General features: G+C 63.0%; 54 protein-coding genes (2 of these 54 cut by a window edge). 20 read left to right on the plus strand and 34 right to left on the minus strand.

Annotated elements, in window-relative coordinates:
- The 3 genes in view from ligA to LZ496_RS10490 are tightly spaced (at most 30 nt apart) and all read left to right on the plus strand, a layout consistent with a single transcriptional unit that may run on beyond the window.
- Positions 1 to 1,372, plus strand: the 3' portion of a protein-coding gene (gene ligA / locus LZ496_RS10480; RefSeq protein ID WP_249904626.1) for an NAD-dependent DNA ligase LigA. Its footprint begins 653 nt before the window's first position; only the last 1,372 of its 2,025 coding nucleotides appear in the window; the start codon falls outside the window, past its left edge; it ends in the stop codon at positions 1,370 to 1,372.
- A gap of 30 nt (positions 1,373 to 1,402) precedes the next feature.
- Positions 1,403 to 1,876, plus strand: coding sequence for a nuclear transport factor 2 family protein (locus LZ496_RS10485; protein WP_249904627.1), 474 nt, complete (start codon positions 1,403 to 1,405; stop codon positions 1,874 to 1,876).
- Entirely contained in the window at positions 1,822 to 2,916 is a 1,095-nt protein-coding gene (locus LZ496_RS10490) for a winged helix-turn-helix domain-containing protein (RefSeq protein WP_249904628.1), read from the plus strand. The genes LZ496_RS10485 and LZ496_RS10490 overlap by 55 nt, the downstream gene beginning before the upstream one ends.
- Here LZ496_RS10490 and LZ496_RS10495 read toward each other — a convergent pair.
- The 5 genes from LZ496_RS10495 to LZ496_RS10515 all read right to left on the minus strand — a co-directional run bounded on the left by LZ496_RS10495 (position 2,913) and on the right by LZ496_RS10515 (position 8,164).
- Positions 2,913 to 3,806, minus strand: a complete 894-nt coding sequence (locus tag LZ496_RS10495; protein ID WP_249904630.1) for a 50S ribosomal protein L11 methyltransferase — start codon at positions 3,804 to 3,806, stop codon at positions 2,913 to 2,915. The two genes, LZ496_RS10490 and LZ496_RS10495, sit on opposite strands and share 4 nt — an antisense overlap.
- Positions 3,803 to 4,729, minus strand: a complete 927-nt coding sequence (gene bla, locus LZ496_RS10500; protein WP_249904631.1) for a subclass B3 metallo-beta-lactamase — start codon at positions 4,727 to 4,729, stop codon at positions 3,803 to 3,805. Before bla ends, LZ496_RS10495 begins: the two co-directional genes overlap by 4 nt.
- Complete coding sequence (locus tag LZ496_RS10505; RefSeq protein ID WP_249904632.1) at positions 4,719 to 5,423, minus strand: SDR family NAD(P)-dependent oxidoreductase; 705 nt, start codon at positions 5,421 to 5,423, stop codon at positions 4,719 to 4,721. The genes bla and LZ496_RS10505 overlap by 11 nt, the downstream gene beginning before the upstream one ends.
- Positions 5,424 to 5,528: 105 nt before the next feature.
- Entirely contained in the window at positions 5,529 to 6,806 is a 1,278-nt protein-coding gene (locus LZ496_RS14075; RefSeq protein ID WP_436286468.1) for a methyl-accepting chemotaxis protein, read from the minus strand.
- Positions 6,807 to 6,826: 20 nt separating this feature from the next.
- Positions 6,827 to 8,164: a methyl-accepting chemotaxis protein gene (locus LZ496_RS10515; protein WP_436286475.1), complete on the minus strand. Its 1,338-nt coding sequence runs from the start codon at positions 8,162 to 8,164 to the stop codon at positions 6,827 to 6,829.
- A 159-nt stretch (positions 8,165 to 8,323) separates the two neighbouring features.
- Here LZ496_RS10515 and sdhC point away from each other — a divergent pair, with 159 nt between their 5' ends.
- The 5 genes from sdhC (at position 8,324) to LZ496_RS10540 (ending at position 12,878) form a co-directional block, all read left to right on the plus strand.
- Positions 8,324 to 8,719 (plus strand): succinate dehydrogenase, cytochrome b556 subunit, encoded by a 396-nt coding sequence (gene sdhC, locus LZ496_RS10520; RefSeq protein WP_249904635.1) that lies wholly within the window; start codon positions 8,324 to 8,326, stop codon positions 8,717 to 8,719.
- Entirely contained in the window at positions 8,716 to 9,108 is a 393-nt protein-coding gene (gene sdhD, locus LZ496_RS10525) for a succinate dehydrogenase, hydrophobic membrane anchor protein (RefSeq protein ID WP_249904636.1), read from the plus strand. Before sdhC ends, sdhD begins: the two co-directional genes overlap by 4 nt.
- A gap of 3 nt (positions 9,109 to 9,111) precedes the next feature.
- A complete protein-coding gene (sdhA, locus tag LZ496_RS10530) occupies positions 9,112 to 10,911 on the plus strand; it encodes a succinate dehydrogenase flavoprotein subunit (protein WP_249904637.1) in 1,800 nt (599 codons plus the stop codon).
- A 96-nt stretch (positions 10,912 to 11,007) separates the two neighbouring features.
- Complete coding sequence (locus tag LZ496_RS10535; RefSeq protein ID WP_249904638.1) at positions 11,008 to 11,973, plus strand: MBL fold metallo-hydrolase; 966 nt, start codon at positions 11,008 to 11,010, stop codon at positions 11,971 to 11,973.
- 44 nt (positions 11,974 to 12,017) lie between these two features.
- The gene (locus LZ496_RS10540; RefSeq protein ID WP_249904639.1) at positions 12,018 to 12,878 is read left to right on the plus strand and encodes an LOG family protein; all 861 of its coding nucleotides are present in this window, start codon (positions 12,018 to 12,020) and stop codon (positions 12,876 to 12,878) included.
- Between the two features lie 61 nt (positions 12,879 to 12,939).
- Here LZ496_RS10540 and LZ496_RS10545 read toward each other — a convergent pair whose 3' ends face one another.
- From LZ496_RS10545 to LZ496_RS10555, 3 genes are all read right to left on the minus strand, one after another.
- Positions 12,940 to 13,581, minus strand: a complete 642-nt coding sequence (locus LZ496_RS10545; protein WP_249904640.1) for a c-type cytochrome — start codon at positions 13,579 to 13,581, stop codon at positions 12,940 to 12,942.
- Positions 13,582 to 13,646: 65 nt separating this feature from the next.
- Entirely contained in the window at positions 13,647 to 14,507 is an 861-nt protein-coding gene (gene nudC / locus LZ496_RS10550; protein ID WP_249904641.1) for an NAD(+) diphosphatase, read from the minus strand.
- On the minus strand, positions 14,497 to 15,531 hold the full coding sequence (locus LZ496_RS10555; protein ID WP_249904642.1) for an A/G-specific adenine glycosylase: 1,035 nt from the start codon (positions 15,529 to 15,531) through the stop codon (positions 14,497 to 14,499). The genes nudC and LZ496_RS10555 overlap by 11 nt, the downstream gene beginning before the upstream one ends.
- 27 nt (positions 15,532 to 15,558) lie before the next feature.
- Here LZ496_RS10555 and LZ496_RS10560 point away from each other — a divergent pair, with 27 nt between their 5' ends.
- From LZ496_RS10560 to LZ496_RS10580, 5 genes are all read left to right on the plus strand, one after another.
- Positions 15,559 to 16,113: a DUF721 domain-containing protein gene (locus LZ496_RS10560; protein WP_249904643.1), complete on the plus strand. Its 555-nt coding sequence runs from the start codon at positions 15,559 to 15,561 to the stop codon at positions 16,111 to 16,113.
- A gap of 5 nt (positions 16,114 to 16,118) precedes the next feature.
- On the plus strand, positions 16,119 to 16,862 hold the full coding sequence (locus LZ496_RS10565) for a thioredoxin domain-containing protein (protein ID WP_249904644.1): 744 nt from the start codon (positions 16,119 to 16,121) through the stop codon (positions 16,860 to 16,862).
- 22 nt (positions 16,863 to 16,884) lie between these two features.
- Positions 16,885 to 20,307 (plus strand): chromosome segregation protein SMC, encoded by a 3,423-nt coding sequence (smc, locus tag LZ496_RS10570; protein ID WP_249904645.1) that lies wholly within the window; start codon positions 16,885 to 16,887, stop codon positions 20,305 to 20,307.
- On the plus strand, positions 20,304 to 21,641 hold the full coding sequence (locus tag LZ496_RS10575; protein ID WP_249904646.1) for a cytochrome P450: 1,338 nt from the start codon (positions 20,304 to 20,306) through the stop codon (positions 21,639 to 21,641). Before smc ends, LZ496_RS10575 begins: the two co-directional genes overlap by 4 nt.
- A gap of 96 nt (positions 21,642 to 21,737) precedes the next feature.
- Positions 21,738 to 23,891, plus strand: coding sequence for a TonB-dependent receptor (locus tag LZ496_RS10580; protein WP_249904647.1), 2,154 nt, complete (start codon positions 21,738 to 21,740; stop codon positions 23,889 to 23,891).
- 9 nt (positions 23,892 to 23,900) lie between these two features.
- Here LZ496_RS10580 and msrA read toward each other — a convergent pair whose 3' ends face one another.
- The gene (gene msrA / locus LZ496_RS10585) at positions 23,901 to 24,572 is read right to left on the minus strand and encodes a peptide-methionine (S)-S-oxide reductase MsrA (protein WP_249904648.1); all 672 of its coding nucleotides are present in this window, start codon (positions 24,570 to 24,572) and stop codon (positions 23,901 to 23,903) included.
- Positions 24,573 to 24,684: 112 nt separating this feature from the next.
- On the opposite strand from msrA, the gene LZ496_RS10590 reads away from it, so the two are divergent.
- Positions 24,685 to 26,442 carry a DUF885 domain-containing protein gene (locus tag LZ496_RS10590; protein ID WP_249904649.1) on the plus strand — a complete coding sequence of 586 codons (1,758 nt, stop codon included), beginning with the start codon at positions 24,685 to 24,687 and terminating at the stop codon, positions 26,440 to 26,442.
- Positions 26,443 to 26,523: 81 nt separating this feature from the next.
- Here LZ496_RS10590 and LZ496_RS10595 read toward each other — a convergent pair whose 3' ends face one another.
- Genes LZ496_RS10595 through LZ496_RS10630 form a run of 8 tightly spaced genes read right to left on the minus strand, consistent with a single transcriptional unit; the run spans position 26,524 to position 32,020 of the window.
- The gene (locus LZ496_RS10595) at positions 26,524 to 26,922 is read right to left on the minus strand and encodes a hypothetical protein (RefSeq protein WP_249904650.1); all 399 of its coding nucleotides are present in this window, start codon (positions 26,920 to 26,922) and stop codon (positions 26,524 to 26,526) included.
- A 55-nt stretch (positions 26,923 to 26,977) separates the two neighbouring features.
- Positions 26,978 to 27,469 (minus strand): demethoxyubiquinone hydroxylase family protein, encoded by a 492-nt coding sequence (locus tag LZ496_RS10600; RefSeq protein ID WP_249904651.1) that lies wholly within the window; start codon positions 27,467 to 27,469, stop codon positions 26,978 to 26,980.
- A gap of 44 nt (positions 27,470 to 27,513) precedes the next feature.
- Entirely contained in the window at positions 27,514 to 28,002 is a 489-nt protein-coding gene (locus LZ496_RS10605; RefSeq protein WP_249904652.1) for a disulfide bond formation protein B, read from the minus strand.
- On the minus strand, positions 28,002 to 29,336 hold the full coding sequence (locus tag LZ496_RS10610; protein WP_249904653.1) for a S41 family peptidase: 1,335 nt from the start codon (positions 29,334 to 29,336) through the stop codon (positions 28,002 to 28,004). The genes LZ496_RS10605 and LZ496_RS10610 overlap by 1 nt, the downstream gene beginning before the upstream one ends.
- Positions 29,337 to 29,370: 34 nt before the next feature.
- Positions 29,371 to 30,558 carry a murein hydrolase activator EnvC family protein gene (locus tag LZ496_RS10615; protein WP_249904654.1) on the minus strand — a complete coding sequence of 396 codons (1,188 nt, stop codon included), beginning with the start codon at positions 30,556 to 30,558 and terminating at the stop codon, positions 29,371 to 29,373.
- Positions 30,558 to 30,980 (minus strand): 23S rRNA (pseudouridine(1915)-N(3))-methyltransferase RlmH, encoded by a 423-nt coding sequence (locus LZ496_RS10620; protein ID WP_249904944.1) that lies wholly within the window; start codon positions 30,978 to 30,980, stop codon positions 30,558 to 30,560. Before LZ496_RS10620 ends, LZ496_RS10615 begins: the two co-directional genes overlap by 1 nt.
- Positions 30,981 to 30,984: 4 nt before the next feature.
- Complete coding sequence (gene rsfS, locus LZ496_RS10625) at positions 30,985 to 31,389, minus strand: ribosome silencing factor (RefSeq protein ID WP_436286469.1); 405 nt, start codon at positions 31,387 to 31,389, stop codon at positions 30,985 to 30,987.
- A 10-nt stretch (positions 31,390 to 31,399) separates the two neighbouring features.
- Complete coding sequence (locus LZ496_RS10630) at positions 31,400 to 32,020, minus strand: nicotinate-nucleotide adenylyltransferase (RefSeq protein ID WP_249904655.1); 621 nt, start codon at positions 32,018 to 32,020, stop codon at positions 31,400 to 31,402.
- A 66-nt stretch (positions 32,021 to 32,086) separates the two neighbouring features.
- On the opposite strand from LZ496_RS10630, the gene LZ496_RS10635 reads away from it, so the two are divergent.
- Positions 32,087 to 33,121, plus strand: coding sequence for a DUF3667 domain-containing protein (locus LZ496_RS10635; RefSeq protein ID WP_249904656.1), 1,035 nt, complete (start codon positions 32,087 to 32,089; stop codon positions 33,119 to 33,121).
- A gap of 6 nt (positions 33,122 to 33,127) precedes the next feature.
- On the opposite strand, the gene ftsH is transcribed toward LZ496_RS10635, so the two are convergent.
- From ftsH to LZ496_RS10680, 9 genes are all read right to left on the minus strand, one after another.
- Positions 33,128 to 35,083, minus strand: coding sequence for an ATP-dependent zinc metalloprotease FtsH (gene ftsH, locus LZ496_RS10640; protein ID WP_249904657.1), 1,956 nt, complete (start codon positions 35,081 to 35,083; stop codon positions 33,128 to 33,130).
- Positions 35,084 to 35,219: 136 nt separating this feature from the next.
- A complete protein-coding gene (locus LZ496_RS10645) occupies positions 35,220 to 35,561 on the minus strand; it encodes a hypothetical protein (RefSeq protein ID WP_249904658.1) in 342 nt (113 codons plus the stop codon).
- A gap of 81 nt (positions 35,562 to 35,642) precedes the next feature.
- A complete protein-coding gene (tilS, locus tag LZ496_RS10650; RefSeq protein ID WP_249904659.1) occupies positions 35,643 to 36,602 on the minus strand; it encodes a tRNA lysidine(34) synthetase TilS in 960 nt (319 codons plus the stop codon).
- An 86-nt stretch (positions 36,603 to 36,688) separates the two neighbouring features.
- A complete protein-coding gene (locus LZ496_RS10655) occupies positions 36,689 to 37,582 on the minus strand; it encodes a tetratricopeptide repeat protein (protein WP_249904660.1) in 894 nt (297 codons plus the stop codon).
- 66 nt (positions 37,583 to 37,648) lie between these two features.
- Positions 37,649 to 38,587 (minus strand): helix-turn-helix domain-containing protein, encoded by a 939-nt coding sequence (locus LZ496_RS10660; protein WP_249904661.1) that lies wholly within the window; start codon positions 38,585 to 38,587, stop codon positions 37,649 to 37,651.
- A gap of 83 nt (positions 38,588 to 38,670) precedes the next feature.
- Positions 38,671 to 40,938 (minus strand): phosphoenolpyruvate--protein phosphotransferase, encoded by a 2,268-nt coding sequence (gene ptsP, locus LZ496_RS10665; RefSeq protein ID WP_249904662.1) that lies wholly within the window; start codon positions 40,936 to 40,938, stop codon positions 38,671 to 38,673.
- Positions 40,939 to 41,007: 69 nt separating this feature from the next.
- A complete protein-coding gene (locus tag LZ496_RS10670) occupies positions 41,008 to 41,358 on the minus strand; it encodes a PilZ domain-containing protein (protein ID WP_249904663.1) in 351 nt (116 codons plus the stop codon).
- Positions 41,359 to 41,437: 79 nt separating this feature from the next.
- On the minus strand, positions 41,438 to 42,493 hold the full coding sequence (locus tag LZ496_RS10675; RefSeq protein WP_436286470.1) for an NAD(P)H-dependent flavin oxidoreductase: 1,056 nt from the start codon (positions 42,491 to 42,493) through the stop codon (positions 41,438 to 41,440).
- Positions 42,490 to 43,746, minus strand: coding sequence for an aspartate kinase (locus LZ496_RS10680; RefSeq protein ID WP_249904664.1), 1,257 nt, complete (start codon positions 43,744 to 43,746; stop codon positions 42,490 to 42,492). The genes LZ496_RS10675 and LZ496_RS10680 overlap by 4 nt, the downstream gene beginning before the upstream one ends.
- Here LZ496_RS10680 and ubiG point away from each other — a divergent pair.
- The 4 genes from ubiG to LZ496_RS10700 all read left to right on the plus strand — a co-directional run bounded on the left by ubiG (position 43,736) and on the right by LZ496_RS10700 (position 45,937).
- The gene (gene ubiG / locus LZ496_RS10685; RefSeq protein ID WP_283937999.1) at positions 43,736 to 44,587 is read left to right on the plus strand and encodes a bifunctional 2-polyprenyl-6-hydroxyphenol methylase/3-demethylubiquinol 3-O-methyltransferase UbiG; all 852 of its coding nucleotides are present in this window, start codon (positions 43,736 to 43,738) and stop codon (positions 44,585 to 44,587) included. The genes LZ496_RS10680 and ubiG overlap by 11 nt on opposite strands.
- 294 nt (positions 44,588 to 44,881) lie before the next feature.
- A complete protein-coding gene (locus LZ496_RS10690; RefSeq protein ID WP_249904665.1) occupies positions 44,882 to 45,103 on the plus strand; it encodes a hypothetical protein in 222 nt (73 codons plus the stop codon).
- A gap of 44 nt (positions 45,104 to 45,147) precedes the next feature.
- Positions 45,148 to 45,459, plus strand: a complete 312-nt coding sequence (locus LZ496_RS10695; protein ID WP_249904666.1) for a hypothetical protein — start codon at positions 45,148 to 45,150, stop codon at positions 45,457 to 45,459.
- Positions 45,460 to 45,496: 37 nt separating this feature from the next.
- Positions 45,497 to 45,937, plus strand: coding sequence for a GreA/GreB family elongation factor (locus tag LZ496_RS10700; RefSeq protein ID WP_249904667.1), 441 nt, complete (start codon positions 45,497 to 45,499; stop codon positions 45,935 to 45,937).
- A gap of 235 nt (positions 45,938 to 46,172) precedes the next feature.
- Here LZ496_RS10700 and LZ496_RS10705 read toward each other — a convergent pair whose 3' ends face one another.
- Both LZ496_RS10705 and LZ496_RS10710 read right to left on the minus strand, forming a co-directional pair.
- A complete protein-coding gene (locus LZ496_RS10705) occupies positions 46,173 to 48,038 on the minus strand; it encodes a glycosyltransferase (protein WP_249904668.1) in 1,866 nt (621 codons plus the stop codon).
- A complete protein-coding gene (locus LZ496_RS10710) occupies positions 48,023 to 50,065 on the minus strand; it encodes a hypothetical protein (protein WP_249904669.1) in 2,043 nt (680 codons plus the stop codon). The genes LZ496_RS10705 and LZ496_RS10710 overlap by 16 nt, the downstream gene beginning before the upstream one ends.
- A gap of 330 nt (positions 50,066 to 50,395) precedes the next feature.
- Between LZ496_RS10710 and LZ496_RS10715 the strand changes: the two genes are divergently transcribed.
- The gene (locus tag LZ496_RS10715) at positions 50,396 to 51,712 is read left to right on the plus strand and encodes a nucleotide sugar dehydrogenase (RefSeq protein ID WP_249904670.1); all 1,317 of its coding nucleotides are present in this window, start codon (positions 50,396 to 50,398) and stop codon (positions 51,710 to 51,712) included.
- Positions 51,713 to 51,726: 14 nt separating this feature from the next.
- On the opposite strand, the gene LZ496_RS10720 is transcribed toward LZ496_RS10715, so the two are convergent.
- The 6 genes from LZ496_RS10720 to LZ496_RS10745 all read right to left on the minus strand — a co-directional run.
- Positions 51,727 to 52,773, minus strand: a complete 1,047-nt coding sequence (locus LZ496_RS10720; protein ID WP_249904671.1) for a J domain-containing protein — start codon at positions 52,771 to 52,773, stop codon at positions 51,727 to 51,729.
- 39 nt (positions 52,774 to 52,812) lie between these two features.
- Entirely contained in the window at positions 52,813 to 53,856 is a 1,044-nt protein-coding gene (locus tag LZ496_RS10725) for a rod shape-determining protein (RefSeq protein WP_249904672.1), read from the minus strand.
- A 425-nt stretch (positions 53,857 to 54,281) separates the two neighbouring features.
- Complete coding sequence (locus tag LZ496_RS10730) at positions 54,282 to 54,953, minus strand: glutathione S-transferase family protein (RefSeq protein ID WP_249904673.1); 672 nt, start codon at positions 54,951 to 54,953, stop codon at positions 54,282 to 54,284.
- A 116-nt stretch (positions 54,954 to 55,069) separates the two neighbouring features.
- Entirely contained in the window at positions 55,070 to 55,498 is a 429-nt protein-coding gene (locus LZ496_RS10735) for a hypothetical protein (RefSeq protein WP_249904674.1), read from the minus strand.
- Positions 55,499 to 55,563: 65 nt separating this feature from the next.
- A complete protein-coding gene (locus LZ496_RS10740; protein ID WP_249904675.1) occupies positions 55,564 to 56,364 on the minus strand; it encodes an undecaprenyl-diphosphate phosphatase in 801 nt (266 codons plus the stop codon).
- A gap of 6 nt (positions 56,365 to 56,370) precedes the next feature.
- On the minus strand, positions 56,371 to 56,578 hold the final stretch of the coding sequence (locus tag LZ496_RS10745) for a complex I NDUFA9 subunit family protein (RefSeq protein ID WP_249904676.1). It continues 749 nt past the right edge of the window; only the last 208 of its 957 coding nucleotides appear in the window; its start codon lies beyond the right edge, outside the window; it ends in the stop codon at positions 56,371 to 56,373.

Raw genomic sequence — 56,578 nt, forward strand, 5'->3', positions numbered from 1 at the left:
CGCCCGGCCGCTGCGCTTCCTTGCCCATGGCTGGGGCGAGATCAGCGAGCCGCTCGGCATGTTGCAGCTGCTGGCGATGAAGAAGATCGAAAGCTTCGGACTCCCCGTCAGCGATCTTCTGGTGCGCTGCGAGACAGTCGAGGAAGCACTGGCCCATTATTCGAAGATCGAGCATGCGCGGGCCGACCTGCCCTACGACATCGACGGCGTAGTCTATAAGGTCGGGCGCCTGGACTGGCAGGAGCGCCTCGGCCAGGTCGCGCGGAGCCCGCGCTGGGGCCTTGCTCACAAATTCCCCGCGGAAAAGGCCGAAACGACGCTGGAAGCGATCGATATCCAGGTCGGGCGGACCGGCAAGCTCACTCCGGTCGGGCGGCTGAAGCCGGTCGGCGTTGGCGGCGTCATCGTCAGCAATGTGACGCTTCACAACCGCGACGAGATCGCGCGGCTGGGGCTCCGGGTAGGGGACCGAGTGCGGATCCAGCGCGCCGGCGACGTCATCCCGCAGGTGGTCGAGAATTTGACCCGCGACGAGCCGCGCCAAGCCTATGTCTTTCCCGATCACTGCCCCGAGTGCCGGTCGGAAGCGGTCGCCGAGGAAGGCGAGGTCGATGTGCGCTGCACGGGCGGTCTCATCTGCCCGGCGCAGCGGATCGAGCGGCTTCGCCACTTCGTGTCGCGAGGTGCCATGGACATCGATGGGCTCGGCGAAAAGAGCATCGTCGAGTTCGTCGAGTTGGGCTGGCTGGAAGGACCTGCCGACATCTTCCGCCTGAAGGGTCATCGCGACCAACTGATCGGCCGCGAGGGCTGGCAGGCCAAGTCGGTCGATAATCTGTTCGATGCGATTCGGAACCGTGTCGGCTTCGATCCGGCACGCTTCCTGTTCGGGCTGGGCATCCGCCACATTGGGGCGGTGACCGCAAAGGATCTGATGAAAGCCTTCGGCACCATCGAGGAATTGGAGCGGGTCGCCCGAAGCGAGAATGCGATTTCCGAACTCTCATCGGTCGAAGGTGTCGGCGGCATCGTCGCCGAAGCCGTCGTCGACTTCTTCCACGAGCCGCATAACCGCGAGGAACTTGCCGAGTTGCTGCGGTTGGCAAGGCCCGCCGCCTTCGTCTCGACCGCACGCGAAACCGAATGGACCGGCAAGACCATCGTCTTCACCGGTAGCCTCGAAACCATGAGCCGCGATGAAGCCAAGGCGCAGGCCGAAAAGCTGGGCGCCCGCGCCGCCGGCTCCGTCAGCGCCAAGACAGATCTGGTTGTTGCCGGCCCCGGCGCGGGGTCGAAGCTCAAGAAGGCCGAGGAACTGGGCATCCGCGTGATCAACGAAGCCGAATGGGCGGAGATTGTGGCGAGTGCTTGAAACTTCTCGCGGCGCCTTTACTCCAAAGCCATGAACGACATTCTCCCGGTCATCGAAACGCTTGAAAACCGCTGGATGCGGGCATGGGCCGGCGGCGACGCGCGGACTTTGAAGGCGCTGACGTCGCGAAAATTCCGGATGGTCATCGGCACCAAGCCTTGTGCCATCCTGGACACGAAGAGCTGGCTGGAGGCCGCCAACACCAGCTTCGTCTGCAACGGCTATCGCTTCGGCGATCTCTACGCGCGCAACCTGGGAGGCGTCGCCGTCTTCGCGACGCAGCTCGACCTTCAGGCAAGCATTGACGGTCATGACTGGTCCGGCCGCATGTGGCTGACCGACATCTGGAAGAAGTCCGGCGTTCGCCGCAATTGGCGGATGGTCGAGCGCGTACTTTCACGGCTCGACGAAGATCCGAAGTTGCACAAGGCGATCCACTCGCTGCAGGCATGGCGGAGGCCGGCGCAGCGCCAGGCGCTCGCAGCGGCCCTTGGCGAGCAGTGACGTCGGAAAGCCTTCGCTTCGGTTCATTCCAGCTCGATCCCGGCGAGCGCCAGCTTCGGCAGGACGGCAAGCCGGTGGAGATCAACGGCCGCTATCTCGACGCTCTGACGCTGATGGTCCGCGAGCCTGGCAAGCTGATATCGAAGGACCGTTTCCTCGATGAAGTCTGGCGCGGCGTTCCGGTCACCGACGAAGCGCTGACCCAGTGCATCAAGACGCTTCGAAAGCAGCTCGGCGACGATGCAGCGCAGCCCCGCTTCATCGAGACCATTCCAAAGCATGGCTACCGCTTCATTGCCGCGGTGGACGGCGGCACGGCAACGCCGTCGCAGGAACAGGCCAATGAACGCTCGCAAGAAGTTGCGATCCTGGGTGCGGGCGGGACGATCGGCGGCGGGTTGGCCGGTCTCATCGGCGGCCTCGTCTATGGCTTCGCCGGTGCGTCCCAGCCGCTCCAGCCCGGCGTGGGCGCCGTGTCCGTGCTGCTCGTGCTCGTTTGCGTGACGGTGTTGATGGCCTTGCTCGGCGGGGCCGGTGTCGGCTTCGGTATCGCTATCGCCGGAAAAGGGCGTGCCGGCTATTGGCAGGTCATCGGCGGCGCGCTTGGCGGTCTTGCCATCGGCGCTGTCACCAAGTTGCTGGGCCTCGACGCGTTCAACCTGCTGCTCGGCCGTTCGCCGGGGGACATTACCGGTGCCGCCGAGGGGTTGTTGCTCGGCGCTGCCGTTGGAGTCGGCGCTTGGCTGGCCGGACCGGCGACCGGTCTCAGGCGTTCGGCCGCCATTGCCGGTGCAATCGGCGGCGCGGCGGGCGTGTCGATCGTCCTGCTCGGCGGGCGATTGATGGGCGGAAGCCTTCAGCTGCTCTCGGAGCAATTTCCCAATTCCCGCCTGAGGCTCGATCAGCTGGGCGCATTGTTCGGCGAAGATGGGTTCGGGCAGATCAGCCAGGTCGTCACCGGCGGATTGGAGGGCGCGCTGTTTGCCGCCTGCGTCGTCGGCGCGATGAAACTGGCGCGTAGAGTACTCGACCGAAGCTAGGAAGCCGCTTCCAGCACCAGGACGCACCATTCGCCCGACCCGCGCTCGACCAGCGTCATGCCCTCAGCCACGTAGGATTTGATGACCGCATCTGCCTGCGTATCGAGCAGTCCGGCCAGGACCAGCATCGCACCAGGCGTGACGCTCCTCGCAAAGTCCGGCGCAAGCTCGATCAACGGCCCGGCGAGGATGTTGGCGATCAGCAGGTCATATGGTGCTCGCGCTGCAATCAGCGGGTGATCCATGCCGTCGGCGACGGCCAGCAAAAGCTCGCCCGGTCCGTGGCCGAGCTTCACGCCGTTGATTGCCGCATTCTCCTCGGTGACCTTTACCGCGATGTCGTCGATGTCGGTCGCGATCGACTTGGCCCGTGGCCAAAGCGCCATCGCCGCGAAGGCAAGCAATCCGGTGCCGGTGCCGATGTCGGCGACGTTGTGGAACAGCTTGCCCGCGACCTGCAGCCGATCGAGCGCCGCGAGGCAGCCGGCTGTCGTGTCATGCTGGCCGGTCCCAAAGGCGAGGCCGGCGTCGATTTCGAAATTGACGGTGTCTGCCGGCCGGTCGGCATAATGCATGGGCGTATGGACGAAGAAGCGGCCGGCGCGGATCGGTCCGAGGCCCTGCTGGCTCATCGTCACCCAATCGGTCGTGTCCTCAAGATGTTCGACCTCGGGCTCGCCATTCGCGGCGAGGCGACGGAGCAGCACCAGCTCCTGGGTCGTCGGCTGCTCGGCGAAATAGGCATGGATCCGCCAGTCGTCCGGCTCATGTGGGTCCGGCTCGTCGGCGACGATGACTGGCGGTTCCTCGGCATGCACGAACAGGTCGGCGGATTCGGGCAGCGCCTCGGCTTCGGCGCGGGTGCAGCGAAGCGTTACGCGCCAGCTCATCTAGCTGTTTCCTTGGCCAGTCGTGCGTCGAGGTTGGCCGTCAGCTTCGCGGCATAGTTTCGGCAACCCTCCGGATCGAACAGAGGCTGCTCGCCGGTCATCCGTTCCTTCATCGCGCTGGCCGACGGGTGGGGAGTCAGCAATATCTCGCACGGACTTTCGGCGATCTTGGCGATCGAAGCGCGGTACGCCGCGAGATAGTCCGGATGCTCTGAAAATTTATAATCGTCGCGGCTGATCGGTGACAGGCTGTCGGCATAGACCATCGTCCGGCAGACGGCGCCTTCGCAACTCTCCCAGCGCCAGCTCAAGGCGCCGGGCGTGTGCCCCGGCGTGGTCATTGCAAAGACACGGATGTTGCCGATCAGCACGTCCCCGCCGTCTCCGATCACCCGGCCGACCTGTGCGGCGGGAAACGGCTTGTGCATTTCGGACTGCGGATCGTCCGCGCTCGGCAAGCCGGTGTTGAGGACTTTTTCCGCCCCCGCGGATGTCACCAGGGTCGCGCCGGTCATCTGCTGAAGCCGGGCAATCCCGCCGACATGGTCGAGATGCTCATGGCTGGTAAGCAGATATTTGATGTCCCCCATTCGGAAGCCCAGCCGGCCGATATTCTCGGCGATTACTTCGGCGCCTGCCTCGGTGCCTCCATCGATCAGCACATGTCCGTCTTCGCCCGCGATCAGGATCGCGGAAATGCCGCAGGTGCCGACGAGGTAGGTGTTGGCATGGATGCGGACAGGGGGTGCGGGCTGGTCCCAGTCGGTCGAATCCCCGCAGACCTTGGCCCATAACGGTCCGGATTCCTCGATCGGCGCTCTCGGTCGCTCGATTTGGCGCGGCGCCTTGCCGAGCGGGATCGACAGTTGCGCTGCGCCGGCTCCCGACATCAGGATCGCCGCGAAGGCCAGTCTAGCGAACATAGCTGGCTCCGTTGAGGTCGATGACAGAGCCCGTCGATGCGGCGGGTGCCTGGGTCGCCAACCAGCGAATCGCCTCGGCAACCTCAGTCGTGCTGGTTACCCGGCCAAGCGGTATGTCCGCGAGGATCTGCGCGCCGCCGCGGCCGGTCAGATATTCTTCGGTCATTTCCGATACGGTGAATCCCGGTGCAACGGCGAATACGAGAATATTCTCACCAGCGTAGGCGCGGGCGATGGTCTTGGTCATTCCGATCATGCCTGCCTTGGACGCAGCATAATGCCAGTGATTGGGGCTGTCGCCACGGTAAGCCGCCCGGCTTGCCACGTTAACGATCCGGCCGCCCGCGCTTGCTTCACGAAAGTGATTGATCGCCAGCCGGCAGAGAGACGCCGTGGCCTGCAGGTTCACCTGCAGGGTTCGCCCCCAGGCAGCGTCCCACTCCTCGTCGCTCGCATCGACGGCGACGCCTTCGAAGATGCCCGCATTGTTGACCAATGCGTCGATCCTGCCGTCGAGTTGATCCAGCGCCTTTTCCCAGATCCGGCGTGGCACTGCAGGATCGGCAAGGTCGCCGGCGATTAAGCCATCTCCACCACGGGTCGAATGGCCTGCAATATTATGGCCGGATGCGTTGAGCAGCTCGAGGGTGGCGGCACCGATGCCGCGGCTGGCGCCGGTCAGGAGGATGTTCATGGAGTGGCGTTAGCGAAACGCCGGACCAACGTCATCCGTCATTGCGAGCGAAGCGAAGCAATCCAGGTTGGATTGCCGCGTCGCTACCGCTCCTCGCAATGACGATTAGGCAGCCAGATGCGCGACGAATTCCTTCGTCTTGCGGGTGAAGTCCCCGATCTGCTGGCTGAACTTCCCAAAACCCTGTTCGACCTGGTCGATATCCTTGGCGACCTGTTCGGTGTCGGATCGGATGGCGGCGATGGTCGAGCTCATTGAGTCGGCGGCGAGCGCGGTCTCGTCGACCGCGGCGGTGATCATGGTCACCGTCTGGGCCTGGATCTCCATCGCTGCACGGATGCGGTTGGCCGAAGCCTCCACTTCCTCGACCGTCGTGCTGATCGAGCCATTGGCCTCGACCGTCTGCTTGGTCGCCTGCTGGATGGCGGTGATCTTGTTGGTGATGTCGTCGGTCGCCCGCGCCGTCTGGGCGGCGAGGCTCTTCACTTCCTGGGCGACGACCGCGAAGCCGCGGCCGGCGTCACCGGCCCGGGCTGCCTCGATGGTTGCGTTCAATGCCAGCAGGTTGGTCTGACCGGCAATGTCGCGGATGAGGCCGAGGATCGATTCGATCGCCTCGACATGACCCGACAAGGCATGGCTGACCTTGACCGCGGCTTCGGCCTGGTCGCCGGCCTTGGTGGCGACACCGGCGGCAACTTCGACCTCGGTCCGTGCATCCTCGATGGCGCGAATGAGGCCAGCAGCGGTCTGGGCCGCTTCCCGCATCGCCACCGCCGACTGCTCGGCCGCCGCCGCAACTTCGCTGGTCTTGCCCAGCATGCCGCGCGCGGACGTAGCGGTAGCGCGGGTGCGATCCGTCAGTTCGCTCGACTGCGTGCCGCTGGCGGTAACCAGCTCGGCCACGCGACGTTCGAACTCCTCGCTTTGGCGGCCCCGGGCTTCGGCTGCCTCATTGGCTTCGAGCAAAGCGACCTGGGCAAGAATGATGTCGGTTTCAAAGCTGGTAAGGCGCTGAAGGGCGGTAACCAGCTTGCATAGCCTGAGCTGGTCGCCGGCGAACTTCTCGAACAGCCGGGCGATGATGTCGCTGATCAGCCTGTCGCGCGTTGCAATATATTGGGGGACCGATTGCTTCTCGCGGTAGAGGCGCTGCCCGAAGTCGGCGACATTCTGGACCCAGGCCGCATCGACCTTGGCCGTATAATGACGCTCGACCACCGCCATCGCGGCATCGCCGAAATGCGCCCGCGCGCATTCGCGAATGATCTCGCTCGCATCTTCCCAGAGCCCATGAAGGTCGCGCTCAAGCGCGCCGTCGGCATTATACGCAACAAGTCGGTTCTTCACTTGGGTATCCGTCAATGGCTGCAACGCGGTCATGGGCTTGGGCCCTCCCGGTGTTAAGCTGCGAAGGTTGAAACAAACTCGCTGGTAGCGGAGCGGAAGTCGGCGATTCTGGACGAGAAGCGTCCAAAACCCTGTTCGACCTGGTCGATATCCTTGGCGACCTGTTCGGTATCGGAACGGATGGCGGCGATGGTCGAGCTCATTGAGTCGGCGGCGAGCGCGGTTTCATCGACGGCGGCGGTGATCATGGTCACCGTCTGGGCCTGGATCTCCATCGCTGCACGGATGCGGTTGGCCGAAGCCTCCACTTCCTCGACCGTCGTGCTGATCGAGCCATTGGCCTCGACCGTCTGCTTGGTCGCCTGCTGGATGGCGGTGATCTTGTTGGTGATGTCATCGGTCGCCCGCGCCGTCTGGGCGGCGAGGCTCTTCACTTCCTGGGCGACGACCGCGAAGCCGCGGCCTGCATCGCCGGCACGGGCAGCTTCAATGGTCGCGTTGAGAGCCAGCAGGTTGGTCTGACCGGCGATGTCGCGGATGAGGCCGAGGATCGATTCGATCGCCTCGACATGACCCGACAAGGCATGGCTGACCTTGACCGCGGCTTCGGCCTGGTCGCCGGCCTTGGTCGCGACACCGGCAGCAACTTCGACCTCGGTTCGTGCATCCTCGATGGCGCGAATGAGGCCGGCGGCGGTCTGGGCCGCTTCCCGCATCGCCACCGCCGACTGCTCGGCCGCCGCCGCAACTTCGCTCGTCTTGCCCAGCATGCCGCGCGCGGCGGTGCTGCTCTGCGCCGCCTGGCCACGAAGCTGTTCGCTTTCGGCGGTGCAGTCGTTGACGACCCCCATGACACGGCCATTGAACGCGCCGGCCTGGCGCTGCTGGACCTGTTCGCTTTCCTTGCGGGTGACGACGATACCGTGGTGGATGAAGCAATCGATCTCGATCGCCTGGATTTCCGACAATGCGCGGGCGAGCCTCACAATCTCTCGCTCGTCCGTTAGCTTCGATCGAAGCGCCGCATAGGCCGCTTCGGTTTCAGCATTCAATCCGGCGAGGAGCGTCGAAAGCGACAGCCCGGCTTCAAGCGCCTTGGCAACGAATTCATAGGCCTGGCGAGGCCATTCCGGCTGGTCGAGGCGATCGAACTTGTCGTTGATGTAGGGAACGATCCGCTTCGACAATTGCTCGATCTTTGCGTCATCGAACTTGTCCTTGACCTCGGGAGAGCGCGCATAGCGGCGCCAGAATTCGCGGGCGAGCACGATGGCATCGTCGCCGATCAGTTTCCAAAGCTCTCTGGAGCGCTCGGGGAGATCGCCACTGGTGTCGTACAGCTTGAGGCTGCCCACCAGATCATATTCGCCGCTCGACGTTCCCTGCACCATATTCGCCATTGGACTTTTCAAACCCCAGAAATCAGTCTGCTCTCTAGGGCCGCTATGGGGCTGCAATGGTTAAGGTCGGGTTAGTTCTCGCCGAACTTGCGCGACGGCGATCTGCTCCCTAGGGGAACCAAGCCCTTTCAACAGGCGGTTCGAGGACCAATGAGCACCAAGCCCCAGCGACCGTTGTCGCCGCATCTTACGATCTGGAAATGGGGACCGCACATGACGGTCTCGATCCTTCACCGCATCACGGGAACCGGTTTGACCGTTGCCGGACTGGCGGTCCTTGCCTGGTGGCTCGCGGCCTTGGCTGCTGGCGATGCAGCCTATGCGCAGTTCAGCGCGGTGGCCCGGCATTGGACTGGAATGATCGTGCTGGTCGGCCTGACCTGGGCCTTCTGGCAGCACCTCTTCTCCGGCCTTCGCCATCTCGTTCTCGACACTGGGGCAGGCTATGAGCTTCGGGTCAATCGATTCTGGTCAGTGATGACGCTGGTCTTTTCGCTGTTCGCGACGGCGTTGACCTGGTTTTACTTGATGGGAGTCGGTCGATGAGCCGGGGCGAAAGCGCTACACCGCTGGCACGGGTCCGCGGCCTTGGATCGGCGCATCACGGCGGCCATCACTGGCTCGAGGAACGCTTCACCAGCGTCTCCCTCGTGCTTCTGTCGTTCTGGCTGCTTTTCTCGCTGGTCATGCTTCCCGCATTGGATCGCGGAACCGTAAACGAGTGGCTCGGCTCGGCATGGGGCGCCGTACCGATGGCGCTGTTCGTGATCACCGCCTTCAAGCATGGTCTCGACGGCCTGAAGGTTGTGGTCGACGATTATGTCCATGAGGATGGAACGCGTGTCGGCATCCACTTCTTCCTGACGATGGCCGCCATTGCCGGCGCCGCCGTCAGCCTGTTCGCACTCGCCAAGATCGCATTCGGAGCCAATTGATCCATGACCGCCTACAAGATCATCGACCATGTCTATGACGTCGTGGTGGTGGGCGCCGGCGGATCGGGCCTGCGCGCCACCATGGGTGCCGCGGAGAAGGGCCTCAAGACCGCCTGCGTGACCAAAGTCTTCCCGACCCGAAGCCACACGGTCGCCGCCCAGGGCGGCATCGCCGCTTCGCTCGGCAATATGGGTCCGGATCACTGGACCTGGCACATGTACGATACGGTCAAGGGCTCCGACTGGCTCGGCGACCAGGACGCGATCGAATATCTGTGCCGTGAGGCTCCGGCGGCAGTCTACGAGCTGGAACATGCCGGCATGCCATTCAGCCGGACGAACGAGGGCAAGATCTATCAGCGCCCGTTCGGCGGCATGATGCAGAATATGGGCGAGGGTCCGCCCGCGCAGCGCACCTGCGCCGCCGCCGACCGCACCGGCCACGCCATGCTTCACACGCTCTATCAGCAGAGCCTGAAGTATGACGCCGACTTCTTCATAGAATATTTCGCGCTCGACCTGATCATGGAGGACGGCGTCTGCCGCGGCCTAGTCGCCCTGTGCCTCGACGACGGCTCGATCCACCGCTTCCGCGCGCAGGCAGTAGTGCTTGCTACCGGCGGCTACGGCCGCGCCTATTTCTCGGCCACGTCGGCACACACCTGCACCGGCGATGGCAATGCCATGGTGCTTCGCGCCGGCCTGCCGCTGCAGGACATGGAGTTCGTCCAGTTCCACCCGACGGGCATCTATGGCGTCGGCGTGCTGATCACCGAAGGCGCGCGCGGCGAGGGCGGTTACCTCACCAATAGCGAGGGCGAGCGTTTTATGGAGCGCTATGCGCCAAGCGCGAAGGACCTCGCCAGCCGCGACGTCGTGTCGCGCTCAATGGCGATGGAAATCCGCGAAGGACGCGGTGTCGGTGAGCATAAGGACCATATTTTCCTTCATCTCGACCATATCGACCCCAAGATCCTGCACGAGCGGCTGCCCGGCATCACCGAGACCGGCAAGATCTTCGCCGGCGTCGACCTGACGCGCCAGCCGCTGCCGGTGGTTCCGACGGTCCACTACAATATGGGCGGTATCCCGACCAATTATCACGGCGAAGTCGTCACCTTGAAGGACGGCAATCCGGACAGCGTGGTCCCCGGTCTGTTCGCGGTCGGCGAGGCGGCCTGCGTCTCGGTCCACGGCGCAAACCGCCTCGGCTCCAACAGCCTCATCGACCTGGTCGTGTTCGGGCGCGCAGCCGGCCTCCGCCTTGCCGAGGTGATCAAGCCCGGCGCCGCCCAGCCGCTCCTCAAGAAGGAAGCGTCGGAACTGGCGCTGTCGCGGCTCGACAAGTTCCGCCACGCAGAGGGCTCGCTGCCCACCGCCAAGGTCCGCGACGAGATGCAGCGGACGATGCAGGCCGACTGCGCCGTCTTCCGCACCGAGCGGACGCTGGCCGAAGGCGTCGCGAAGATCGATGCCATCTACAAGAAGATGGCCGACGTCCATGTCTCCGACCGCAGCCTCATCTGGAACAGCGACCTTATCGAGACGCTGGAACTGGACAATCTCATCAGCCAGGCGGTCGTCACCATGCACTGCGCCGCCAACCGCAAGGAAAGCCGCGGCGCGCACATGCACGAGGACTTCCCCGAGCGCGACGACAAGAACTGGATGAAGCACACCGCGGCCTGGTTCGACGGCTGGGGCGGCCAGGGCGGCGGCGTGAAGATCGATTACCGCCCGGTGCACGCCTACACGCTCACGGACGACATCGACTACATCAAGCCCAAGGCGCGGGTTTACTAAGCCCACAGCCCTAGGCCGCAGTCGTCTGGCGGTTCATCGAACGGCCCTTGCCGCCGATCCTGAATGCATGGCTCTTCTCCGAGAGAGGGGGCAAGCATGCGCAAAGCAATCTTCGCAGCGTTCTTCATTTCGGCTGCCTGTGCCGCGCCTTCCGCCGGCACGTCGGCAAATGCTTACCACCTCATTCCCGGCTCAGTCCCGATGGACAAGGGGCCGGACGGCAACAGCATTTTCCTGGATGCGCCCGAAGGCCTGATCGTGATCGATACCGGGCGTCATCCCGCTCATGGAGAGAAGCTGCTCGTCTATGCAAGCGAGCGCGGGAAGCCGATCGCGGCGATCGTTAATACCCATTGGCACCTCGATCACACGACCGGCAATTACGATATCCGGCAGGTCTATCCGCAGGTCAGGGTTTACGCGACGGACGCGATTGAAGGCGCGCTGGCCGGCTTTCTCAATCGCAATCGCGAGCAGGCCGACAAGATGCTGGCCGATCCAAAGACTCCGGACGCGCGCAAGGCGGAAATTCTTCGCGCCCGATCGGTGATCGACAATCCCGATCGGTTGCGGCCGACCATTTCGGTCACGTCCAGCGGTCCGATGCGGATCGCGGGCCGCAGGCTCGAAGTCCATGTCGCGCCATTCGCGGCGACAGAGGCCGACCTTTGGATCTATGACCCCAAGGCGCGCTTGGCGATCGTCGGCGACCTGGTGGTCGACATCGTGCCCTTCATGGACACCGCTTGCGCCGACGGATGGAAGCAGGCGCTCAAGGATGTGGCCGCGACGCCGTTCGTGACGTTGATACCGGGGCACGGCGCCTCGATGGACCGATCGGCATTTCTCCAGTGGAAATCGGCGTTCGAGAACTTTGTCGACTGCGGCCGGTCGGAAAGGGCGAAGGAAGAGTGCGTTGCCGGATGGAAACGCGATGCCGCTCCGTTCATCGATGCAGCGCATGCCGGCTACGTCGAGGAGGCCGCTGCCTACTATATCGACACGCGGCTCCGCTCGTCGCCCGAGGGGCAGCAGAAATATTGTAGGCCGTTGCGCGCTTGAGGCTATGCGGAATGACAACGGGCAGCTAAGCCCCAATCCCGCTTATGACTGATCCAAAACCCCCCAAGCGGATTTTCCCGGAAGCCAAGGTCGATGCTCGCGCCGCGGAGCATGTGCCGTCATCGCCGCAGACCGAGAGCGAGGCCTATAAGCTCGCCTTCCAGGATAACGACTTCCTCCTCCGTCCCGATCTTCGGCCGGTTCGCTTCCAGCTTGAGCTGTTGAAGCCCGAGCTGCTGATGAACGAGGCGAAAATCGCTTCGACTTTCGTTTTCTACGGCTCCGCGCGCGTGCCGGAGCCGGAAAAGGCCCAGGCTTTGCTTGAAGCTGCGCGGTCCGATTGGGACCGCAAGGTTGCCGAGCGGTTGATCGCCAAGTCGAAATATTATGACGAGGCGCGGAAGCTGGCCCAGCGGGTCAGCCGCTTTCCCGTGGACGAGGACGGCTCGCGTCACTTCGTGGTCTGCTCGGGCGGCGGTCCGTCGTTCATGGAGGCGGCCAATCGCGGCGCCTGCGACGAGGGCAAGGAATCCATCGGTCTCAACATCGTGCTTCCGCACGAGCAACTGCCCAACGGCTATGTCACGCCGGATTTGAGCTTCCAGTTCCACTATTTCGCGCTGAGGAAGATGCACTTCCTGCTGCGCGCACGGGCGGTCGCGGTTTTCCCCGGCGGGTTCGGCACGTTCGACGAAATGTTCGAGCTTCTGACCCTAATCCAGACAGGCAAGGTAAGGCCGCTGCCGATCCTGCTGTTCGGCCGGGAGTTTTGGGAACGGGTTGTCGATTTCCCGGGACTGGCCGAAGAGGGCGTAATCAGCCCGCACGATCTCGACCTGTTTACCTGGTGCGAAACGGCCGAAGAGGCATGGGACGCCGTCTGCCGCCACTATGAGGTGTGCTAGGGGCAGATAGAGAAAGGGCGGCTCCAGGGCCGCCCTATTCAAATAAAATCTGGTTGAAAGCTTACTCGGCCGGCTTGGCCGCCGCTTCGTTGCCTGCGGCAGGAGCTTCGGCCGCGGCTTCGCCTTCCGCCGGAGCGGCGGCACTGTCGCCAGCAGCAGGCGCAACGGCCTCCGCCGGAGCGGCCGGTAGCGGCCGCGGAGCGTCGCTCTGCGCGTTGAGATAAGCGATGATGTTGGCGCGATCCTCAGGCTTGCTGAGGCCAGCGAAGGTCATCTTGGTGCCGGGCGCAAACTTCTTGGGGTTGGCTAGCCATTCGGAAAGGTTCGCCCAATCCCAATTGCCGCCCTTGCCTGCAAGCGCATCGGAGAAGGCGAAGGCATGGCCCTTGCCCACGGGTTCGCCGAGGATGCCCCAAAGGTTCGGGCCAAGCGCGTTTGACCCGCCCTTGTCGGCGTTGTGGCAAGCAGCGCACTTCTTGAACACGTCCTGGCCCTTCGCAACGTCGGCGGAGGCGAGATAGAATTCGATCGGCTTTTCGGCCTCGGCGCCGGCTTCGCCCTCGGCTTCCACGCCTTCGATCGGAAAGCCCATCTTCTCGGGGCGCTCCGCATGGAAAAGCTCTCCGGTTACGATCGAGGCGCCAAGCGCGATGATGCCGGCAAAGAGCACCCAGCCAGCAATGGTATTGTTGCGATCGATCATGAAACCCCGTGCGGCCGTGCCGAAGATGATTGGAATTTGCCGGGGTCTTTAAGGCCCAGTCTTCTTTACTTCAAGCCGTCGAGCCACGCTTCGAGCAAGGTGCGCGCGATGGCCCATGGCGGAGGTGCCTGAAAGGAGGCGCCGGGGCGCTGTTCGACAGCATCGATTACCTCCTGCCGTGTGAACCAACGGGCATCGTCCAACTCGTTGGTATCGACTGTCAGCGAATCATCGATCGCAACGGCGTGGGCACCGATCATCAGGCTGCTCGGGAAGGGCCAGGGCTGGCTTGAGAGATAGCGGACCTCCCTGACGTCGATGCCCGCTTCTTCTTTCAGCTCGCGGGCAACCGCGGCCTCCATCGATTCACCGGGTTCGACAAAGCCGGCCAGCGCCGAGTAGCGCCCCGGCGGATAATGAGGCTGGCGGCCCAGCAATAGTCGCCCGTCATGCTCCGCAAGCATGATCACCACGGGATCGACCCGGGGATAATGTTCGGCGCCGCACGACCCGCAGGCGCGCGACCAGCCGCCGCGATTGGGCTCGGTGACCTGGCCACATACGGAGCAATGACCATGGCGCCGGTGCCAGTTGGCCAGGCTAAGGGCGGCGGCGAAGGTCGGCGCTTCGGCGGCGTCGACCATGGCAAGCAATTGGAAGTGCGCGCGGGCGTCCACTGCAGCGCTTCCGTCGGGCAGGTGGGAGAAGCGAGGCGCCTCGCCGTCCAGGCCGAGGAACAGGGGAGGGTCGCCCGTAACGGCTTGCCAGACCAATTGGCCGGCTTCGCCGATCGCCGGGGCCCCATTCTCCCATGCAAGTTGCCGCGCCGCTGGAAGGCGGGCGAGTTGGCGGACGGCATCGGGGGCGCTCCGCAAATGGTCGGCACGGTCCAGGCCCGGACCGGAGAAAAAGGGTTCAGGCGGCAAGGGCTTCCTTTCGCGACAGCATTGCCTGTACGGCCTTGGCGTAAAGTGTCGGCAGGCCTGCCTCGTTCATTCGGTCGATGGGCTGCCACCAACCTTCGGCCAACGGCTCTGCCTTGCTGACGATATGGAGGTCGAGCGTAAAATGGGTGAAGCCGTGACTGATCGTCGCGGCTGCCGGCTGCGGTGGAGATTCCTCTCCCCATTCGGGCCCCGGAAGCGCAGCCATGCCGCCCAGCAGGCCCTTGGCCGGCCTCCGCACCAGCCAGACAGCCCCGTCGCGTTCGATCCACCAGGCTAGGCCGTGGCGATGGGGGCGGGCGGCCTTGACCTTGGGCGCCGGGAATCGTTCCGGCGAGCCGGTGGCCCAGGCCTGGCATTCGGACGATAGCGGACAGTTGGGGCAATCAGGCTGCTTCGGACGGCAAATCGTCGCGCCCAGATCCATCATCGCCTGGGCATAATCGCCGGCTCGATCGGGCGGTGTCATGCCCTCCGCGAGCACGCGGATGTCAGCGCGGGCCTCGACGAGGGGGCGATCGATACCGTGGTAACGGGCAATCACCCGCGCTACATTGGTGTCGATTACGGTTGCCTGCTCGCCAAAGGCGATCGCCGCGATCGCCGCGGCGGTATATTCGCCGAGCCCCGGCAGCGATCGCAATTCCGACTCAGTTTGCGGAAATCCGCCGCGCCGGACGACTTCGCGGGCGCAGGCGATCAGGTTGCGGGCCCGGGCGTAATAGCCGAGCCCGGCCCATTCCGAGAGGATCGCCTCGTCCTCGGCGGCGGCAAGCCCCTCGATCGTCGGCCAGCGCTGGATAAAGCGCCGGAAACGCGGTTTTACGGTTGCGACGGTGGTTTGCTGAAGCATGACCTCGCTAAGCCACACGACATAGGGATCGGGTGGCGGAGAGCCTGGCGGACGGCGCCAGGGCAGTGCCCTGGCATTGGCGTCATAATGAGCGAGCAGCCGCGTCGCGGGTTGCAGTTTGTCGATGAGCTGCGTTGCAGCACTGGCGGGCATGAAATGGCTATGGCATGGTCGACCCAAATGGCGAAGCCCCTGCGTCCCGAATCCAAAGAAGAAGCGCCCCGTCGCGGCCATGCGCGTGCGTGCGGCGATCTGGTTGGCGATATCGCGGGGACGAGCTTCAAGCGCTTTGGCTTCGTCCAGGGCGCGGTAGTCAGCCGCTGGCCCGAAATCGTTGGCGAACGCTACGCCAAGGTTTCAACTCCGGAATCGATCCGATTTCCTCAGGGAAAGAAGGCCGGCGGCACGCTGACCCTGGCCGTCGAAGGCGCGCATGCGCCGCTGATGCAGCATCTTGGCCCGCTGATCATCGAGAGGGTCAATCGCTTCTTCGGTTATGAAGCGGTCGCCAAGCTGGTGTTCCGCCAGGGCCGCATCCTGAAGGCGGAGCCGGGGCCAGCGCGTCCTGTCGCGGCGGAAGTCCCGAAGGAATTGGGCGAGGGCCTGCGCCAGATCGCCGATCCGGAGCTTCGGGCATGCCTTGAATCGCTTGCGTCGAAGCTGGCCGGTTCGCGCGGCGCCCCCGCGATCGACAATTTATCAACCACCTCGATTCCCATCATTCGGAGCAAATGACCCCCATGCGAATCACTTACCTGTTCCTCGCCTCCGCGGCGCTGCTCGCGACTGCCTGCAACGCCGAAAAGAGCGCATCCAATTCCAGCGGGCCCGAAGTCACGGCCGCGCCCGTCCCGGCACCGAACAATGGCGACTGGTCGACCGTCGTCACCAAGTCGGCCGAGGGCGGCTTCGTCATGGGCAATCCCAATGCCAAGGTGAAGCTGGTCGAGTTCGGATCGATGACCTGCCCGCACTGCGCGGAATTCGAAGAGCAGGGCGGCAAGGCCCTGATCGACAATTACGTCAAGAAGGGCCTGGTCAGCTGGGAATTCCGCAATTTCGTCCGCGACCCGTTCGACATGGCGGCGACGCTGCTCGCGCGCTGCGGCGGGGAAGCCAATTTCTTCGGCATGACCCGGACCATGTTCCATGACCAGAAGACCTGGATCGGAAAGCTGCAGACCGCCGACCAGGCGACCCTGCAGGGCCTTCAGACCATGCCTCCGGGTCAGCAATTCTCGACCATCGCCGATCTTGCGGGCCTGAAGACCTTCGCGGCGCAGCGCGGCGTTCCGCGCGCCAAGGCCGATCAGTGCCTGGCAAATGAAACCGAAGCCAACCAGCTGGTCCAGATGAACAGCGACGCTGTGTCGACCTATTCGATCCCCGGAACGCCGTCCTTCCTGATCAACGGGACCCTGGCCGAGCAGACGTCGAACTGGGCGATCCTGGAGCCCAAGCTGAAGGAAGCTCTGGGCAGCTAATGAAGGCGAGGGGGCCGACAATTTGCGTTTCCGCCGGCTGAAACTCAGCGGCTTTAAGAGCTTCGTCGAACCGGCCGAACTGAGGATCGAGCCGGGGCTGACGGGGGTCGTCGGTCCCAACGGCTGCGGCAAGTCCAACCTGCTGGAAGCCATTCGCTGGGTGATGGGCGAAGGTTCCCCCAAGTCGCTTCGTGGCGGCGGGATGGAGGATGTGATCTTCGCCGGCACCGCGACGCGGCCGGCGCGCGATTTCGCCGAGGTTTCGCTGCTGATCGAGCGGTCGGCGGCGGAAGCAGACAATGACAGTTTGGGCGAGAGCGAGGTCACCCGGCGCATAGAGCGCGGAGCCGGTTCGGCCTATCGGATCGACGGCCGCGACGTCCGGCAGAAGGATGTGGCGCTGCTGTTCGCTGACGCGGCGACCGGAGCACATTCGCCTGCGCTCGTTAGTCAGGGCAGGATCGGCGCTGTTATTTCAGCGAAGCCGGTCGAGCGGCGCATGATGCTTGAAGAGGCGGCGGGGATCTCCGGCCTCCATGCCCGGCGCAAGGATGCGGAGCAGAAGCTGCGCGCGACCGAGGCCAACCTCCAGCGCCTCGACGAAATGCTGACGGAGCAGGAGGCGCGGGCTTCCGCATTGCGGCGCCAGGCCCGGGCCGCGGAACGCTATCGCGCACTGACCGACAAGATCCGGTTGGCTGAAGGTAAGCTGATCTACGCTCGCTGGGCCGATGCGGATCGGGCCGCGAGTGATGCGGCGGACGAAGCAAAGGCGTGCGAAGGCGAGGTTGCCCGGCTCCAGCAGGCGATGCAGGCCGCCCAATCGCTTCAGGAACAGGCCGCCGCGGCACTGGCGGAACGGCGCGATGCGGCGATTGCAGCGCGGGATGCAGGCCGCACCCTCGCCCATGAGCTGGCAACGGCACGGGCCAAGCGCGACACGGTGGTGCGGAGGCTGGCCGAGCTGGATCGCCTGGCGCAGGCATTGTCGGCGGAAACGGCACGCGAAGTCGCGTTGAAGGCTGACGCGGCCAAGGCAATCGAGACCTTGGACGCCGAGCGGCGGGCGATCGAGGAGCGGCTCGCCGACGCGGAAACCATCGCCGCGCGGATTGCCACCGAACTGACGCAGGCTGAAACAGTTTCGCGTGAGGCAGAAGCGGCGCTGGCCGCCGTGCTGGCCCGCGAAGCGGCGATGCGGGCCGAGCGGCGCGTGGCCGAGGCGGCGCTTGAAGCGGCGCAGGCGCAAGCATCGCGCGTCACGGCAGAAAGCGAGCGATTGGGCCAGCAGCTGGCCTCGATCGGCGACGGCGCGAGTGAAAAGGTGCAGATCGAGCAGGCCAAGCAGGCCGTCGACGATGCGGCGCGGCAACTGGCCGAAGCGGAAGCTACCTTGGCCAATGCCGAGCAAAGTCGGGCCGAAGCTGCGATGGCGCGGGACGAAGCGGAAAGCGGCCTCGCCGCAGCGCGCGCGGCGCTTAGCGCTGCCAAGGCAGAGCGGGATGCGCTGGCCCGGGCGCTCGACCATGGTGGTGGCGCTGCCCTCGCAGAATTGAAGGCCGCACCCGGATATGAGCGAGCGCTGGCGGCGGCGCTTGGTGAAGACATTGAGGCTGTGCTCGGCAGCGAAGGGCCGCGCCGGTGGCAGGGCAGCGAGGCCCAAACCGCCGATCCGGCATTGGCTGCTGGACTTGAGCGGCTGCTCGATCATGTGGATGCGCCGAAGGCGCTGCATCGCAGGCTTGCGCAAGTTGGCGTGGCCGAGGCCGATACCGGCCAGCTGCTGGCGGTCGGCCAGCGGCTGGTGACCCGCGATGGCGTGATGCGGCGCTGGGACGGTTTCGTCAGTGTAGGGGGAGGGGCCGCGGCAGCGGAACGCCTGCTCCGCGCCAATCGGCTTTCGGAAATCGACCGGCAGCTGCCGGGCCTCGAGAAAGCGGTTGAAGTTGCGCATGCGGCGCGAGACCAGGCCGTGTCGGATGTCGAGCAGCACCGCAAAACCGCCGAAACCGCCCGCGCGGCGGCAGCGATGGCGGAGCGGAACGGGCGCGATGCGACCCGTGCCGGGGACGCTGCAAGTGCCGCTCTGGATCGGCTCGATGCGCAGAGGGCCGGACTGGAGGAGCGCAGGGCCGATCTGACGCCGCTGGCCGAAGCTGCGCAGGAAGCGGTGGATGTCGCGCGGCGCAATCTGGCGGCGCTGCCGGATCCCGATGCGCTGCAGGCTGAAGTAATTGCCGCGCGATCGGCGGCGTCCGCTGCTGGCGAGGCGGTCGCCGACTGCCGTGCCCGCTCCGCGACCCGGGCACGCGAAACGGCTGCCGATCGTGAGCGCCATGCCGCCGCTGGACGGGAATCCGGCGAATGGCGCACTCGCAGCCTGCAGGCCGAGCAAAGGCTGGCCGAAACCGCCGCCCGCGCCATGGCGATGGAGGAGGAGCAGGAGGAACTGGTTGATGAGCCCGCCCGCCATTCCGCCGACATCGAACGGATTGAGAAATCGTCAGGCGAAAGCGAGGCCGAGATCGCCCGTACCGCCGAGGCAGAGCGTAATGCACAGGAAGCCGTTGCTGTGGCCGGTCGAGCGCTTGCCGAAGCCGGCGAGTCCTTCGCCGCCGCTCGCGAAGCCCGGGCCGGCGCCAGCGCGCGGTCGGAGGCTCAGATCGCCCGACGCCAGGAATATGCGGGCATCTGCGGCGAAAAGTTCGAATGCCCGCCGCCGCTGCTGCCTGAAAAACTAGGCTTCAATTCCGACGCGCTGGGCGATCCTGAGGTCGAGCGCGAAAATCTTGAACGACTGACAGCCGAGCGCGAACGGATCGGGCCGGTCAATCTTGTTGCCGAACAGGAGCTCTCTGAACTCGACACCAGTCGCGAAGCCAATGTCGCCGAGAAGGATGAGCTAACCCAGGCGATTCACCGGCTGCGCGGCTCGATCGGCAGTTTGAACCGTGAAGGCCGGGTGCGGCTGCTCGACGCGTTCGAGAAGGTGAACACCCACTTCAAGAGCCTGTTCACGACCCTGTTCGACGGCGGCCAAGCCCACCTTGAACTGGTCGAAAGCGACGACCCGTTGGAGGCAGGCCTTGATATCATGGCCCAGCCGCCCGGCAAGCGGCTGCAGTCGCTCACACTGCTTTCGGGCGGCGAGCAGGCGCTGACTGCCGTCGCGCTGATCTTTGGCCTGTTCCTGACCAACCCCGCGCCGATCTGCGTGCTCGACGAGGTCGATGCGCCGCTCGACGATGCGAACGTCGACCGCTTCTGCGACCTGCTCGACCGGATGAGCGGCGAAACTGATACCCGCTACCTGATCGTCACGCACAATGCAGTGACGATGAGCCGGATGCACCGGCTTTACGGCGTGACAATGATCGAGCGCGGCGTAAGCCGGCTGGTCAGTGTCGACCTGGGCGGTGCCGAGGAGCTATTGGCGGCGGAGTGAACCGCCCTTTCACCCCGCCATACCCACCGAGGCCGGAGAAGCCGGTTGCAACCTGGCGCGGCTTTTTCGGGGAGCGGGCAAGGACTTCGGTTTACGGCTGGTCGCAGCGCGCCTTTGAGATCGGCTACCTGAAGCGCAACATCCTTGGATTTCGGGTCCACATCCTGCTCGACCCGAACCTCATCCAGCATGTGCTGCTCGACAATGCCGCAAACTACGCCAAGCCCGACATCGTCAAGACACTGCTCGATCCGATCATCGGCCGAGGGCTACTGACTGCCGACGCCCAGCTTTGGCGTGAGCAGCGGCGGATTGTTGCGGCAAGCTTCTCGCCCGCGGCAGTGGAAGCGCAACGCGGGACCTTCGTCGAAGCGGCCGCTCGCGCGATGGAAGGCTGGTCCGACGGGCAGCTTCTCGACATGGCCGCAGAATCGACGCGAACGACGATGACGATCATCGCGCTTGCCCTGTTCGGCGGCGACCCGCGGCTGATTTCGAACGAGTCCATGGCCCAGATTGCAGCGGCGATCGAAGGCTTTTCCGAAGCGCGGATGCTGGCGCTGTTCCGCCTGCCGCAGATTCCAGTGACACCAAAGGGCAGGGCAGGGAAGCGCGGCCAAATCTACTTGCGCAAAACGTTGGCCGAGGTCGTCGATGATCGTTGGCATGGCCGCATCAAGGGCGATTTCCTGACCGGGATGATCGATGCGCTGCGAAAGCAGTTTTCGGAACAAGAGGCCCGAGCGCTCAGCATCGACAATGCCGCCACTTTCTATCTCGCCGGCCATGAAACGACGGCTAATGCGCTGAGCTGGACCCTGTTCCTGCTCGCCGCCCAGCCGGATTTGCAAGAAGAACTCGCACTCGAGGCGCAAGCGGCGCTGTCGAAAGGCGCCGACGTGGCCGAGCGGGTGCCCCGATTGCGGCTCTTCCTGAGTGAGTCGCTTCGACTCTATCCGCCCGTGCCGCGCTTCGACCGGCAGGCGGTCGGCCACGACAAGCTAGGCGAGGAGGAAGTAGAGCCCGGCGACGTCCTTTCGATCTGGCCCTGGATTCTCCACCGCCACCGCAAGCTGTGGGATGATCCCGACGCCTTCGATATCGAGCGCTTCGCCGAGAAGCGTGGTCGGCATCGCTTCCAATATCTGCCGTTTGGCGCGGGTCCGCGAACCTGCGTCGGGGCACAGTTCGCTACAACCGAGGCGCTGACCATCCTCGCGCATTGGCTCGGCAAATGGCGCTTCGTCGACATCGGCCATCCCGCCGAGGCTGCGGGAATGGTGACCCTACGTCCCAAGGGCGGGTTGCCGCTGAAGCTGGAAGCTCGTCGATAGACAATTTCGTTACGCCCTAGATTCGCTATTGCGAATGACTATCAGTATCGCTAGTCGCAATCCCAAGGCCAGTTCAGGCCAAAGGGGATTTCTTACATGTACCGCGCATCTGTCGCCGCCTTGCTCGTTTCCACCGTTTTCGCGGCGCCCGCATTGGCAGCCGAGGTGGCGGCGGAGGCTTCATCCGTAGAGGCGGCCGACCTTCAAGAGCCGATCGTGGTGATCGGCCAGCGCGAGGAATATGGCGTCAAGTCGACCAGCACGGCGACCAAGACCGATACGGACATCAAGGATATCCCGCAGACGTTGACCGTCATTTCGGAAGCGCAGATCGAGGATCAGCAGCTTCGCTCGATCGCCGACGTCATGTATTTCGTGCCGGGCGCATCGACCGGAACCGGAGAGGCCAACCGCGACCAGGTGACGCTGCGCGGTAACAACACGACCGCCGACTTCTTCGTCAACGGGCTGCGCGACGACGTCCAATATTTCCGCGACTTCTACAATGTCGACCGCGTCGAGGTGCTGAAGGGACCCAATGCGATGATCTTCGGCCGCGGCGGCGGCGGCGGGATCGTCAACCGCGTCACCAAGCAGTCGACCCTCCATGTCCACCGCGAAGTCGTGGCGGCGGGCGACAGCTATGGCGGCGTCCGACTGACCGCCGACATCGACCAGCCGCTCGGCGAAGGCATCGGCCTTCGGGTCAACGGCATGTACGAAAATGGCGACAGCTTCCGACATCATGTCGACCTGGAGCGCTATGGCATCAACCCGACGATCGGCTTCATGGTCGGGCCCAACACACGCATCGATCTGAGCTACGAATATCTGCACGACCGCCGCACCACCGACCGCGGCGTTCCGTCCGACGTTCGAGGCGGCGTGGGTACGGTCGACAACCCGGTCGAACCGATCGAGGGTTTCGACAACACATTCTTCGGCGATCCGGATGACAGCTATTCGAAGGCCGACGTCCACCTCGTCAATTTCGCCATCGAGCATCAGTTCAGCGAAGGGCTGAAGCTCCGCAACCGGACGCTCTACGGACACTACGACAAATTCTATCAGAACATCTATCCGGCCGGCGCCGCATTGCCTGCGACCCTGCTACTGCCGGAGCGCGTGACGCTCGGCGCCTACAACAGCCGCAACGACCGCGAAAACTTCATTACCCAGACCGATCTCATCTGGGACAGTGAGTTCGGAGGCATCGACCAGACGCTGCTGGTCGGCTTCGAATTTGCAAAGCAGGATTCACGCAATCTCAGGAAGAGCGGAAGTTTTGCCGGCCAGAACTGGGTGCCGCTGACCGACCCCACGGTCGATGTGGACGTCACCTATGCAAACCTAGCAAGTGACGCCAACAACAAGACCGAAGCGACCGTCGCGGCCGTCTATATCCAGGACCAGATCCGGATCTCCCCGATGTTCGAGATCGTCGCCGGTCTCCGGTTCGACAGCTTCAAGCTGGACGTCGACGATTTCCATGGCGCGGGTACCGAGTTCAGCCGCAAGGACGAGCTTTGGTCGCCGCGTCTCGGCCTGGTGTTCAAGCCGGTCGAGAAACTCTCGCTCTATGCCAGCTACAGCCGTTCATACCTGCCGCAATCGGGCGACCAGTTCAGCTCGCTGACGGTGACGACGGAATCGCTGAAGCCGGAAAAGTTCGTGAACTTCGAACTGGGTGCGAAGTGGGAGCCGATCGAAGGATTGCTGGCAACCGCTGCGGTCTACCAGCTCGATCGGTCCAACACCCGCGCGCCCAATCCCGTCGCGGGCCAGCCCGACATTCTGACCGGCGAGCAGCGCAGCAAGGGCATCGAGCTCGGGCTGGAACGCAGCATCAGCGATAATTGGCAGATCTCCGCCGGCTATGCGTGGCAGAAGGCAGAGGTGCGCGAGCGGACCACCGCCTGCAATCCTGACGTAGCCACCTGTAATGTTCCGCTGGTTCCGCGCCACAGCTTCTCGTTGTGGACCCGCTACGATGTGTCGCAGCAGTTCGGCTTTGGTGTCGGTGCGGTTGCCCGGTCCAAGAGCTTCGCTTCGATCGGCAATACAGTGAAGCTGCCTGGCTATGCCCGCTTCGACGCCGCCCTCTATTATTCGATCACCGACGAGATCGAAGCGCAGCTGAATGTCGAAAATCTGTTCGGCGCCGATTATTTCGCGGCCGCGCACAACGACAATAATATCGCGCCGGGCGCGCCAACCACGGCCCGGTTTGCGGTGAGGTTCGGGTTCTAGGAGCCCACCTCAACCCTTCCACGACAGCGGGAACTGGCGCTTCAGCGCGGCCACCTTCGGCTTGTCGTGGTAGACGATATAGGGGTGCGTCGGGTTCTTGCGCATGAAATCCTGATGATAGGCTTCCGCTGCGACGAAGGCGCCCTGCTCCAGCTTCGTTGCGATCGGCTTGGGGAAGATGTGTTGCTTCGACAGCTGGGCGATATAGGCGCGGGCGACGCGCGCCTGCCCCTCCGATTGCGGGAAGATGGCTGATCGATACTGCGGACCGACATCGGGTCCCTGCCGATTGACCTCAGTCGGGTCATGAACGACCGCGAAGAAGATGCGGAGCAGGTCGCCATAGCCAATGACCTTGGGATCGTAGACGATCCGAACCGCTTCCGCGTGGCGCGTCCCGCCGCCTGAAACCTTGTCATACGTCGCGGACTTGCGGTCGCCGCCGGCAAATCCCGAGCGTACGTCCGAGACGCCCTTCACATGTTCGTAAACGGCCTCGACGCCCCAGAAGCAGCCTCCGGCAAGCACGGCCACCTCGCGATTACCCGTGGCGCGCTCGTTCAGTTGGGGCGGCGGCACGGCCGCTGCCTCCGCCTTTCCGGAGAGACTGGCCAAGGTCGGTAGTGCAATCGCCGCGGTCGCGGCGGCAAGGCCAATGGCGATCCGTTGTTTCATAGCCATGGTGCAATCTACTCCCGGCGGTGCCCGGCAACCACCCGCTTTCGTCGAAACGGTAGTTGCGAGCCGGCGAACGTCGCTTACTGTGCGGCACAAAATCAGGGGAGGAACGAACATGCGGCTTCGTTGGCAACTTTTGGCAGCCACCATGATTGCGGTGAGCGCGCCCGCTCTGTCCGGGCCGACCGAGGATTTTCAGAAACTTCAGGACGAGTTTTGGGCGGCAACGTTGAAGGATTCGCCTCTGTTCGCGACGCAGGTCGGCGTCACCAACTATGACCGGCAGCTTGGCCCGCTTAGCCTGGCCGAAATGGACCGGCAGACCGCGCAATCCGCCGCTTTCCTGAAGCGGCTGGATGCGATCCCGGCGGCTTCCCTGCCGGCGTCGGAACAAGCCAATCGGGCCATCCTGAAGCGCCAGCTGGAGGACGCGGTCGAGGCCAATCGCTACGGCCAGCGCCAGCTGCTCTATTCGACGCTTGGAAGCTACCACGACTTCCTCGCCGGCATGGCGGACAGCATGCCGTTCCGCACCGCCAGGGATTATGACAATTACCTCGCCCGGCTCGAACTCGTTCCCGATCGGATGAAGAGCTATGGCGAGATCAGCCTGAAGGCGGCGCGCGAAGGCTATGTCCAGCCGTGCGTCACCATGACCAACTTCGCCTCGACGATCACCGGCAACATCACGCCGGACATCAACCAGTCGCGCTTCTATGCACCGTTCACGGCGCAGCGGCCGGAAGGCATAGCTGCCGGCGAATGGGCCAGTCTCCAGGCGCGCGCCAAGACGGTCATCACGACCAAGGTCAATCCGTCCTACCAGGCCTTTGCCGACCTTTACGACCGCGATCTCAAGGGCAAGTGCCGCCAGTCGGTCGGCGTTTCGGCCATGCCGATGGGTCCGGAATATTATGCCTTCCAGGTCCGGCAGCAGACCACGACCAACCTGAAGCCTGACGAGATCCACCAGATCGGCCTTCGCGAAGTGGCGCGCATCAGGGCGGAGATGGAGCAGGTCGCAAGCAAGGCCGGGTTCGCCAGCCGCGAAGCGATGATCGCCGACATGCGATCCAACCCCAAATGGTTCACCAAGACGCCGGAGGAGCTGCTCGCGGCCTCTTCGATGATGGCCAAGACGATCGACGGGAAAATGCCGAGCCTGTTCGGCCGCCTGGCGCGGCTGCCCTATGGCATTCGTCCGATGGCGGCGGCGACCGCGCCGGGGGACACGACTGCCCGCTATCAGCCGGGAAGCCCACAGGCTGGCCTGGCAGGCTTCTATCTGGTCAACACGTCCAAGCTGGACCAACGGCCGCTCTGGGAGATTCCGGCGCTGACCGTGCACGAAGCGGTTCCGGGCCATCATATGCAGATCGCGCTCCAGCAGGAGCTGGAGATGCCGGAATGGCGGCGCAACACCGCCTTCTTCACCGCCTTCGTGGAGGGCTGGGGCCTCTATTCGGAGCGCTTGGGCATCGAAATGGGCCTCTACGACACGCCGCAGAAGGACATGGGCCGCCTTGGCTATGAAATGTGGCGGGCTTCGCGGCTGGTGGTCGATACCGGCATCCACTCCAAGGGCTGGACCAAGGAGCAGGCCGTCGCGTTCATGAAGGACAATACGACGCTGACCGACGCCAATATCGATGCGGAGGTCAACCGCTACATCTCAAATCCTGGGCAGGCGCTGGCCTACAAGCTTGGCGAGCTGAAGATCCGCGAGCTCAGGACGAAGTCGGAGCAGACGCTTGGGCCGAAATTCGACCTGCGCCGCTTCCACGACGCGGTGCTGGGTCAGGGCTCGGTGCCGCTCGATACGCTGGAAGCGCAGATCAACGCCTGGATCGCGTCAGAGCAGGCCCGGCCATAGCCGTCATTGCGAGGAGCCGAAGGCGACGCGGCAATCCACACTGGATCGCCACGGTGCTGCGCACCTCGCGATGACGAATTCTTATTCCTCCGGCGGAACGATAGCCGTGGTCTCTTCGCGGCGTTCCTTGAACGCCTGGTTCACCAGTTGCTGGCTGCAGCCGGTGAAGCCAGCCGGGCCGACCGGCGAGCAGCTGTTGATGCCGGTCTTGCCATAGGTTTCGAACGCGATCGCCCGGTTCGCCCAGGCCTGACGCGACTGCAGCGATCCGCCCTGGCGAAGGTTCTCCGGGATGCGGAAGCGTTCGCTCTCCGGCTTGCGGGCGCAGACCACGACTTCATCGTCCGTCGAACGCGGGCAGGGATCGGTGCCATAGACGATGATCTCGTTGACGCGCTGCGCTAGGGCAGGCGTGGGCACGGCCAGCGTCGGCAAGACAAGCGCAGCCGTGGCGAGGGTCAGGGACGGCAGTCTCGACATGGTTACATGGTTCCTTTGCATCAGGAAAAGCGGTCGAATCGCCGTTCCAGTTCCGTCATATCCGCTTCGATAATTCGATTGCTACCCGGCAAAACCCCCGGATCGTCGCATGCAGCAGAGGGTAGCCGATGGCATCCTGTGCGCCATGTTCGCGCGCGGTTTCGCGGTGCTCCAGCTCTTCCTCCTGGAACTCGGCGATATCCGCCGCCAGCTCCGGATCGTCGTCGCCCAGTTCTGCCAGCTGCTCCGAATAATGGCGGTCGATCTCCGTCTCGACGGCGTCGGTGCAGGCCATCGCCGCCCGCTCGCTGATGAGCGCCGTTGCAGCGCCAAGCGCGAAGCCGGCGACACTCCAGAAGGGCTGCAACGCGGTCGGGCGAACGCGCCGATCGGCCATCAGGCGGTCAAACCGCTCAAGGTGGCGCTTCTCCTGGGCCGCCATCCGGGCAACCTGGTGGGCGGCCGTAGAGCTTCGCGAAAGCACCGCGAGCTGTCCGGCGTAGATACGGGTCGCACCATATTCGCCGGCTTGGTTGACGCGCAGCATCGATTCCCGGTCGGGACGATTGTCGCCAGGTCTCCAGCCCCCGGTCATGCGCCCTTGCGCGCCAGCGCGACGATCGCCGCGGCGCCCGCCAGCGAGATGATCGCGTTCCATCCGGCCATCGAGACGCCGAGGAACTCCCACTGGACCTGGTCGCAGCGGACGAGCGGGACATTCATGATGTCCTGAAGGCTGGTCGCGCCGGTGGCGGTGCATTGGGTGATACCTTCCCACCAGCCGATTTCGACGCCGGCATGGAAGACTCCGATCGCTCCGGAAATAGCAACGGCCAAGGCCGCTAACATCACCAGAATCCGCGATTGCTTAAGATTGGACCGCGACAGGTATGCTCCGATCGCCAGCAATATCGCCGCCGCATGCGGCCAGCGCTGCCAGTAGCACATCTCACACGGATAAAGGCCGCCGACATATTGCGAGAATAATGCCCCGCCGAGCAGTCCCGCCGGAATGAGCAAGGCGAGCAGGCGAGCCTGTTTGAGGCGCGACGCGCCTTCCGACAGGGGCGGGGCCAGCATTAACGCGAGGCCGTCTTGGCCAGCTGCACCGGCGGCGGCGCAAGCCGCTTCAGGGCCTTCAGCGCATAATCGAGCTGGAAGTCCTTGACGCCCTTCTTCTCAAGCTCCGCATAGGTCATCGAGAAACGCGGATCGGGCTGGCTTTCATCCTCCAGCACCTCGTCCTTGACCTGGGCCTGGCTGACCAGGTGGCGGCGAAGGTCGGCTTCGCGGAGGCGAGGACGCGACTTGTAATCCTCGTCGCTAAGCTGCGGCACGGAAATGTCCGGATCGATGCCACCGGCCTGAACCGACTTGCCCGACGGCGTGTAATAGCGCGCGGTGGTCAGGCGAAGTGCCGACTGCGGTCCGGTCTGGATCACGCTTTGCACCGAGCCCTTGCCGAAGCTGCGCTCGCCCATGACGACCGCCCGGCGATGGTCCTGCAGCGCTCCGGCGACGATTTCCGCGGCCGAGGCCGAACCGGCGTCGACCAGGACGATCACCGGCTTGCCCTTCGCGAGGTCACCGGGCTTCGCATAGAAGCGTTCGATATCGTTGGCCTCACGGCCTCGCTCGGACACGATTTCGCCCTGCTCCAGGAACGCGTCGCTGACCTCGATCGCCTGGTCCAGCAGTCCGCCCGGGTTGGAACGAAGGTCGACGATGTAGCCGGTGGCCTTGCCCCCGGTCGACTTATCGATGCTGACCAGCGCTTCGCGCGTCAGCGAACCGGTGTTGGCCGAGAAGCCGTTGATGTTGATGATCCCGACATTGTCCTTCACTTCCCACTTCACGGGTCGAAGCTCGATCCGTTCGCGGGTCACGTTGACATCGAAGGGCTTGTCGCGACCTGGGCGCACAATCGTCAGCTTGACGGTCGTTCCCGGCTTGCCGCGCATCTTGTCGACCGCTTCATCCAGGGAGAAGCCGTACAGGAACTCGCCGTCGATGTGGGTGATATAGTCGCCCGCCTTGATCCCGGCGCGATCCGCGGGGGTATCCTCGGTCGGGGCGATTACCTTCACCGCGCCGTCCTCTGTCGAGACGGTGAGGCCAAGGCCGCCGTAATTGCCCTCGGTCGTCGTCCGAAGCTGGGTGAAGTCGGACGCCTCGGCATAACTGCTGTGCGGGTCGAGCGCCGACAGCATGCCGTCGATCGCTCCCTTGATCAGCGTATGGTCGTCGACCTTGTCGACATAGTTGGCACGGACCCGTTCGAACACGCTGAAGAAGGTTTCGAGTTCCTTCTGCGTATCGGTCTCCGCGGCGGCAAATGCGGTCGTCGCCACCGGGACCATGGCCAGTGCGCCGACCAGTGCCAGGGGAGGGAGAAGCTTCGAAAGGGGTGCCATGACTAAATTTCCTGTCAGTCCGTCGCGTCGCAATTTAGCGGCTGTTGCCGCCATTTGACAGCGGAACAGATGAAGCTGCGATTAAGGCCGGCGATTGGGGTACGCCGTTTAGCCGCAATTCAACGCCGAGCGGGCCCAGCGCTCGCCCGATAAACTCTCCACGACGGACCTTTGATCCGCGCGGTTTTTCGCTGGAAACTCCCAACAACAGGCTGGTTCGTCCGCCACCATGATCGATGATGACAATGCCGTCATTGCCCCGGTATGGCGCCGCGAATACGATTTCGCCTTCAGCGGGAGCAACCACCGCTGCCCCTCTCGACGTGGCGAATCTCAGTCCGCGCGACGAAATTCCGGCCTTGTTGACCGATCCAAGCCCCTCGATCAACGGTGCCTCGACCGGCAGGCTGTAAGCGAAATCGGACGGCGGAAGCGCCGAATCGCCGCGCATCGGCCTCGCGGGGGCAAATTCCAGGTCAGTCAGCCGGGCTGCCGCGGCTCGCGCGGAACGGTCCGCTTCCGCGGTGCTGCTGGCCAGCGCCACTGCTTCATCGCTCGCCAGCACCCGGTCTCCTGCGCCGAAAGCCTCGCCGGCGAGCTGGGCGGCCCGATCGGTCGCGGCAGCCTCCAGCTCGGCAAATCGCTGGCGCCGTTGGTCAAGCAGCGTCCGGCTCGCGGCCAATTCGCTTCGAACGCGATCGACCGCGTCGGCCGACCGCCTCCGACTCTCAACGTCGTTGCGGAGCATGGCGCTGCGCCGCTCGATGACCGGCATCGTCGCATCCAGCAGCGCCTTGACGCGGATCATTTCCTCGACCGAGCCTTGGTCGGCAAGGGCCAGGATCGGCGGTTGCCGGCCCATCGTTGCGAGACCGGCCAGCAGCGCTGCCAGGGGAGCACGCCTGACTGCCAGTCGCTGCTCGGCGAGCACTATCTGCGCTCTTGCAAGCCGCATCTCGGCATCCTGCTCGGCGATCTTCGCTTCAGTTTCTTCTATCGCCGCCGCCGCAGCGGCTTGTTGCGATTTCAGCCGATCCGCCTCGCTGCCCGCGCGCGCGGCCTCGGCCTGCAGCTTGGTCAGTCGGTTCGCCGCCTGGCCAGCTTCGGTTCGCGCCCGTGCCAGCGCCGCATCGGCGGTTTCCGTCACCGTGATAACCGGCGCGCTCGCGGCCGACAGCAGGACCGGGATGACAAGCAGCAGGCAGGCGGACCTCCGGCGCATCACCCCTCCCGATGATAAGGATGGTTGGCGAGGATGCTGGTCGCTCGGAAAAGCTGCTCGGCCAGCATCGCGCGCGCCAACATGTGAGGCCAGGTCGCGGGGCCGAATGACAGCAGCAGGTCCGCCTTGCCGCGCAATTCCTCCTCATGTCCGTCGGCGGCGCCAAGCAGAAAGCGGGCCTCGCGCCGGCCATTGTCGCGCCAACCCTCGATTTTCCTGGCGAATTCCATCGACGATAGCGCCTTGCCGCGCTCATCCAGGACGATTGTTACTGAGTTTGGCGGTGCATCCGGCAAAAGACCGCCCTTGTCGGGCAATTCCGTGACTTTCGTCGGCCATTGGATGCGTTTCAGATATCGATCGACCAGCTCAGCCTCGGGCGAGCGGCCGATCTTGCCGCGTGCGATGATGTGGATCAGCACCTCGTCAGGCGGAGGGCGCAGAGGCCGCCTTTGAAGCGGACTCATCGCCAAACGCCCACATCCGCTCGAGATTGTAGAAGGTCCGAACCTCCGGGCGGAACAGATGCACGATCACGTCGTCGGCATCGATCAGCACCCAGTCGGCTACCGGTAGGCCCTCGATGCGAACGATCTTGCCGAACTGTTGCTTGATCTTGTCGGCGAGTTTGTTCGCCATCGACGCCACCTGCCGTGAAGAACGGCCGGATGCGATGACCATATGGTCGGCAATCGACGACTTTCCGGCCAGCGGGATGGTGACCATCTCCACCGCCTGATCGTCATCCAGTGATTGCATGACAAGGCTATGCAGCGCCTCGACGTCGACCTCTTTGGTCGGAACGGCGGACGCATTAGCGGGATCGGCCAAAGTTACTCCTCTATTGTTGGACGGCCCGGGAGAGCTTCGAAGCGAAGCGGCGGTGCCAATGTGGATTGATTGCGCGCAGCCGGGTGGCAGAGGTTGGATCGGGTGGCAGGCGAAGGAAGATAATCGCCGGTGCACTCCATTCCGTCCAATGTCGCGCCTGGCTTGCGGGGCGGACGAACCGTCGCAACCAGCCCGTCGCGCGAGCCGCTCGGGCATCGTCATCATAGCCGGGGCGCGAAATTACCGCAATCGGCACCATGCGCACCAAGTCGCGCCAGCGCCTCCACTGGTGGAATTCGGCCACACTATCCTCGCCCATCAGCCAGATGAAGCGGTGCCGGGGCCATCGGCGGATCAGCCGGGCAACCGTATCCACCGTATAGCGAGTCCCGTTTTTCGCCTCGAAGTCGCTGACCTTGATCCGGCTTCGCCGCGCCATTGCGCGGGCGGATGCAACACGGGCTTCGAATGGCGCCATGTCCTTTGCGCCGGCCTTCAGCGGGTTGCCGGGCGAGACCAGCCACCAGACTTCGTCGAGGCCAAGCGCGTCCATCGCCGCAAGGCTGACTGCCCGATGCGCCCGGTGGGCCGGGTTGAAGCTTCCGCCAAGTAGACCGATTAGCCGTGGCATGGCCTGTGGCTAGCACGTGGTGCCATGCGGGCGTAAGATGGCGGGAAGCTCACCAGGGGGAATTGAATGGGCGAATTCGAAGCGATCGGCGATGCCGTGACCGGCGGGATGCTCGCGCGCGCAGTCGAGCCGGAGGCGGGCGAGGCCGTCGATGACGGCCATACGCATGAGAAGAACTGCCTGAATTGCGGAACGAAGCTGGTCGGCCCCTACTGCGCCGCCTGTGGCCAGAAATCGCATGTGCACCGGTCGCTTCGCGGTTTCCTGTTCGACTTCGTCCAGGGTCTCTATAATTTCGAAGGCAAGATATGGCGGACCTTGCCGATGCTCGCCTGGCATCCGGGTGAGATGACGCGGCGCTATATCGCCGGCGAGCGGGCCCGGTTCATTTCGCCAGTTGCGCTCTACCTGTTCACTGTCTTCGCCATGTTCGCGGTGCTGAACTTCACCGGTGCGCTCAATGCGGATCCCGAAGCTTTCAAAGTGGACATGCAGGAAGAGCTCGCCGCCGACCAGCAAGCGCTCGCCAAGCTGGAGGCCAAGCGAAAGGAAGTGGGCATTGCCAAAGGCGCATTGGAGGAAATCGACCGCAAGATCGCCAGGCGCAAGCGGGATATTGCCGAGGGCCAGCAGGCCGTCACCGGCCCGATCATTCAGGGAGAGCTTGACCCCGATACACCCGGATGGGTCCGGCCACTGGTCGAACAGGCAAAGGAAGACCCGGCGCTCGTATCGCTGAAGATCCAGGAAGCCGCATCGAAATACAGCTGGCTGCTGATCCCGATCTCCGTGCCGTTCCTGTGGCTGCTGTTCCCGCTGCGAAGGAAACACAACCTCTACGACCACACTGTGTTCGTCACCTACTCGCTGTCGTTCATGATGATGCTGGTCGTGGCTGCAGGCATATTGGTCGCGGCGGGCTGGACAGCGCTGGCCGCCTTCCTGTTCTTCGTCCCGCCGTTCCACATGTACCGGCACCTAAAGGGCGCTTATGAGCTCGGCCGCTTCAGTGCCATTATGCGCACCATTGCATTGGTGTCGTTCTCGTTCGCCGCGGCCGGGATATTCCTGGCCGCGACGGTTGCGATCGGAACGATGTAGGGAGCCTTAAGCCCCGGCGGGAGCTGCGCCGCCGATACCCGGCTTCGGCCGCTTCGACTTGGGGATCGACGAGCCCGCTGCCGGAATGGTCGGCTTGGAACTTGAACCGCGATCGATATGGCCGCCGTCGAGCAGCGTCTTGATCTCGTCGCCGCTCAGCGTCTCGAACTCGAGCAGCGCCTGAGCCAGCGTTTCCAGCTCGTCGCCATGTTCGGTCAGCAGCAGCTTGGCGCGATCATAGCCGGCCTCGACGATGCGGCGGATTTCCTTGTCGATCGCCTGGGCGGTCTCGTTCGACATGTTCTTCTGCCGATTGACCGAATAGCCGAGGAACACCTCCTCATCGGCTTCCGCATATTGCAGCGGGCCGAGCGCGTCCGACATGCCCCAGCGGGTCACCATGTCGCGGGCAAGGCCGGTCGCATAGCTGATGTCCGATGAAGCGCCGGAGCTGACCTTGTCGTAACCGAAGATCACTTCTTCGGCGACACGGCCACCCATGGCGACAGCGAGGTTCGCGTACATCTTGTCGCGGTGGTAGCTGTAATTGTCCCGCTCGGGCAGACGCATCACCATGCCCAGCGCACGGCCCCGCGGGATGATCGTCGCCTTGTGGATCGGGTCCGAAGCCGGCTCATGAAGCGCGACGATGGCGTGACCGGCCTCGTGATAGGCGGTCATCTTCTTCTCGTCCTCGGTCATGACCATGGACTTGCGCTCGGTGCCCATCAGCACCTTGTCCTTGGCCTCTTCGAACTCTTGTGCCGCGACCAGCCGCTTGCCCTTGCGGGCGGCAAGCAACGCGGCCTCGTTGACGAGGTTGGCGAGGTCGGCGCCCGAGAAGCCCGGCGTTCCGCGAGCGATGATGCGCGCGTCGACGTCCGGTGCCAGCGGCACCTTTTTCATGTGGACCTGCAGGATCTGTTCGCGTCCGTCGATGTCGGGACGCGGAACGACGACCTGGCGGTCGAAGCGGCCCGGACGCAGCAGCGCCGGATCGAGCACGTCCGGACGGTTGGTCGCGGCGATGATGATGATGCCTTCATTGGCCTCGAAGCCGTCCATCTCGACCAGCAGCTGGTTGAGGGTCTGCTCGCGTTCGTCATTGCCATTGCCGAGACCGGCGCCGCGGTGGCGGCCGACGGCGTCGATTTCGTCGATAAAGACGATGCAGGGCGCCGACTTCTTGGCCTGGTCGAACATGTCGCGGACGCGGCTCGCGCCGACGCCGACGAACATTTCGACGAAGTCCGAACCGGAAATGGTGAAGAATGGAACGCCCGCCTCACCCGCGATGGCGCGGGCCAGAAGCGTCTTGCCGGTACCGGGCGAGCCGACCAGCAGAGCGCCCTTGGGGATCTTGCCGCCGAGGCGAGCGAACTTGCCCGGGTCCTTGAGGTACTCGACGATTTCCTGAAGCTCCTCACGAGCTTCGTCGATGCCGGCCACGTCTGCGAAGGTTACGCGTCCCTGCTTTTCGGTCAGCATGCGTGCCCGGCTTTTGCCGAACCCCATGGCCCCGCCGCCGGCATTCTTCTGCATTTGCCGCATGACGAAGAAGCTGATGCCGAGGATCAGCAGGAACGGCAGCGACTGATAAAGCAGGATCAGCCAGACGCTCGACTGCTCTTCCGCTTTCACCGCGACGCCGACGCCCTTGGAAACGAGCCGGTCGGCGACGTTGGTGTTGGGGGGAGCGACGGTGCGGAACGACTTGCCGTCGGTCATCTTGCCGCTGACGGTGACATTGCCGACAGCCGACGTCGCGATGGTCACCGACTGGACATTGCCCTCATCGACCTGACGAACGAAATCCGAATAGGCGAGGGGGTCGCCCTGCGCGGCGCTGCCGCTGTCGAAAGCGCGGACGAACAGCACCAAACCGAACAGCACCGCCAGCCAGATCAGTAGCGACTTGGTCCAGGGGTTGCCGGGCTTCTTCTCGTTGCGCTTTTCGTCCACCTAATCGTCCCTCATTGGATTGACCGAAATACACTGGCCCAAGACCGTGCGGTTTTCGGCAGCCCTTAAAATAGGCGCATTACCCTTAATGACAATGGAACAGCGTTCAGACGAGCGCGTGAGGCCATCTTCGCGGCTAGAATCGAAGGGCGACTCCGAACGCGGCCTTGCGCGATTTCGGCACAGAATAGTCGCGGTTGATCGATTTCGTATGCTCGGGAGGGTCGGCCTTTTCGCCGAACATTCCAAAGCCCACCGACGTGTTCGCCATCACCTCGGTTCCGGCGATGATCCGGCTGCCTTTGCCTGACGAGTTGGTATCGGCGGTATCGTCGATGATATCGAAGCTGCGCTGCGGCGCTTCTTCTTGCGTAACGTGGTAGGGGGAGGGCGAGGGGGCGCGATCCTTCGCGACCTGCGCTTGAAGCGGGGCCGCGAGAAGCATCGAAGACAACGCAAGGCATACAAAGCGAGCCATGGTTCCTCCCTGTTTGCCCGCTCGGTAGGAACAGCGCTTGGTCTGGTCCCAAAGTTCCCGATTTACAATTGGGGATTTCCCTCAGCTCCGCCGGGGCTGTTCCAGGCTCAGCCGCCACCGTGATCCGCCCTCAAGCTTCAGGCCGGAAAGCGTCACCGTTTCCCCTCGCTCAAGCGCGTCCAATGCCCGCATCGCGTCGGGTCCGCGGGGCGGCGGCGCAGCGAGTTCAGCGAAGGCCGCCAGCAAGAGGCGTCGCTTGAGTTCGCGGGGCAGGTCGAATGGTTCGATTACCAAGCCTCCGCCATCCTGCCTGATCCGCGATCCAATAAGCGGGGCAAGCGCCCAGTCGAGTGCTTCGTCGGCGTCGCGAAGGGCCGAGGCGCTCGCCGCCATCCGCGCGGGATCGGCCCAGTCGGCATTGTCGAGCAAGCTGCGGATCCTGCTTCGGTCGTGCCGTGGATCGCGGTTGCTTGGATCGTCGACGGGATCGAGGCCGGCGCCTGTGACAAGTCCCACCAGTTCCGCCTTCCGCCATCCAAGCAGCGGCCTGACCAGCATGACTTGCTCCGACAATGGTCGCCTGGCCCGGGTGGCGCCAAGGCCACCGACCCCCGCGCCCCTCATCAGGCGCATCAGGAGGGTTTCCGCCTGGTCGTCGGCATGATGGGCCGTCGCAATCGCCGCCAGGCCTTGCTCGATCGCCCATTCGTTCAGCAGGCGATAGCGCATCGCCCGCGCTTCGGCCTGGAGATTGGTTGTCGGCGCCTCAGGCCAGTCGGCAACCAGCGTCCGATGCGGCACGCCGAGCTGGGCGCAGGCATCGGCCACCATTTCGGCTTCGACAGCGCTCTCGGAACGGAGGCCATGATCGACAGTCGCGACCTCGACCCTGTTCGGCCGAGCCGCGAAGGCCAGCAGGAGCAGCGCCAGGCTATCGGGACCGCCCGAAACTGCGACGCCAAGTCGCACGTCCTTGGCGATAAGCGCACCCAGGTCGGCGGCGAAGCGATCGACGAGATCGGGAGGCGGCCCTGTAGCCATTACGTCATGCCAGCGTAGGCTGGCATCCATGTCAATGTTCCGAACATGGGCCCCAGCCTACGCTGGGGCGACATGATTTCAAAAGCTCAGCTGCACTTGGCGCTGGACTTGGCGCCCGGAAGCGCGGCCTTGAGCGGTGCGCGCAAGCTGCTCGAATAGACGTCTTCCAGCTCCTCATAGGCCTTGCAGGCCTGACCCGGCTGGCCGAGCTTCATCAGCGCCTGCCCGAGGTAGAACAGGCTGTCCTGTGCTCGCTCGCCCTTGGGATCGCGGCGGTAATTGGCGAGCAACGCTTCGGCGGCAGCGCGCGGCTGCCCCTTGTCGAGCATCGCGCGGCCCGTGAGGTTATAGGCCCAGCTCGTCCGGCGATGGTCCGGATATTTCTTGGTGAAGGCCTGAAGCGACTTGATCGCCTGGTCATACTTGCCGCTGTTCCATAGCTGGAAGGCTTCATCATAGGCCGCTTCGGCTGGATCGGTTGCCGTTGCGGAGGCCGGCACTGCGGATGTCAATTCAGCGTCGCGCTTTTCAACCTTGGGTCGTGAAGGCGGCGGCGGCGCTTCGGCGCCTTCGTCTTCGTTCGCCTGCGCCGGCTCTGTGCTGGTCGGCGGTGCGGTTTCGAGCGCGCGAATCCGGCGATCCTGGTCGGCGCGAAGCCGCGCCAACTCCGACTCCATTACCGCGACCCGGTTCCCATTCTCTTCCGACTGACGAACGATGTCGGATAGCTGGCGCTCGATCGCATCCAGCCGCCCGTTGAGGCCGGTTACCGATTCCTGGGTCGCTGCCGGATCATCGCTGAAGCCGGCGGTATCGGCCGGCTGGCCTTTCGGGAACACCTGCTTCTGGACCTGGCGGACCTGCTTCTCCAGCCGCTCGATACGCTGTTCCGGCGTGGGCTGGCGCTTCTGGGCGGTGGCGGGGGACAGGGCGAGTGCTGCGGCAAGGGCGGCTAGCGAAAGGGTGGAACGGAAACGCATATCAATCCTCAATTGACTGGTCGGTACTTGGCGAGACTGCATCACATTGCCTGTCCCGCCGGTGAATCACGGTTGGGTTGCGGTCTCTCCGGCAGGCGCCGGATTGGCGACGGGGGCATCGGCGCCGGCCGGAGCAGCCGGCTCGACCGACTGGCCAGCAGCCGGGGGCGGAGCAACGCGCCGAGGCGCACGGGGCGGTGCCGCGGGCTGCACGTTCGGCTGAGCGGAATTGCCAGTCGCCGGCGCCGAAGTCGCGCCTGTTGCGGCTTGCATCAAGTCGGCGGCCTTCAGGCTGACGCCGCTGACCGTCCGGCCGGGCTGCCCGACGGCGGGAGCCTGCTGACTGCCGACGGCAATGCTCAGCGCTTCAGGCTTGCCGGTGGTCAGCACGGGGGCCGTTGCAGTCGCCGGAATCTCAAAGGATTGGCCGCGTTCCATCATGCCCTGCTTCAGGACCGTCGAGCCGTCCTTGATTTCCAGCCACACCGCGTCGGTGGCGGTCAGCACGACCGGACCGGCAGCGGCCGGCTGCGCCGGCTGGGCGGTAGCCACCGGCGTTTCGACCGGCGCTTCCAGATTGGCGGGCTCGGGGACCGGGTCCTCCTCCAGCGAGCGGTTGCTGACCCACATCAGCGCCAGAACGACCAGCACCAGCAGGCCGAGGGTACCGAAAACCAGGCCCTTGGGCATCGTCCGCGCCGGATCGGCCGCTTCATAGACCTCCGGAACTGCGAAAACCGGCCGGGAGCCGCCCATTTCGGAGCGTAGCTGGTCCCCGATTTCGTTGCGGTCCAGCCCGACTGCCGATGCAAAATTCTTGGCAAAGCCGATCGAATAGGTCGCGGCGGGAAGCTTGTCCCAATCGCCTACCTCCAGGCTGGCCAGATGGCGGGTTGGAATCCGGGTCTGGGCGGCAATTTCCTCGAGCGACATGCCCTTGGCCTCACGAGCCTCGCGAAGCCGCTGGCCGGCCGTTACGACCTCAGCCGATTCCGTTTCGTCCATCCACTTACCCCCGAATGCTACGCTTGAATTTCATCCGTTGTCGGGAGGTCACGCCGCCCTGTCAACCGCGCATGTGCACAGGATCAACCGATTGAAACGCCATGACGTTTCGCCCAGTCGCCAAGCGACTTGCGCATGTTTGCCGGCGGCTTTGCGAGCAATGCTTCGACCTTCGTCCTGACGGCCTGCGCATCGATCGAGCGGACCATCGCCTTGACCGGCCCAACCGCCGCCGGAGTGATCGAGAAATTGTCGATCCCGATGCCGATCAGCGCCATGGCCTCAAGCGGGCGTCCGGCCATCTCGCCGCATACGCGGACGGGAACATTCGCTTCCTTCGCCTGCGTGGAAACCCGGCGCAGGAACCGCAGGATCGCGGGGCTCAGCCAATCATATCGCTCCGCCAGTCGCGGATCGGCCCGGTCGGCGGCAAACAGGAATTGCGTCAGATCATTGGTGCCGATCGACAGGAAGTCGACGCGTGGAAGCAGCAGGTCGAGCGTTTCGGCCAGGCTCGGTACTTCCAGCATTGCGCCGAATTCTACCGCCTTCGGTCCTGCGCGCTTGGCACTCTTGGCCCAGGCGAGCTGCTCTTCGAAAAGTGCGCGGGCCTCTTCATATTCCCAAGGTTCGCTCACCATCGGGAACATCACGCGCAAGGTCTTACCGCCCGAAGCTTCGATCAGGGCCCGCGCCTGCGCCTTCATCAGCGCCTTGCGTTCCAGGCTTAGGCGCAGAGCGCGCCAGCCCATCGCCGGATTCTCGCTCTCGTCCTTCTCGTCTTCGCTAAGATAGGGCAGCGCCTTGTCGCCGCCGATGTCGACGGTCCGGAACACGACCGGCTTGTCGCCCGCTGCCTCCAGCACGCTCCGGTATAGCCGCAACTGGCTTTCACGGCCTGGCAAGGTCGCCGCGATCAGGAACTGGAACTCGGTACGGAACAGGCCGATGCCGTCGGCGCCGGTTGCTTCCAGCATCGCCGCGTCCTCGGCAAGGCCGGCATTGACCATCAGCCCGATCCGATCGCCGTCCTTCGTCTCGGCCGGCAGTGCCCGGATCGCAGCGAACTCGGCCCGCCGCTTGGCGCTGGTCGACATGCGCTGGTCGAAGGCGTTGGTCATCGGCCGGTTCGGCCGGACCATCACGGACCCATTGTCCCCGTCGACCAGGATCATGTCGCCTTCATTGGCGATATGGCGGACATCGGCGATGCGCCCGACGACCGGCACGCCCATCGCCCGGGCGACGATGGTGACATGGGCGGTCAGCGAACCTTCCTCCAGCACCACGCCCTTCAGCCGGCGCCGGTCATATTCCAGTAGTTCAGCGGGACCGAGGTTCTTGGCGATCAGGATCGCGTCCTTCGCCAGCCCGGTCTGGGCCGCCGTTCCCATCCGCCCGGAGACGATCCTGAGCAGACGGTTCGACAGATCTTCGAGGTCGTGCATCCGCTCCTTCAGGATCGGATCGTCTATCTCCCGCATCCGGGCCCGGGTTCGCTGCTGGACCCGCTCGATCGCCGCTTCCGCGGTAAGGCCGCTGTCGATCGCCTCATTGATCCGCCGCGACCAGCCCTCGTCATAGGCGAACATCTTATAGGTCTCGAGGATCTCATTATGCTCGCCGGCGGTGCCGAATTCAGCCTCGCGGGTCATATGGTCGATCTGCTCGCGCATCCGCCGGAATGCCGAATATACCCGCGTCCGCTCGGCTTCGGTGTCCTCGGCAACCGTATGTTCGATGATCACCTTCGGCTGGTGGAAAACGGCAACGCCCTTGGCCATGCCGGTGACCAGCTTCAGCCCGACCATCCGCTGCATTCCGGCGTTCCGGAGCGCCGCCCGGGCACCGTCGACCAGCCGGGCGCTGGCGATCATTTCCGAAAGGACCATCGCTACGGTCTGAAGCGCTTCGATCTCGACATCGTCGTAGCGGCGAGGATCGGCATGCTGGACACAGAGGACGCCGATCGGCGATTCCCGCCGGATGATCGGGACACCGGCAAAGCTGTGATAGCGTTCTTCGCCGGTCTCGGGCCGGTAGACGAACTCGGGATGGGTGGTCGCTTCTGCGAGGTTCAGGATCCGGCCTTCTTCGGCGATCGTCCCGACGAGACCCTCGCCCATGTGGAGGCGAGTTACGTGGACCGCCTCCTTCCGGAGGCCGTGCGTCGCGGACAGCTCCATCGCATTGTCGCGAAGCAGGTATATGGAGCAGACCTCGCTGCGCATCGCCTCGGCGATGAGGTCGACGACCTTGTCCAGCTTGGTCTGCGCCGAACCGCGCTTGGCCATGACCTCATGCAGGCCGGTCAGGATTTCGCGGGCGGAGGAGGCGGCGCTCACGGGCATGGGTGATGCGCTAACAGATGCACAGGCTCGCTGTCACTGCCCGGACCGCATTCTCTTTCGAGTTGGGCGCTAACTTGCCCGGCCATCCTTTGGCGTCATCCGGGCGACGAGGGCATTCGAGCGATCGGCCATGGCGGACACTTCCCGCGCATCCAGCTCGCTGGCGAAGCAAAGGCCGAGGACCCCGGGGCCCTGCCACCTGACGATCGCAGAACGAATGAACGTTCCGCAATCCAGTGTCACTTCCGAGCCGGCCGCAATGCTGAGCGAACAGGAAAGCTTGGTGCCGCCGGACGACAAATCGATAAGCTGCACCGAATGACGCTCCCCATTGGCCTCAAGGAACGCCGGTAGGGCTACCTCGACACGCGGATGGGCGCGGCGGTCCGCGAAGTCATCGGGAGAGGGAAAGCTTGCCACCACATCGACGAATAGCAGCGGGATGCTTCCAAGGGGTAAACGCCGGATGACCGCATTGGGCGGTGCGAATTAAAAGCCTTTACCGCGATCCCAGGGCATGCGCGGCCTCCTCGACCAGTTCCTGGATGATCTCGGCGACCGGTTCCTCGCGCTTGACCATGCCGACCGACTGGCCGGCCATGACCGAACCGCTCTCGACGTCGCCGTCGATCACCGCGCGGCGAAGCGCGCCGGCCCAATAATGTTCGATCTGGAGCTGGGCCTCGGCCATTTCGATCGCCCCTTCGTCCAGCTTTTGCGCGACTTCGCGCTGCTTGGCGGCGAAATTCTCCATCTCCCGGTTCTTGAGAGCGCGCACAGGGATAACCGGCAGGCGGGGGTCGATCTGGACCGACGGGATGGCGTCGCGGGCCGAGGCGCGGAGGAAAGCCTTCTTGAAATTCGGGTGGGCGATGCATTCGTGGCTGCAGACGAAGCGGGTGCCGAGCTGCACACCGACGGCGCCCATTTCGAGATAGGCGGCGATTGCCTCTCCGCGGCCGATCCCGCCCGCGACGAACACCGGAATTTCTTCCGAAACATGGGGCAGGATTTCCTGGCACAGCACGCTGGTCGACACCGGGCCGATGTGACCGCCGGCCTCCATCCCTTCGATCACCAGCGCGTCGGCGCCCGACCGCATCAGCTTCTTTGCCAGCGCCAGCGCGGGCGTGAAGACGATCAGCTTGGCGCCATGGGCCTTGATGCGCTCGATCGCGCCGCCGGGCGGCAAACCTCCGGCGAGGACGACGTGCGTAACCTCATGTTTCGAGCAGACATCGATCAGCTCATTCAGCTGGGGATGCATGGTGATGAGGTTCACGCCGAACGGCTTTTGCGTCAGCGCCTTGGTCCCCGCGATCTCGCCGTCGAGCAGTTCCGGGCTCATCGCGCCGCAGGCGATCACGCCGAACCCGCCGGCATTGGAAATGGCCGAGACCAGGTGGCGCTCGGAGATCCAGCTCATCGCTCCGCCAAGGATCGCCCATTCGGTGCCGAGGAACTCGGTGCCGCGAGCCATCAGTTCCTTCAGGCGGATCATGCCTGCATCGCCATGGACGGCGCGGACCTCCGCGATCATGCCTTCGCCGCTCATTGGGTCAGCTCCTGCTCGGCATCGAGGCCGTAGGCGGTATGAAGGACGCGTACCGCGAGCTCCGTATATTCCTCGGGGATCAGCACGCTCACCTTGATCTCGCTGGTGGTGATGGCAAGGATGTTGATGCCGCGCTCGGCCAGCGTCTGGAACATCTTCGCGGCAATGCCGGCGTTGGACCGCATGCCTACGCCGACCGCGCTGACCTTCACAACATTCGTGTCGGTCAAAATCTCGTCAAAGCCGATCGCCGACTTGACCTTGTTCAGCTCGGCAACGCTGTGCGCGAGGGAGGCGGTCGGAACGGTGAAGGTCAGGACGCTCGGCTCGCCGGCGCGCGGAACGCTCTGGACGATCATGTCGACGTTGATGTTTGCCTCGGCCAGAGGGGCGAAGATGGCCGCGACCGTGCCCGCCTTGTCCGGCAAGCCGGTCAAGGTGACCATCGCCTCATTCTTGTCATGGGCGATGCCGGTGATGACGTTGCGTTCCATATCGCTTTCCTCGATGTGCCCAAGGGCAAAATCTTCGCCGACGATCATCGTGCCGGGCTTGTCCTCGAAAGAGGACAGCACGGTCAGAGGCATGTTGTATCGCATTGCAAGGCCGACCGACCGGGTCTGCAGCACCTTGGCGCCAACGCTCGCCAGCTCGAGCATCTCTTCATAGGTGACCATGTCGAGCTTGCGGGCATGCGGGACGATGCGCGGATCGGTCGTGTAGACGCCGTCGACGTCGGTATAGATGTCGCAGCGGTCGGCCTTCATCGCGGCCGCCAGTGCCACCGCCGACGTGTCCGACCCGCCCCGGCCCAAGGTCGCGACAGCGCCTTCGCTGGTGACGCCCTGGAAGCCCGGAATGACGGCGATGCCCTGTTCGTCGAACACGCGCTCCAGCACGTCGACGTCGATATTCTCGATAAGCGCAGCCGAGTGACCGGATGCCCGGATCGGAAGCTGCCAGCCCATATAGCTTTTGGCGTTGAGGCCCATTCCCTGCAGCGTGATGGCAAGGAGGCCGCTGGTGACCTGTTCGCCGCTTGCGACCACCACGTCATATTCGCGGGGGTCGTAGAGTGCGGCGGCTTCCTTGCACAGCTGGACCAGCCGATCGGTTTCGCCGGCCATGGCGGACACCACGACTGCGACCTGATTGCCGGCCTCCGCCTCGCGCTTCACCCGTTCCGCGACGGCGCGGATGCGCTCGATGCCGGCCATCGAGGTTCCGCCGAATTTCATCACGATGCGTGGCATTGGGGTGATCGGTCTCCTCTTCGCCGTCATCCCAGCGAAAGCTGGGATCCCCTTTCCCTTGTTGCTTCTGAAGTGCAAGGGAGATTCCAGCATTCGCTGGAATGACGAGGTAGGGTTTGTGACCAAGACAAGTATCGTAGACCGCGAAGCCGCTCATTTTGGGCAGATGGCCGCCGACTGGTGGGATCCCAACGGCAAGTCCGCGATGCTTCACAAGCTGAACCCGGTGCGCCTCGCCTATGTCCGTGACATGATCGACCAGCATTGGCAGGCTGACGAACATGGCTTCAGGCCGCTTACCGGAAAGACGGCGCTGGATGTCGGCTGTGGGGCCGGCCTGCTGGCCGAGCCGCTCAGCCGGATGGGCGCCAACGTGACCGCCGTCGACGCCGCGCCCGAGCTGATCGACGTCGCCAAGGCCCATGCCGCGGGGCAGGGGCTCAACATCGACTATCGCGCGGCGGGCGTGGAGGAGGTCGAAGGGAAGTACGACCTCGTCACCTCGATGGAAGTGATCGAGCATGTCGCGGACCCGCAGGCGTTCATTCACTCCCTGGCGGCGAAGCTGGCGGACGGCGGCTTGATGATCCTCAGCACGCCCAATCGAACGGCGTGGTCGAAGCTACTGACTATCACCTTGGCGGAAGGCTTTGGACAGATCCCCAAGGGCACCCACGACTTCGACAAGTTCATCGACCCGGAATCGATGCGCGGCCTGCTCGCGCAAGTGGGCCTTGAAGTCATCGACTTCGAAGGCATTGCGATCAGCCCGACGCGCGGCCTGCACCTCAGCGAAGATCTGAGCCTCAACTACCTTGTAGCGGCCAAGCGGGCGGTCTGATGCATCGCTCTGCGCCCGGCCTTGATTGGTCGGCGCATTGGTCCATATTGAGTCTATGGCTGAGCATCATCAGTTGAAGCGTTCAGAGCTCCATCCGGGCAGCAGTACCGCACGACTCTAGCGCCCTGGGCGGTCCGCGACGTTGCGGGCGGTGGCGCGCTTAGGGCTACTCCAATGAACCGCGCACATCGCATTTGAGGCGGGTGCGCACTCTTCATTCAAATTGACGAGCGATGTGCCTTGCGGAGCGCCCAATGCGTCCGCGCGGCCTCGCTCGACGGAGTAGGGTCTTCAATGATCAACCAACGTTTCGTGGTCCAACTGGACCGTCACACGGTCGGCGTCGCAGTCCGCGTCGCGGGCGGATTCATCTTCTACGCGTCGGACGATCAGTTCGACGAAATGGACGGCCGCATCTTTACCCGGGCGCGCGCCATCGAGCGCCAGCTGAAGAAAGTCGCCAGCAAACAGCGGGATGCCGGCCGCTGGCTTCGGCAAAGCCCGATGCCAGCCTGACGGTGCAAGCACCGAATGTCATTCAATCAAGACGAGTTACCCCCATGGAACATCAAATATTGCATGAGAGTGCCGGCGCACGGCGACTGGACCTGGAGCGAGCTTCCGAACTGTTGGCGCGCTACCCGGATGTCAGCGGCAAGGAAGCGCGGGAAATCCTGACCATCCTGCGCGACGGCCGCTACCTCGATGTCGGAATCATCACCAGCAACCCGCAGCTGAAACCAAGGCTAGATGCCTTTGTCGCCGACCATTGGGACAAGTTCCAGGCCAGGTCGGGCCAGGCCGAGACGATCGCCGGATTGATCGTCCTGCTGCTGTTCGTCGCCTGGGCGATCTGGGCGTCACTCTTCTAGCGCACCACCAATCAACTCAATGGAGCAGGAAATTCCCATGGAACTTAATCATGCAGGCGAAGCCCGCCCGTCACCCAGCCAATTGGCCGAAGTCCGTCCGCCGATTCACCTCCTTGCATCGGAATCCGATCTTATCGCCGATCTGGCGCTCAGCGCGGAGCACCGCCACCCGGTGGTCGCTGCCATGCTGCTCGAAGAGATTGAGCGAGCCGAGCTGCACGAAGCGACCGAGATGCCCGGCGGCCATGTCCGCCTCGGCAGTTTCGTCAGCTTCCTGGACGAGAGATCGGGGCAAGGCCGCGACGTCCAGCTCGTTCTGCCGGTTGACGCGAACATCGCCGAAGGTCGCGTGTCCATACTCACGCCGATCGGCGCGGCCCTTTACGGCCTTGCCGAAGGCGCAAGCATCAACTGGCCCGACCTTGATGGCAATGAGCGAATGATCAGGATCCTGCGAGTGCGGCAAATCGCCGAATAAGGCGCATTTGGCGCTTTTCCCACGGCTGGAAACGATAGCGGCCATTGCCAGGCGGGCCTGAACGACTGGCCGGAGGGGCTCCTGGTCCTGAAAATGCCCGACGCTGGGCCCGCAATTAAGCGACGATCCGAACCCCAATTATCTGGAGGCTGCGAAGCAGGCGTGCTGATTCAACAAATCCAATGAACCACGAGAACTGCTACTGAGATCGGCAAATCAAAGCCCAGCAACTCCGTCATGCGTCATTCACCACGTCCCTGGTGTATGGCAGCGCCGTAGACAACTGCCTCAGCCGCACAAAAGCTGGATTTTCCTGCATAGAACGCACTGCGTTGACGATCCTCTCCTTCCCGTGAATTTCACGAAGTTTGGCGGCACCGTTTTGCATCAGAGCTATGCGCTTTTCGTTCTCAAAGCTCTGCGACTTTTCGTGGAAGACAAAAGTATGAAGTGCGACTGCGAGAAGAAATCCGGCGTTTGAGGCTCGCAGGCAAAAATCATTCTCCTCGCCATAACCGAAAGGAAAGGCCTGTTCGTCAAACTTTCCAATGGATTCCCGAACCTCGCGCCGGATGGCGAAGCAGAAGCCGTGGACCAAGGGGACTAGGGTAAACGCAGGCTCCGTAGCCTGCTCCTCGCACCACTGATCCATCTGAGCCAGGCCATAGCCTTCAGGGAACGGATTGATCGCTGTGTTGCCGGCATGGCTACGGTGGTCTGGAACGGACTGATGGCTGGCTGCATTCGAGATCGGGCCAACGATTCCGATTCCGGGAACGGCATCGAAAGCATCGAACAGCTTTTCGATCCAGTTCGGAGCTACTTCGGTGTCGCTGTTAAGCAGGACCAGCGCTTCGCCATCGCTTGCTCCCATTCCAACATTTGCCGCTTTGGTATAGCCAAGTGCGGTAACATGTTCGATCAACTGGCAGTTTTCGTTTTCTCGAGCAAATTCATGGAGCCAGTCGCTTGTTTCTGAGCCTGATCCGTCGTTGACGATGATAATGCGGTGGCATGTTGCGTTGCGAGTTGCTGCCACGGACGTGAGGCACCGTTTTACACAGTCCAAAGCGTTGTGAACGCAAACTACTATGTCCATGCGACGCCCGGCTTGCGCAGCGATCCGGCTTTCCTTCACCAACCTGAATTGGGCTGGAGCACGGTCCACGTCCCGCGCGTCCGGGCAGATCGGATCTTGGAAGGGCTCATGTGGAACCAGCACGAGCTTAGGATGATTGCGCACGCTTGTGCCAAGCTCGGTTATGCGGTGCCATTCGGCCCCGCTTTGCTCGATCACAAAAGGCAGTGAGAGCTGGTCGCGGCGGGATCCTCGCTCGATTTCTCCCCACCAACGGCTAAGCAAGCCAGGCAGCTGTGGGTGATCGAGGCGGTACATCATGAAACCGCTCTCAATTAGAAATTGAGATTCGAAGCCCTGCCTGCGGTAGCGGTCGAGCTGGCGATCGATCAGTTCAGGCTCATCCTTGGCGCGCTTAGTGCATGCTTCTCCCTCATCGTAGATCGAACTGCGCAATGGATGCGGTATTGCGCCTATCGGGCAGCCCGACTGGATGAAGGTCTCGATCTCCTCGCCCAAATCACCACGGATCACCATGTTGCCGTCGACCCAGATCACAACCTTGTAGTCAGGCGCGAAGGAGTGCGGATGCGTCTTAATGAAGCGAGCCATTCGCGTGGGATCGACATTGAAGTATGGAAACGGTCTGACGTCGTGCAACGGGTGGGATTGGAGCACGTCCGAAAACAGCAGATAATCTGCGTTAGGCAGCAGATGCTCATGCCATTTCGGCGTGTCGTAGCGCCCGGCGATCGCGGTGATGAACCCGATCTCGGCTTGTTCGTCCGAACGGATCCGTCGGTAGCGAGAAACGACTGCACTGGTCGCGGCTGGATGCAGGACTGGGTATCGAGCCCCTTTGCTGTATGAACTGAAATTGGGATCAGCAGGGTCTTCCCACAATGCGTACCGGGTCCCGGGGTTGGGGCTTTCGGACGGTAGGGCAGGGCGCAGTCGTCGTCCTAGCCAGCGGTGAAACTCCGCATCCGCCATGCCCAACCTTGCAGCTAGCGCAGAGAGCATCGATCAGCGCCCTCATCCAGCGTCCGGCCTTCGGCAAGCCCATGTGTCAGGAAATGGATTAGCGGATCGACGCCAGAAGCCGCAACGTCCGGATGGAGTGCGAGATAACTTTCGGGATCGAAAATTCCAGATTCAGTTAGAATGCGGCAAAATTGCTGCCATCGTTTCATGGAAGAGCTTGGAATATTTGCAAGGAACTTTGATCGACTGGACGATTCTGGAAAAGAAACTCTCCTTTTCGACATTTCATCCAATATTCTCGAGGAGACAGCTACATTAACATCATTCAACTTGAGCTGCCTATCGGCCAACATCAGCTGCCGCTCATAAGTAGCAGCTTCTTCACTTACAGCCTTATGTCGAACACGTAAGTTAATTAACTTGTTCTTGACGGCTTTCCTTTCCGCTTGTTCATTTCGCCAATCCTGCAATTTCGTATCGTATTGCTGACGGATCTCGACGATCTCAGTGCGTGCCGCACTGAGCTTGAGCTCCTGCTCGCGAATGCGCTTTTCGAAAACCTTGCGATCAGCGGCAAGTTTTGTGCACTTCTGCTCTTCGTTGCGAAGGAGATTACCAAGTGCAACTAAGTCGTTCAGTGATGTCAGAAGCTCATCGCTGTTTCGCGCCAACTGCGCGTTGAGCGACCCTTCATTTGAAACAGCAGCTTCGACTTGCGCCTTCAACGCGGCAACTTCGTTTTTGAGCTCGTCGCGTTCGGCATAGATATCGTCGGTCTCGGCTCTTTTTTGCTCGAGCTCGCTAGCAAGCACTGAAACTCGGGATTCAAGTTCAGCTTTTGCGCTTCGGGCTTGTTCCACGGCGGCAGCAGCATCAGCCTCGCTTTTCTGCGCCCTTTCGAAACGCCCTTCGGCTTCGCTGATCTGCTTGTCCGAATGCTCACGAAGTGACCCCAGCTCATTTTTCAGTTGGGCGATTTCAGCTTCGAACTTGGCCTTCGCCAGTTTCGTAAGCGAAGCGTCCCCTTCGCCCTTTGCAAATTGCGCCAGAGCTGCGCGCAAGCCCTCCGTGTCCCCAAGCAGGTCGTAACTCAGTTCTGCCAAGGCAATCTGCAAACGGTCGATATCGTCGCCTTGCGGGGAGGTCGCTTCACCGATCTCGGGTATTCCCGGCCCTTCAACTGACGCGAGCGCCGCTCCGGGCGCGCCAGCCCCGTCAATACGTGCCTTGTGGCGAACTATTGAGCTTTCCAGGCCATTTAGTTGTTCTTGAATGTGATCAAATACAACAAAAAGAGGACGTGCCCGCCCACTGAAGGAGGAGAACTCCACGTCGATTTCATCCAAACGCTGATGATCGCCGGGCCGTTCACCGGTGCTTGCCCAATCCGTAAAGATCTCGTGTGCTTCTGCCACAAGCGGATGCAGGTCCCCGGCAGATGCTAATTTGCTCGCCCGATTGCGGTAAAGTGCTTGATCAACAAATGAATCAACCGTGTTTGCTACACAATCGTTCAGACGGGGAAACTTGGCACCGATGCGCTTCTCCGCACGCCGCAACGTGCCGCGCCAGTCATGTACAAAATCAGCGTAGCGAAAAAGAAATCTACGATCCTTGCGCGTGCCAAGTTCAGCATCCAACATGTAACGCAGCCAGAGATATTGTGCCTGCGCAGGATCAATCTTATTACGCGCGCCTAAGGACGCTGCGACTTCCGCAGGGTGACGGAGCGGCAGGAATACAGTCGTAGAAAATCCGCTTACTTTTAGAATCTCTTGCCAGACTGCAGTCAGGCGACACAACCTAGGATCCTTGAGCACAATCATCGGCGCATTACCGAAAACTTCGTTGAGGATCGTGACGCCTTCCTCGACAAAGCCATTGAAATAGGGCGTGCCGTGCCAGTTCCGATTTAGAGGCTGCCAGTCACGCCAATTGCTGCCCGAAAATTCAAGCATCCTGTCGTTGAAACGAGCAATCGGCCTCGCTTCCCAGTGGCCCTTGAGATTCGCCTGGTCCGCACCGATTAGTTGAGCTGGAGCTGTGTATCCGAGATGGCCCAGCACGCCAGCGGTGCAACTTGTACCGCTCCGGTGCATTCCTGCAACCAACGCGCAAGAACGCTTTAACGTGTCATTCTGGTTGGTGGAAATGACGCATTCCTTACAGGCGCACGTGTGGTGCCATTACATTCGGCTCCAAACGGACGCAGTTCGAGGGGGGATAGAATCCGATTCTTATGCCATATTTGGCGGCGCTCTTTTAATGTTGCAAGCTACAAAAACAATTGTTGATTTTGCAGTCTTTACGCCCCATGGAGCGTGCGCCGGTGGTGGACGTGAAGTCATTCCGGAATTCCAATGAACATCACGGTGTAGTAAATGTTTGCGTCAGCAGTGCAGTCGAATTTCTCTGAAGTATTTACCGCAAAGCTAGAACAGAATCTTCTTAGAGTTGGAATTGTCGGCCTTGGCTACGTCGGCATACCATTAATGCTGCGCTTTCACGAGCTTGGGTTTTCTCTCGTCGGAATCGATTCAGACGAAGAACGAGTGAGTCACTTGAGCGCAGGTAAGTCGCCTATCAGACATATCGCTGAGCGCGATGTAGAAGCTCTGTCTAATGCTTCAACTGTAAAGATCACATCTGATTTTTCGGCCGTTGAAGACGTTGATGCAATTATCTTCTGTGTCCCGACGCCGCTGAGTCTTCAGCACGAGCCCGATATGTCGTTCGTTCGCTCTGCCGCCGAGAAAGTCAGACCGCATCTTCGAGCAGGTCAACTATTGGCGTTAGAGTCGACCGTGTATCCTGGGGCGACGGAGGAAGTTTTCCTCGGCATGCTGCAAGATCGAGGCTTTACCGTGGGCCAAGACATCTTTCTGGCCTATTCGCCAGAACGCGAAGACCCAGGCAACGCACTCTACTCAGCGCACAATACTCCTAAAGTATGCGGAGGACATACTCATACCTGTGGCAAACTGGCCTGTCTGATGTACTCCAAGGTCACTCATAAAGTAGTGCCCGTGTCGAGCATGAAGGCGGCTGAATTGACCAAACTTTTGGAAAACATTCATCGTTCAGTAAACATCGGACTTGTGAATGAAATGAAGGTCATCGCGGATCGGATGCATATCGACATTCATGAAGTGATAAAGGCAGCCGCTACGAAACCTTTTGGTTTTACAGCCTTCTATCCTGGGCCGGGTCTGGGCGGTCATTGCATACCCATCGATCCATTCTACCTTACGTGGAAGGCGCGTGAGTTTGGTGTCCACACGCGCTTTATTGAGCTTGCTGGTCAAATAAATTCATCAATGCCTGAATATGTTATTTCGAAGATAATTGGTGGACTTAACGGCCATGGCAAGGCGGTAAGCCAAAGTAATGTTATGGTACTCGGACTTTCGTACAAGAAAAATATTGATGATGTCAGAGAGTCTCCTGCGATACCCATTATCGAGAAGCTGAAAGACCTTGGCGCTAACGTATGCTTTTCTGACAGCTACGTTACCGATATGCATGGTCACTATCTGCCGGACGGGATTGAAAACGTGGAATGCACCGACGAAACGGTGTCCAATCAAGACTGCGTAGTCGTTGTGACAGACCACGACTATTTCGATTATCCGTCGATTGCCAAGAGTGCTCGCCTAATCATCGATACCCGTGGCCGCTACGCTCGCGCAAATCCAAAGGTGGTGTCTGCTTAATTCAAGGAGCAACGTTAGCGCTTGTCCCAACGCCGGAAACGATAGCGGCCGTTGACCGGGCTGGCCTGGAAGGACTGGCCCGACGTGCAGTTTACCTTGAAAGTGCCGGGCGAGCCGCCCTCCACCGATGCGGTCGAGGAAACCGCTCCGCATGCATAGCCGATCCTGTCGATCGTTCGGGCAATCGTCCTGTTGGGAAGCGGCATGGCTGCGGCCACCGCCTCACTCGCCGGCGTCTCTACTTCCGCCTGAGTGACCAGGTCGGCATCTGCCGCGATTTGTTCAGGCTGTTGCTCCACAGCGATGGACTGCGGAGCGGCTGCCATTGGTTCTACCGGCGGCGGAATTGCGGCCTTGGGTTTGGGTCGAGCAACCCTTTCAATCGGCGCGGCGACCTGCACTGGCACGGGCTCCGCTTGTTCTGCCGTGAATGCCAATGCCGGTTTCGCAGGCGACAGCGAAACCGTGGCTTTGCCCTCGGTCTCCTGCGGTTCGTCGATTGAACGCGTCGACCACCAGCCTGCCGCGCCGCCCGCCATGCAAGCGGCCCCAATGATGGCGCCCAGGACGATTCCGGTCCGCTTCAAATCCAGCGGACGCGCTTCCACCCCTAGATAATCCTCCACGGACGGGCTCGGCGTTAGCGCTTGGCTGAAGCGGGGTTCCGATTGAGCATGCAATTCAGCCCCCGGTCCAAGCGCCAGCGCCGGCTTCGGTGGCGGCGACACGGAGTGAGTGGTGCTCGAAGGGGCTTTTGCTGGCACTTCAGCGTTGGCGGAACCCATGGACAGCGGCTGAGCCGAAACAGGACGTGCTCCGATTGATCGATTCAACGGGATCGCTTCCCGCTGACCGCGAAGGGTCGCGTCATAAGCGCGGCGGCTGGCGGGATCGCGCAGCGTTTCATAGGCCATGCAAAGCTCGGTGAGGCCGCCAAAGGCATGCGGCCGGAATACGCTGCCTTCCCTGGCGAATGCACGGTCGATCTCATCGCCCGCCGCGCCCGGCGATACTCCCAGCACCTGATAATAGTTGAGCCGCGCACTTACGAAGTCAGACAATACACAACCTCCGTCCAGATATGCGCGGCGCTACCGGGCTCACGCCGGATGCAACGCACCCCGATAGACCTGCTCTTCCAGAGTCCGGCCGGCACCCAGCGCAACGCATTGCATGGGATTGTCGGCGACGCGGACCGGAAGGCCGGTCTCGTCGGCAAGCACCGCGTCGATGTCGCGCAGCAGGGAGCCGCCGCCGGTCATGGTGATTCCGGCGTCGATGATGTCGGCGGCGATTTCCGGTTCGGTATGTTCAAGCGCCTCGCGGACCGCGTGAACGATCCGGCCGACCGGTTCGCTGAGGGCGCGGGCGATTTCGGCCTGGGTCAGCTCGATCTCGCGCGGGACGCCCTTCTCGACGTGCAGGCCTTTGACGCCAAGCGTGAGGCCGCGCCCGTCCGCCGGGACACGTGCCGATCCGATCTGCTTCTTCACCCGTTCCGCGGTCGCTTCGCCGATCTGCAGATTATGGGTGCGCCGGACGTAGGACATGATCGCCTCGTCCATCTTGTCGCCGCCGATGCGGACCGATTGGCTGTAGGCGAGGCCCTGGAGGGAAATGACTCCGACCTCGGTCGTCCCGCCGCCGATGTCGGCGACCATCGACCCGATTGGATCGGCAACGGGCATGCCCGCGCCGATCGCGGCGGCCATCGGCTCTTCGATGAGGCTGACCTGGCTTGCGCCCGCGTTGGACGCTGCGTCTCGGATGGCTCGCCGTTCGACGTTGGTCGATCCTGATGGAACGCAAATCACGACCTGGGTCTTGCCGGCGATACGGCCACGCCCGCCGCCGATGGCCTTCAGCATGAAATGCTTGATCATCTGCTCGGCGACTTCGAGGTCGGCGATCACGCCGTTGCGCAAGGGCCGGACAGTCCGGACGTTCGCCGGCGTCTTGCCGAGCATCAACTTGGCATCTTCGCCCACGGCACGAACCTGCGGCATGCCGTTGCGATATTCGAGCGCGACGACCGACGGTTCTTCGATGACGATGCCGCGATCCCGGAGGTAAACGACTGTATTGGCGGTGCCGAGATCGATTGCCACGTCACGCGCGCCGAAATTGAATAGTGAGAAGTTCATGGAGCCCCTCCCCCCGGAGAAAAACTTTACTAGGCAAATAGTTATATGGGGGCGGGGGAGGCGTCGAGTTCGGCCCGCCGCGCGCCCTGTTCGCTTGGCCGACAACGAAAAATAATGGTTAATTCCGAGCGGCCGAGCATAGCGAAAGCGGAGCGTAGCGAGCGGCGCCGCCCGAAGAGACTGCGAAGGGCGGCCGACCGGCGCACAGCGACCGGATCGACGTCACGGGATTTCCTCCCGTGACGGCCCATAGTTGAGCAAATCGTGCCGAAATTCCTGTCCTACAGGCCAGTTACCATGCTTAGGTCGCGGCGGATCTTTCGCATCGTCAGCAAGTCAAATCCAAGCTTGCTAAAGTCACTAAAGTCACAAGAAAACACGCCCGACCTTGAGACTTTTGCGACGTTAGTGACGCTAAGCGACGGCTAGAAGTCGACCTTGTCGTAATGCGCGGGGGGTACGATCACCTCCATCCGCTCGCCCAGCAGTGGCCGGAAAGCGGGCCGCGACTTCATGACGGCGTACCAGTCTTTGGTCTGCTTGTGGCCGCGCCAGTCGAGGGCGCCGAGATAATCGACGACGCTGAGGTGTGCCGCCGCCGTGAAATCGGCCAGGCTGAGGCCCGCGCCAGCGATCCAGCGGCGATGGTCCAGCAGATAATCCATATAATCGAGATGGCCGTTGGCGATCCGCATCGCCTCGCGAAGGATGCGCGTATCCGGGCTTTCGCGGCTGACCAGCCGCTTCCTCATACGCTCGTGCATCAGCGGTTCGACCACTTCGCGGTGGAGCTTCTCGTCGAACCATTCGGTGAGGCGACGGATCTCCGCCCGGGCGGCGGCATTGCCGTGGATCATCGGCATCTTGTCGACCGTCTCTTCGAAATATTCGACGATCGGCTGGCTTCCGATCAGGACGATGCCCGCGGTCGAATCGACGATCACCGGCGTTTCGCCCGCCGGGTTCAGGTCGATGAACTCGTCGCGGCGTTCCCACGGATTCTCGCGCACAAGCTCATGCGCCACGCCCTTCTCGCCGAGGACCAGGCGCACCTTGCGGGAAAAGGGACAAAGCGGAAATTGAAACAGCTGCCACATGGATAAGGCAGCTTTAGCGGCCCGCGCACTAGTAACAACCCGTCATTGCGAGCAAAGCGAAGCAATCCAGCCAATCAGTTGGATTGCCGCGTCGCTACGCTCCTCGCAATGACGACTTACTGCTTCGGGTAGGTCGGATCCGGCAAGTTGGCGGTTGCCTGCTCCAACTGCTTACCGACATCGCCCAGCGTCGACATGATCGCCGGAAGCGACGCCACCAGCGCCTTCTGCATGGCCTGCATCTTCGGGCCAGCCGTGGCGATCGTGGCTTCGAGTTCCTTCTGGCCTTCAGGACCGATCTGGTCGCCAAGCCGCTTCGACCGGTCGGCCGCGGTCGGTTCCCTTCCAGCCAGGGCCGCTTCCAGTTCGCCGACGGGCATATTCATCAGGGCGCGGCTCAACGGGCCGAGGGCGCGGGTCAATTTGTCGGCCACGGCCGGGTCGCTCAGTTCCGGCGGGATTTGCACCTGGGGCGTTTCGGCTGGCGCCGCGAAGGCAGGAACCGGGATGAGGACCAATGGCAAGGCCAACAGCAGGGCACGCATGACAATTCTCCCGCGAGTCGCCTTAGGATGGCGATTCCTGCTTTGCGGTCAACGGTTTATGCGTTCTAGCGGGCGGCCAGCCAGATCAGCGCGGCCGATCCGGCGATGATCCGGTACCAGGCGAAGGGAGCGAAACCGTAGCGCTGGATGATCGAAACGAAGGCCTTCACTACGACCACCGCGACGACGAAGCTGACCAGGCTGCCCAGCAGGATCCAACTGCCCATGCCGGGCTCCATCGTCGAGCCATGCTTGTACAACTGAAGCGCCGTCGCGCCGGAGAGCGTGGGGACGGCGAGGAAGAAGCTGAACTCCGCGGCGGTCTTGCGGTCGACCCCCATCGCCATGGCACCGAGGATGGTCGCCCCGGACCGGCTGACCCCGGGGATCATCGCCAGGCACTGGATAAGGCCGATGCCGATGGAATGACCGAGCGTGACATTGGCGACGCCGCCGCGATCCGTCGGCTTGGCCAATTTTTCGACCACCAGAATCGCGAAGCCGCCAAGGATCAGCGCAACTGCCACGACCATCGCATTGCCCAGAAGCAGCTCGATGGAATCGCCGATCGCAAGGCCGATCGCTACCGCCGGGATGAATGCGACCAGCAGGTTGCGCACGAAGGCGAAGGCCGAGGGCTCGCGCTTCCACAGGCCGATCAGCACGTCGCGGAAGGTCTTCCAGTAGAGCACCAGGATCGCAAGGATCGCACCCGGCTGGATCGCGATGTTGAACAGCGCCCATTTGTCGGCATCGTAGCCCAGAAGCTCGGTCGCAAGGATCAGATGGCCGGTCGAGGAAACCGGCAGATATTCGGTGACGCCCTCGACGATGCCGAGGATGATGACCAGCAGGATGATCGGCATTTGCGCTTATCCGGCCGACGCGACTTGGTTGGCGGGGGCGAAGCGGCCGCCCTTGCGGAAACGGCTGAGCCATTCCGGCGCGACTGCCGACATTGATGTCGGATTGATCCCGAATTCCTTGAATCCGGGCTGCTTGCCGCTCGGCACATTGTCCTTCTGCAGCATGATCCACTGGTCGCGGGTCAGCGGAGCGCCAGGCAAGAAACCGAAGCTG

The sequence above is a fragment of the Sphingomonas caseinilytica genome (assembly GCF_023516455.1).
In the GTDB taxonomy this organism is placed as follows: Bacteria; Pseudomonadota; Alphaproteobacteria; order Sphingomonadales; family Sphingomonadaceae; genus Sphingomicrobium; species Sphingomicrobium caseinilyticum.

Bases quoted from the DNA above. Each gene is read 5' to 3' on its own strand.
- LZ496_RS10595 (WP_249904650.1), bottom strand. From the start codon at position 26,922: ATGTCGAGACTGCCGTCCCTGACCCTCGCCACGGCTGCGCTTGTCTTG.
- LZ496_RS10580 (WP_249904647.1), top strand. From the start codon at position 21,738: ATGTACCGCGCATCTGTCGCCGCCTTGCTCGTTTCCACCGTTTTCGCG.
- LZ496_RS10635 (WP_249904656.1), top strand. From the start codon at position 32,087: ATGGGCGAATTCGAAGCGATCGGCGATGCCGTGACCGGCGGGATGCTC.
- LZ496_RS10690 (WP_249904665.1), top strand. From the start codon at position 44,882: ATGATCAACCAACGTTTCGTGGTCCAACTGGACCGTCACACGGTCGGC.
- LZ496_RS10545 (WP_249904640.1), bottom strand. From the start codon at position 13,581: ATGATCGATCGCAACAATACCATTGCTGGCTGGGTGCTCTTTGCCGGC.
- sdhA (WP_249904637.1), top strand. From the start codon at position 9,112: ATGACCGCCTACAAGATCATCGACCATGTCTATGACGTCGTGGTGGTG.
- LZ496_RS10565 (WP_249904644.1), top strand. From the start codon at position 16,119: ATGCGAATCACTTACCTGTTCCTCGCCTCCGCGGCGCTGCTCGCGACT.
- LZ496_RS14075 (WP_436286468.1), bottom strand. From the start codon at position 6,806: ATGACCGCGTTGCAGCCATTGACGGATACCCAAGTGAAGAACCGACTT.
- ptsP (WP_249904662.1), bottom strand. From the start codon at position 40,938: ATGCCCGTGAGCGCCGCCTCCTCCGCCCGCGAAATCCTGACCGGCCTG.
- LZ496_RS10700 (WP_249904667.1), top strand. From the start codon at position 45,497: ATGGAACTTAATCATGCAGGCGAAGCCCGCCCGTCACCCAGCCAATTG.
- LZ496_RS10535 (WP_249904638.1), top strand. From the start codon at position 11,008: ATGCGCAAAGCAATCTTCGCAGCGTTCTTCATTTCGGCTGCCTGTGCC.
- LZ496_RS10695 (WP_249904666.1), top strand. From the start codon at position 45,148: ATGGAACATCAAATATTGCATGAGAGTGCCGGCGCACGGCGACTGGAC.
- LZ496_RS10605 (WP_249904652.1), bottom strand. From the start codon at position 28,002: ATGCTGGCCCCGCCCCTGTCGGAAGGCGCGTCGCGCCTCAAACAGGCT.
- LZ496_RS10735 (WP_249904674.1), bottom strand. From the start codon at position 55,498: ATGCGTGCCCTGCTGTTGGCCTTGCCATTGGTCCTCATCCCGGTTCCT.
- LZ496_RS10725 (WP_249904672.1), bottom strand. From the start codon at position 53,856: ATGAACTTCTCACTATTCAATTTCGGCGCGCGTGACGTGGCAATCGAT.
- sdhC (WP_249904635.1), top strand. From the start codon at position 8,324: ATGAGCACCAAGCCCCAGCGACCGTTGTCGCCGCATCTTACGATCTGG.
- LZ496_RS10495 (WP_249904630.1), bottom strand. From the start codon at position 3,806: ATGAGCTGGCGCGTAACGCTTCGCTGCACCCGCGCCGAAGCCGAGGCG.
- LZ496_RS10555 (WP_249904642.1), bottom strand. From the start codon at position 15,531: ATGCCCGCCAGTGCTGCAACGCAGCTCATCGACAAACTGCAACCCGCG.
- LZ496_RS10680 (WP_249904664.1), bottom strand. From the start codon at position 43,746: ATGCCACGCATCGTGATGAAATTCGGCGGAACCTCGATGGCCGGCATC.
- LZ496_RS10505 (WP_249904632.1), bottom strand. From the start codon at position 5,423: ATGAACATCCTCCTGACCGGCGCCAGCCGCGGCATCGGTGCCGCCACC.
- sdhD (WP_249904636.1), top strand. From the start codon at position 8,716: ATGAGCCGGGGCGAAAGCGCTACACCGCTGGCACGGGTCCGCGGCCTT.
- LZ496_RS10655 (WP_249904660.1), bottom strand. From the start codon at position 37,582: ATGCGTTTCCGTTCCACCCTTTCGCTAGCCGCCCTTGCCGCAGCACTC.
- LZ496_RS10645 (WP_249904658.1), bottom strand. From the start codon at position 35,561: ATGGCTCGCTTTGTATGCCTTGCGTTGTCTTCGATGCTTCTCGCGGCC.
- LZ496_RS10490 (WP_249904628.1), top strand. From the start codon at position 1,822: ATGGCGGAGGCCGGCGCAGCGCCAGGCGCTCGCAGCGGCCCTTGGCGA.
- ubiG (WP_283937999.1), top strand. From the start codon at position 43,736: ATGCGTGGCATTGGGGTGATCGGTCTCCTCTTCGCCGTCATCCCAGCG.
- LZ496_RS10610 (WP_249904653.1), bottom strand. From the start codon at position 29,336: ATGGCACCCCTTTCGAAGCTTCTCCCTCCCCTGGCACTGGTCGGCGCA.
- LZ496_RS10740 (WP_249904675.1), bottom strand. From the start codon at position 56,364: ATGCCGATCATCCTGCTGGTCATCATCCTCGGCATCGTCGAGGGCGTC.
- msrA (WP_249904648.1), bottom strand. From the start codon at position 24,572: ATGGCTATGAAACAACGGATCGCCATTGGCCTTGCCGCCGCGACCGCG.
- LZ496_RS10630 (WP_249904655.1), bottom strand. From the start codon at position 32,020: ATGCCACGGCTAATCGGTCTACTTGGCGGAAGCTTCAACCCGGCCCAC.
- LZ496_RS10590 (WP_249904649.1), top strand. From the start codon at position 24,685: ATGCGGCTTCGTTGGCAACTTTTGGCAGCCACCATGATTGCGGTGAGC.
- tilS (WP_249904659.1), bottom strand. From the start codon at position 36,602: ATGGCTACAGGGCCGCCTCCCGATCTCGTCGATCGCTTCGCCGCCGAC.
- LZ496_RS10485 (WP_249904627.1), top strand. From the start codon at position 1,403: ATGAACGACATTCTCCCGGTCATCGAAACGCTTGAAAACCGCTGGATG.
- LZ496_RS10660 (WP_249904661.1), bottom strand. From the start codon at position 38,587: ATGGACGAAACGGAATCGGCTGAGGTCGTAACGGCCGGCCAGCGGCTT.
- LZ496_RS10560 (WP_249904643.1), top strand. From the start codon at position 15,559: ATGGCGAAGCCCCTGCGTCCCGAATCCAAAGAAGAAGCGCCCCGTCGC.
- LZ496_RS10540 (WP_249904639.1), top strand. From the start codon at position 12,018: ATGACTGATCCAAAACCCCCCAAGCGGATTTTCCCGGAAGCCAAGGTC.
- bla (WP_249904631.1), bottom strand. From the start codon at position 4,729: ATGTTCGCTAGACTGGCCTTCGCGGCGATCCTGATGTCGGGAGCCGGC.
- LZ496_RS10515 (WP_436286475.1), bottom strand. From the start codon at position 8,164: ATGGTGCAGGGAACGTCGAGCGGCGAATATGATCTGGTGGGCAGCCTC.
- LZ496_RS10705 (WP_249904668.1), bottom strand. From the start codon at position 48,038: ATGCTCTCTGCGCTAGCTGCAAGGTTGGGCATGGCGGATGCGGAGTTT.
- LZ496_RS10730 (WP_249904673.1), bottom strand. From the start codon at position 54,953: ATGTGGCAGCTGTTTCAATTTCCGCTTTGTCCCTTTTCCCGCAAGGTG.
- LZ496_RS10615 (WP_249904654.1), bottom strand. From the start codon at position 30,558: ATGCGCCGGAGGTCCGCCTGCCTGCTGCTTGTCATCCCGGTCCTGCTG.
- LZ496_RS10675 (WP_436286470.1), bottom strand. From the start codon at position 42,493: ATGAGCGGCGAAGGCATGATCGCGGAGGTCCGCGCCGTCCATGGCGAT.
- LZ496_RS10600 (WP_249904651.1), bottom strand. From the start codon at position 27,469: ATGCTGCGCGTCAACCAAGCCGGCGAATATGGTGCGACCCGTATCTAC.